Origin of the sequence: Marinobacter sp. JSM 1782161 (genome assembly GCF_011421605.1) — a bacterium.
In the GTDB taxonomy this organism is placed as follows: Bacteria; Pseudomonadota; Gammaproteobacteria; order Pseudomonadales; family Oleiphilaceae; genus Marinobacter_A; species Marinobacter_A bohaiensis.
Map to the genome: position 1 here is coordinate 573,573 of NZ_WSSA01000003.1, position 56,025 is coordinate 629,597.

Annotated in this window: 56 protein-coding genes and 2 tRNA genes (2 of these 58 running past the window's edge); 30 read left to right on the plus strand and 28 right to left on the minus strand. The window is 63.2% G+C overall.

What is annotated here, in order from left to right:
- The 6 genes from xerD to ffh form a co-directional block, all read right to left on the minus strand.
- A protein-coding gene (gene xerD, locus GQB00_RS15440) for a site-specific tyrosine recombinase XerD (RefSeq protein ID WP_165856983.1) crosses the window boundary here: on the minus strand, window positions 1-281 show its 5' end (the start). 631 nt of this gene lie to the left of the window's left edge; only the first 281 of its 912 coding nucleotides appear in the window; its start codon is at window positions 279-281; its stop codon lies off the left edge, out of view.
- A 129-nt stretch (window positions 282-410) separates the two neighbouring features.
- Complete coding sequence (gene rplS / locus GQB00_RS15445; RefSeq protein WP_111497462.1) at window positions 411-767, minus strand: 50S ribosomal protein L19; 357 nt, start codon at window positions 765-767, stop codon at window positions 411-413.
- Window positions 768-792: 25 nt separating this feature from the next.
- Window positions 793-1,551, minus strand: coding sequence for a tRNA (guanosine(37)-N1)-methyltransferase TrmD (gene trmD, locus GQB00_RS15450; protein WP_111497634.1), 759 nt, complete (start codon window positions 1,549-1,551; stop codon window positions 793-795).
- A gap of 3 nt (window positions 1,552-1,554) precedes the next feature.
- The gene (rimM, locus tag GQB00_RS15455) at window positions 1,555-2,082 is read right to left on the minus strand and encodes a ribosome maturation factor RimM (RefSeq protein WP_111497461.1); all 528 of its coding nucleotides are present in this window, start codon (window positions 2,080-2,082) and stop codon (window positions 1,555-1,557) included.
- Window positions 2,083-2,119: 37 nt separating this feature from the next.
- Entirely contained in the window at window positions 2,120-2,365 is a 246-nt protein-coding gene (gene rpsP, locus GQB00_RS15460; RefSeq protein ID WP_165856984.1) for a 30S ribosomal protein S16, read from the minus strand.
- A gap of 198 nt (window positions 2,366-2,563) precedes the next feature.
- Complete coding sequence (gene ffh, locus GQB00_RS15465; RefSeq protein WP_165856985.1) at window positions 2,564-3,946, minus strand: signal recognition particle protein; 1,383 nt, start codon at window positions 3,944-3,946, stop codon at window positions 2,564-2,566.
- A gap of 167 nt (window positions 3,947-4,113) precedes the next feature.
- Here ffh and GQB00_RS15470 point away from each other — a divergent pair, with 167 nt between their 5' ends.
- From GQB00_RS15470 to GQB00_RS22105, 4 genes are all read left to right on the plus strand, one after another.
- A complete protein-coding gene (locus GQB00_RS15470; protein WP_111497458.1) occupies window positions 4,114-4,917 on the plus strand; it encodes a cytochrome C assembly family protein in 804 nt (267 codons plus the stop codon).
- A gap of 105 nt (window positions 4,918-5,022) precedes the next feature.
- On the plus strand, window positions 5,023-6,306 hold the full coding sequence (locus GQB00_RS15475) for an HlyC/CorC family transporter (protein ID WP_111497457.1): 1,284 nt from the start codon (window positions 5,023-5,025) through the stop codon (window positions 6,304-6,306).
- A gap of 745 nt (window positions 6,307-7,051) precedes the next feature.
- On the plus strand, window positions 7,052-9,274 hold the full coding sequence (locus GQB00_RS15480) for a DUF1631 domain-containing protein (protein WP_165856986.1): 2,223 nt from the start codon (window positions 7,052-7,054) through the stop codon (window positions 9,272-9,274).
- A 356-nt stretch (window positions 9,275-9,630) separates the two neighbouring features.
- Window positions 9,631-10,152 (plus strand): energy transducer TonB family protein, encoded by a 522-nt coding sequence (locus GQB00_RS22105; RefSeq protein WP_165856987.1) that lies wholly within the window; start codon window positions 9,631-9,633, stop codon window positions 10,150-10,152.
- Window positions 10,153-10,303: 151 nt separating this feature from the next.
- Here GQB00_RS22105 and grxD read toward each other — a convergent pair whose 3' ends face one another.
- The gene (grxD, locus tag GQB00_RS15490) at window positions 10,304-10,639 is read right to left on the minus strand and encodes a Grx4 family monothiol glutaredoxin (protein ID WP_111497454.1); all 336 of its coding nucleotides are present in this window, start codon (window positions 10,637-10,639) and stop codon (window positions 10,304-10,306) included.
- Between the two features lie 318 nt (window positions 10,640-10,957).
- On the opposite strand from grxD, the gene GQB00_RS15495 reads away from it, so the two are divergent.
- Genes GQB00_RS15495 through GQB00_RS15505 form a run of 3 tightly spaced genes read left to right on the plus strand, consistent with a single transcriptional unit; the run spans window position 10,958 to window position 14,196 of the window.
- Window positions 10,958-12,184 (plus strand): aspartate aminotransferase family protein, encoded by a 1,227-nt coding sequence (locus tag GQB00_RS15495; protein ID WP_165856988.1) that lies wholly within the window; start codon window positions 10,958-10,960, stop codon window positions 12,182-12,184.
- A gap of 24 nt (window positions 12,185-12,208) precedes the next feature.
- Window positions 12,209-13,117 carry an ornithine carbamoyltransferase gene (gene argF, locus GQB00_RS15500; RefSeq protein ID WP_165856989.1) on the plus strand — a complete coding sequence of 303 codons (909 nt, stop codon included), beginning with the start codon at window positions 12,209-12,211 and terminating at the stop codon, window positions 13,115-13,117.
- 26 nt (window positions 13,118-13,143) lie between these two features.
- Entirely contained in the window at window positions 13,144-14,196 is a 1,053-nt protein-coding gene (locus GQB00_RS15505; protein ID WP_165857120.1) for an ABC transporter ATP-binding protein, read from the plus strand.
- A 248-nt stretch (window positions 14,197-14,444) separates the two neighbouring features.
- Here the strand turns inward: GQB00_RS15505 and GQB00_RS15510 are convergent, their stop codons facing one another.
- Both GQB00_RS15510 and GQB00_RS15515 read right to left on the minus strand, forming a co-directional pair.
- Window positions 14,445-16,025, minus strand: a complete 1,581-nt coding sequence (locus GQB00_RS15510; RefSeq protein WP_165856990.1) for an ATP-binding protein — start codon at window positions 16,023-16,025, stop codon at window positions 14,445-14,447.
- 85 nt (window positions 16,026-16,110) lie between these two features.
- Window positions 16,111-16,839: a response regulator gene (locus tag GQB00_RS15515; protein WP_228160674.1), complete on the minus strand. Its 729-nt coding sequence runs from the start codon at window positions 16,837-16,839 to the stop codon at window positions 16,111-16,113.
- A 339-nt stretch (window positions 16,840-17,178) separates the two neighbouring features.
- Between GQB00_RS15515 and GQB00_RS15520 the strand changes: the two genes are divergently transcribed.
- Both GQB00_RS15520 and GQB00_RS15525 read left to right on the plus strand, forming a co-directional pair.
- On the plus strand, window positions 17,179-17,958 hold the full coding sequence (locus GQB00_RS15520) for a GNAT family N-acetyltransferase (protein WP_111497448.1): 780 nt from the start codon (window positions 17,179-17,181) through the stop codon (window positions 17,956-17,958).
- The gene (locus GQB00_RS15525; protein WP_165856991.1) at window positions 17,952-18,770 is read left to right on the plus strand and encodes a lysophospholipid acyltransferase family protein; all 819 of its coding nucleotides are present in this window, start codon (window positions 17,952-17,954) and stop codon (window positions 18,768-18,770) included. The genes GQB00_RS15520 and GQB00_RS15525 overlap by 7 nt, the downstream gene beginning before the upstream one ends.
- Window positions 18,771-18,776: 6 nt before the next feature.
- Here the strand turns inward: GQB00_RS15525 and GQB00_RS15530 are convergent, their stop codons facing one another.
- From GQB00_RS15530 to GQB00_RS15545, 4 genes are all read right to left on the minus strand, one after another.
- Window positions 18,777-19,238, minus strand: coding sequence for an FKBP-type peptidyl-prolyl cis-trans isomerase (locus GQB00_RS15530; RefSeq protein ID WP_111497446.1), 462 nt, complete (start codon window positions 19,236-19,238; stop codon window positions 18,777-18,779).
- Window positions 19,239-19,288: 50 nt separating this feature from the next.
- The gene (locus tag GQB00_RS15535; protein WP_165856992.1) at window positions 19,289-21,451 is read right to left on the minus strand and encodes an acetyl-CoA hydrolase/transferase C-terminal domain-containing protein; all 2,163 of its coding nucleotides are present in this window, start codon (window positions 21,449-21,451) and stop codon (window positions 19,289-19,291) included.
- A 118-nt stretch (window positions 21,452-21,569) separates the two neighbouring features.
- A complete protein-coding gene (locus GQB00_RS15540) occupies window positions 21,570-21,884 on the minus strand; it encodes a hypothetical protein (RefSeq protein ID WP_111497444.1) in 315 nt (104 codons plus the stop codon).
- 275 nt (window positions 21,885-22,159) lie between these two features.
- On the minus strand, window positions 22,160-23,197 hold the full coding sequence (locus GQB00_RS15545; RefSeq protein WP_111497443.1) for an NADP(H)-dependent aldo-keto reductase: 1,038 nt from the start codon (window positions 23,195-23,197) through the stop codon (window positions 22,160-22,162).
- 229 nt (window positions 23,198-23,426) lie between these two features.
- Here GQB00_RS15545 and GQB00_RS15550 point away from each other — a divergent pair, with 229 nt between their 5' ends.
- Entirely contained in the window at window positions 23,427-24,635 is a 1,209-nt protein-coding gene (locus tag GQB00_RS15550; RefSeq protein ID WP_165856993.1) for a glycosyltransferase family 4 protein, read from the plus strand.
- Window positions 24,604-25,164, plus strand: a complete 561-nt coding sequence (locus GQB00_RS15555; protein WP_165856994.1) for a phosphatase PAP2 family protein — start codon at window positions 24,604-24,606, stop codon at window positions 25,162-25,164. Before GQB00_RS15550 ends, GQB00_RS15555 begins: the two co-directional genes overlap by 32 nt.
- Window positions 25,165-25,184: 20 nt before the next feature.
- On the opposite strand, the gene dinB is transcribed toward GQB00_RS15555, so the two are convergent.
- On the minus strand, window positions 25,185-26,249 hold the full coding sequence (gene dinB, locus GQB00_RS15560) for a DNA polymerase IV (protein ID WP_111497440.1): 1,065 nt from the start codon (window positions 26,247-26,249) through the stop codon (window positions 25,185-25,187).
- Between the two features lie 158 nt (window positions 26,250-26,407).
- On the opposite strand from dinB, the gene GQB00_RS15565 reads away from it, so the two are divergent.
- The 5 genes from GQB00_RS15565 to minE all read left to right on the plus strand — a co-directional run bounded on the left by GQB00_RS15565 (window position 26,408) and on the right by minE (window position 29,077).
- Window positions 26,408-26,692: a DUF1244 domain-containing protein gene (locus GQB00_RS15565; RefSeq protein ID WP_165856995.1), complete on the plus strand. Its 285-nt coding sequence runs from the start codon at window positions 26,408-26,410 to the stop codon at window positions 26,690-26,692.
- Window positions 26,692-27,105, plus strand: a complete 414-nt coding sequence (locus GQB00_RS15570) for a HopJ type III effector protein (protein WP_165856996.1) — start codon at window positions 26,692-26,694, stop codon at window positions 27,103-27,105. Before GQB00_RS15565 ends, GQB00_RS15570 begins: the two co-directional genes overlap by 1 nt.
- Window positions 27,105-27,869 carry a septum site-determining protein MinC gene (gene minC / locus GQB00_RS15575; protein WP_165856997.1) on the plus strand — a complete coding sequence of 255 codons (765 nt, stop codon included), beginning with the start codon at window positions 27,105-27,107 and terminating at the stop codon, window positions 27,867-27,869. Before GQB00_RS15570 ends, minC begins: the two co-directional genes overlap by 1 nt.
- A gap of 134 nt (window positions 27,870-28,003) precedes the next feature.
- Window positions 28,004-28,813 (plus strand): septum site-determining protein MinD, encoded by an 810-nt coding sequence (minD, locus tag GQB00_RS15580; RefSeq protein WP_111497436.1) that lies wholly within the window; start codon window positions 28,004-28,006, stop codon window positions 28,811-28,813.
- A gap of 6 nt (window positions 28,814-28,819) precedes the next feature.
- Window positions 28,820-29,077, plus strand: coding sequence for a cell division topological specificity factor MinE (gene minE / locus GQB00_RS15585; protein WP_111497435.1), 258 nt, complete (start codon window positions 28,820-28,822; stop codon window positions 29,075-29,077).
- A gap of 33 nt (window positions 29,078-29,110) precedes the next feature.
- Here the strand turns inward: minE and GQB00_RS15590 are convergent, their stop codons facing one another.
- Window positions 29,111-30,106, minus strand: a complete 996-nt coding sequence (locus tag GQB00_RS15590) for a DUF2804 domain-containing protein (RefSeq protein ID WP_165856998.1) — start codon at window positions 30,104-30,106, stop codon at window positions 29,111-29,113.
- A 183-nt stretch (window positions 30,107-30,289) separates the two neighbouring features.
- Here GQB00_RS15590 and GQB00_RS15595 point away from each other — a divergent pair, with 183 nt between their 5' ends.
- The 3 genes from GQB00_RS15595 (at window position 30,290) to GQB00_RS15605 (ending at window position 33,136) form a co-directional block, all read left to right on the plus strand.
- Window positions 30,290-31,015, plus strand: a complete 726-nt coding sequence (locus tag GQB00_RS15595; RefSeq protein ID WP_323127295.1) for an START domain-containing protein — start codon at window positions 30,290-30,292, stop codon at window positions 31,013-31,015.
- A 184-nt stretch (window positions 31,016-31,199) separates the two neighbouring features.
- Window positions 31,200-31,688, plus strand: a complete 489-nt coding sequence (locus GQB00_RS15600) for an HPP family protein (protein ID WP_111497433.1) — start codon at window positions 31,200-31,202, stop codon at window positions 31,686-31,688.
- Between the two features lie 92 nt (window positions 31,689-31,780).
- Window positions 31,781-33,136 (plus strand): PhoH family protein, encoded by a 1,356-nt coding sequence (locus GQB00_RS15605; protein ID WP_111497432.1) that lies wholly within the window; start codon window positions 31,781-31,783, stop codon window positions 33,134-33,136.
- A gap of 229 nt (window positions 33,137-33,365) precedes the next feature.
- On the opposite strand, the gene GQB00_RS15610 is transcribed toward GQB00_RS15605, so the two are convergent.
- The 5 genes from GQB00_RS15610 to GQB00_RS15630 are packed head-to-tail and all read right to left on the minus strand — an operon-like array spanning window position 33,366 to window position 37,522.
- On the minus strand, window positions 33,366-34,430 hold the full coding sequence (locus GQB00_RS15610; protein WP_111497431.1) for a succinylglutamate desuccinylase/aspartoacylase family protein: 1,065 nt from the start codon (window positions 34,428-34,430) through the stop codon (window positions 33,366-33,368).
- 2 nt (window positions 34,431-34,432) lie between these two features.
- Window positions 34,433-35,341: a 30S ribosomal protein S6--L-glutamate ligase gene (gene rimK, locus GQB00_RS15615; protein WP_111497430.1), complete on the minus strand. Its 909-nt coding sequence runs from the start codon at window positions 35,339-35,341 to the stop codon at window positions 34,433-34,435.
- Window positions 35,338-35,820 carry an ATP-dependent zinc protease gene (locus tag GQB00_RS15620; RefSeq protein WP_111497429.1) on the minus strand — a complete coding sequence of 161 codons (483 nt, stop codon included), beginning with the start codon at window positions 35,818-35,820 and terminating at the stop codon, window positions 35,338-35,340. The genes rimK and GQB00_RS15620 overlap by 4 nt, the downstream gene beginning before the upstream one ends.
- Window positions 35,807-36,679, minus strand: coding sequence for a mechanosensitive ion channel family protein (locus GQB00_RS15625; protein ID WP_111497428.1), 873 nt, complete (start codon window positions 36,677-36,679; stop codon window positions 35,807-35,809). Before GQB00_RS15625 ends, GQB00_RS15620 begins: the two co-directional genes overlap by 14 nt.
- 39 nt (window positions 36,680-36,718) lie before the next feature.
- The gene (locus GQB00_RS15630; protein ID WP_111497427.1) at window positions 36,719-37,522 is read right to left on the minus strand and encodes a hypothetical protein; all 804 of its coding nucleotides are present in this window, start codon (window positions 37,520-37,522) and stop codon (window positions 36,719-36,721) included.
- A 225-nt stretch (window positions 37,523-37,747) separates the two neighbouring features.
- Between GQB00_RS15630 and phrB the strand changes: the two genes are divergently transcribed.
- Window positions 37,748-39,148 (plus strand): deoxyribodipyrimidine photo-lyase, encoded by a 1,401-nt coding sequence (gene phrB, locus GQB00_RS15635; protein ID WP_165856999.1) that lies wholly within the window; start codon window positions 37,748-37,750, stop codon window positions 39,146-39,148.
- Between the two features lie 3 nt (window positions 39,149-39,151).
- On the opposite strand, the gene GQB00_RS15640 is transcribed toward phrB, so the two are convergent.
- The 6 genes from GQB00_RS15640 to hemA all read right to left on the minus strand — a co-directional run bounded on the left by GQB00_RS15640 (window position 39,152) and on the right by hemA (window position 46,770).
- Window positions 39,152-40,867, minus strand: a complete 1,716-nt coding sequence (locus tag GQB00_RS15640; RefSeq protein WP_111497425.1) for a bifunctional protein-serine/threonine kinase/phosphatase — start codon at window positions 40,865-40,867, stop codon at window positions 39,152-39,154.
- Window positions 40,864-42,333 (minus strand): NarK family nitrate/nitrite MFS transporter, encoded by a 1,470-nt coding sequence (locus GQB00_RS15645; protein ID WP_165857000.1) that lies wholly within the window; start codon window positions 42,331-42,333, stop codon window positions 40,864-40,866. The genes GQB00_RS15640 and GQB00_RS15645 overlap by 4 nt, the downstream gene beginning before the upstream one ends.
- A gap of 311 nt (window positions 42,334-42,644) precedes the next feature.
- Window positions 42,645-43,415 (minus strand): HesA/MoeB/ThiF family protein, encoded by a 771-nt coding sequence (locus GQB00_RS15650; RefSeq protein ID WP_165857001.1) that lies wholly within the window; start codon window positions 43,413-43,415, stop codon window positions 42,645-42,647.
- Window positions 43,416-43,439: 24 nt separating this feature from the next.
- Complete coding sequence (prmC, locus tag GQB00_RS15655) at window positions 43,440-44,279, minus strand: peptide chain release factor N(5)-glutamine methyltransferase (RefSeq protein ID WP_165857002.1); 840 nt, start codon at window positions 44,277-44,279, stop codon at window positions 43,440-43,442.
- Window positions 44,272-45,357 carry a peptide chain release factor 1 gene (gene prfA / locus GQB00_RS15660; RefSeq protein ID WP_111497421.1) on the minus strand — a complete coding sequence of 362 codons (1,086 nt, stop codon included), beginning with the start codon at window positions 45,355-45,357 and terminating at the stop codon, window positions 44,272-44,274. Before prfA ends, prmC begins: the two co-directional genes overlap by 8 nt.
- 48 nt (window positions 45,358-45,405) lie before the next feature.
- The gene (gene hemA / locus GQB00_RS15665) at window positions 45,406-46,770 is read right to left on the minus strand and encodes a glutamyl-tRNA reductase (RefSeq protein WP_165857003.1); all 1,365 of its coding nucleotides are present in this window, start codon (window positions 46,768-46,770) and stop codon (window positions 45,406-45,408) included.
- Between the two features lie 418 nt (window positions 46,771-47,188).
- Between hemA and GQB00_RS15670 the strand changes: the two genes are divergently transcribed.
- From GQB00_RS15670 to GQB00_RS15715, 10 genes are all read left to right on the plus strand, one after another.
- Entirely contained in the window at window positions 47,189-48,955 is a 1,767-nt protein-coding gene (locus GQB00_RS15670) for a tetratricopeptide repeat protein (RefSeq protein ID WP_228276825.1), read from the plus strand.
- Between the two features lie 35 nt (window positions 48,956-48,990).
- On the plus strand, window positions 48,991-49,602 hold the full coding sequence (gene lolB / locus GQB00_RS15675) for a lipoprotein insertase outer membrane protein LolB (protein ID WP_165857004.1): 612 nt from the start codon (window positions 48,991-48,993) through the stop codon (window positions 49,600-49,602).
- Entirely contained in the window at window positions 49,599-50,453 is an 855-nt protein-coding gene (ispE, locus tag GQB00_RS15680; protein ID WP_165857005.1) for a 4-(cytidine 5'-diphospho)-2-C-methyl-D-erythritol kinase, read from the plus strand. The genes lolB and ispE overlap by 4 nt, the downstream gene beginning before the upstream one ends.
- A gap of 19 nt (window positions 50,454-50,472) precedes the next feature.
- Window positions 50,473-50,547: transfer RNA gene (locus GQB00_RS15685), tRNA-Gln, on the plus strand.
- Window positions 50,548-50,599: 52 nt separating this feature from the next.
- Window positions 50,600-51,544 carry a ribose-phosphate diphosphokinase gene (locus GQB00_RS15690; RefSeq protein ID WP_111497418.1) on the plus strand — a complete coding sequence of 315 codons (945 nt, stop codon included), beginning with the start codon at window positions 50,600-50,602 and terminating at the stop codon, window positions 51,542-51,544.
- A gap of 194 nt (window positions 51,545-51,738) precedes the next feature.
- Window positions 51,739-52,386, plus strand: a complete 648-nt coding sequence (locus GQB00_RS15695; protein ID WP_111497630.1) for a 50S ribosomal protein L25/general stress protein Ctc — start codon at window positions 51,739-51,741, stop codon at window positions 52,384-52,386.
- A gap of 21 nt (window positions 52,387-52,407) precedes the next feature.
- Window positions 52,408-52,998: an aminoacyl-tRNA hydrolase gene (pth, locus tag GQB00_RS15700; protein WP_111497417.1), complete on the plus strand. Its 591-nt coding sequence runs from the start codon at window positions 52,408-52,410 to the stop codon at window positions 52,996-52,998.
- Between the two features lie 116 nt (window positions 52,999-53,114).
- Entirely contained in the window at window positions 53,115-54,206 is a 1,092-nt protein-coding gene (ychF, locus tag GQB00_RS15705; RefSeq protein WP_165857006.1) for a redox-regulated ATPase YchF, read from the plus strand.
- A gap of 21 nt (window positions 54,207-54,227) precedes the next feature.
- Window positions 54,228-54,962, plus strand: coding sequence for a 4'-phosphopantetheinyl transferase family protein (locus tag GQB00_RS15710; protein ID WP_165857007.1), 735 nt, complete (start codon window positions 54,228-54,230; stop codon window positions 54,960-54,962).
- Between the two features lie 144 nt (window positions 54,963-55,106).
- Window positions 55,107-55,183: transfer RNA gene (locus GQB00_RS15715), tRNA-Met, on the plus strand.
- A 375-nt stretch (window positions 55,184-55,558) separates the two neighbouring features.
- Here the strand turns inward: GQB00_RS15715 and GQB00_RS21745 are convergent.
- Entirely contained in the window at window positions 55,559-55,741 is a 183-nt protein-coding gene (locus GQB00_RS21745; RefSeq protein ID WP_207950808.1) for a tyrosine-type recombinase/integrase, read from the minus strand.
- A gap of 175 nt (window positions 55,742-55,916) precedes the next feature.
- A protein-coding gene (locus tag GQB00_RS15725; RefSeq protein WP_165857008.1) for a hypothetical protein crosses the window boundary here: on the minus strand, window positions 55,917-56,025 show its end. Its footprint extends 140 nt past the window's final position; the window shows 109 of its 249 coding nt (coding positions 141-249); its start codon lies off the right edge, out of view; it ends in the stop codon at window positions 55,917-55,919.

Below are 56,025 nucleotides of genomic sequence, written 5' to 3' on the forward strand. Positions count from 1 at the left end.
CGCAGCAGGAACCGGAAAAAGCGGCGCAACCCCGACAGCCGCCGCGCGGCGGTGGACGCCTTGGTGCCGGCGGCCATACCCTCGGAGATCCAGGCCAGCAGATTTACCCGCGACGCATCCCGCAGCAGAGGTTTGCCGGGCTGCTTTTCCAGCCAGCAGGACAGCCGCACCAGGTCGCCGCGGTAGGACGCCCGCGTGCGTTCGCTCAGGCCAAACTCCAGCCAGAGCGCATCGTCGAAGCGCTGCAAAAGCCCCTGATCCTCTACCCGACATTCAGCCATCGCGACTCAACTCCCGCTCGCCAACCGACGCTTGCACCCGCGGCACCCCGCCTGCCCCAAACGCAAAAGGGCAGCCCGAGGGCTGCCCTTTCAGAAAACGCTGTTCCAGCAATGCCTGACGGCCTTTGCTTAGTTCAGCTTTTCCTTGATACGTGCTGCCTTACCGGACAGGTCACGCAGGTAGTACAGCTTGGCCTGACGCACGTCACCGCGACGCTTCACGGAAACGCTGTCGATCAGCCGGCTGAAGGTCTGGAAGGTACGTTCAACGCCCACACCGTAAGACACTTTGCGCACGGTGAAGGACGAATTCAGACCGCGGTTGCGCTTGCCGATAACCACACCTTCAAACGCCTGCAGACGCTCACGGTTACCCTCGGTAACACGCACCTGGACCACAACGGTATCGCCCGGACCAAACTCCGGTACTTCCCGGGTCATCTGCTCCGCTTCGATCTGACTGATGATGTTGTTCTTGCCGCTCATCGTTAACTCCTGAATACCCAATCTATCAATGCCCTGATGACCCAGAGGCACCCCGTTCATTCAAAACCTGGTCAAGCAGCTCGCGCTCTTCGTCGGAAAGCGGCCGCCTGTCCAGCAAATCGGGGCGCCGCTCCCAGGTCCGCTGCAGCGACTGTTTCAGCCGCCAGCGCCGGATCTGCTCGTGATGCCCACCCAAAAGGACCTCCGGCACCCGCTGCCCCTCATAGACTTCGGGGCGGGTGTAATGCGGACAGTCCAACAGTCCGTCAGCAAACGAGTCCTGCTCCGCTGACTGTGCATGGCCCAGCGCCCCCGGAATAAATCGGGTGACCGCGTCTACCACGGCCATCGCAGCCAGCTCTCCCCCGGACAGGACGAAATCCCCCAGGGACACTTCCCGATCGACCTCCGCGGAGATCAACCGCTCGTCTACCCCTTCGTAGCGCCCGGCAACAAGAATCAGCCGTTCCGCGCTCGCCAGCTCCTGAACCACTGTCTGGTTGAGCGGCTCTCCCTGGGGAGACATGTAAACCACCGTGGCGTCGCCATCCGCAGCCGCCCTGGCCGCATGAATGGCATCCCGCAATGGCTGGATCTTCATCAGCATGCCGGGGCCGCCGCCGTAGGGGCGATCGTCCACCGTACGATGCCGGTCGTGGGTGAAGTCCCGCGGGTTCCAGCGTTCGACGGTCAGCAAACCCTCACGAACCGCCCTACCGGTCACACCGTACTCAAGCACGGCGTCAAACATGTCCGGAAACAGGCTAACGGCGCCAATCCACACCGATCAGAACTCCGGGTCCCAATCGACCACAATGCGTCGGGCGTCGAGATCGATCTGCTGAATGACGTCATCCGGCAGATAGGGGATCAGACGCTCGCGCTTGTCGATGGACGTCGATGTCGCCCTGACGACCAGGACATCGTTGGCCCCGGTTTCCATCAGATGCTTGACCCGCCCCAGGTTGTCGCCCCGAGACGTCTCGACCAGCAGGCCTTCCAGCTGGAACCAGTAGTACTCGCCCTCGGGCAAGTCCGGCAGTTCCCCGGTCGGCACACTGACATCCAGTCCACAGTAGGACCGCGCTACATCCCGGTCCGACACGCCTTTCAGGCGGACAACAATGCCCGGCCCGTGACGCTTGCCTTCAACCACTTCGAGGGGAACCGGCTTACCGCCCTGACTGACCTGCCAGTGACGATATTCCAGGATACCCTCCATGGGGTCGGTGTAGGAATAGACCTTGACCCATCCCTTAACCCCAAAAACCGAGGTGATGCGGCCGATCACAGTTTCCTGCGATTTATCTGCCATACATGCGCCCCGGTTCGTACAATCTCGACAACAGCGATTACTGTGCTGCCGCTTCCTTCAGCAGCTTGGCCACGCGATCGCTGGCCTGTGCGCCGTTGCTCAGCCAGTGCTGCACGCGCTCCTGATCAACACGCAGACGCTCTTCACCGCCGCGGGCAATCGGGTTAAAGAAACCGACGCGCTCGATGAAACGGCCATTACGGGCGTTGCGGCTGTCGGTGACTGTCAGATGGTAGAACGGGCGCTTCTTGGAGCCGCCACGAGCCAAACGGATTGTTACCATTTCGACCAATATCCTGTTCTGTGAATACGAACTTTGTCCTGCTCGCGCCGGCTGAAAACCGTCACGGCGCGAGGACCCTATACTCGAAAGGGGCGCTATTCTATGCTAAATCCCTGCCGATGAAAACATCTAATAGCAGCTTTTCTTGCTGCGCCGGATAGCGGTTTTCACGGAGCCGATTTACGCGGCGAGCTCGGCCTAGCGACCAAACGGCGGCATACCTCCGCCTCCGCCGGGCGGCATCATGCCCTGCATGCCCCGCATCATATTGGCCATTCCGCCCTTCTTACCCATTTTCTTCATCATCTTGGACATCTGCTTGTGCTGCTTGAGCAGGCGATTGACGTCCTGAATCTGGGTACCCGAGCCAGTGGCGATACGACGCTTGCGGGAGTTGTTGATGACGTCCGGGTGGCGACGCTCTTTCGTGGTCATGGAGCAAATAATGGCTTCCAGCTGCCCCAGACTCTTGTCATTGACCTGCTCCTGGGCGGCCTGGGCCATCTGCCCCATACCCGGCAGTTTGTCGAGCAGACCGCCAACACCACCCATGCTCTTCATCTGCTGCAGCTGATCGCGGAAGTCCTCGAGATCAAAGCTCTTGCCCTTCTTGATCTTCTTGGTAAGACGATCCGCCTTCTGCTTATCGATCTTGCGTTCGGCTTCCTCGATCAGCGACAGCACATCGCCCATGCCCAGGATGCGTGAAGCCACACGATCCGGGTGGAAGGACTCCAGCGCCTCGGTCTTCTCACCCACACCCAGGAACTTGACCGGCTTTCCGGTAATGTGGCGCACGGACAGTGCCGCACCGCCCCGGGCATCGCCGTCAGTCTTGGTGAGCACGACACCGGTCAGCTCCAGCGCGTCGTTGAACGCCTTGGCGGTGTTCGCCGCGTCCTGGCCGGTCATGGCATCGACCGTGAACAGGGTCTCGACCGGCTTCACCGCTTTCTGCAGGCGACCGATCTCATCCATCATGCCCTCGTCGACATGCAGGCGACCGGCGGTATCGAGGATCACCACGTCGATGTGTTTCTTGCGCGCCGCGTCGATGGCCCCCTCAGCGATGGCGACCGGATCCTGGTCGGTGGAGCTGGGGAAGAAGGTGGCTTCCACCTCGCCGGCCAGGGTTTCCAGCTGGTTGATCGCCGCCGGGCGGTAGACGTCGGCACTGACCACCATGACCGACTTTTTGCGACGCTCCTGGAGATAGCGCGCCAGCTTGGCCACGGTGGTGGTCTTACCGGCACCCTGAAGGCCGGCCATCATAATCACCGCCGGCGGCTGGGTGGCGAGATTGAGGTCTTCATTGGCCTCGCCCATCACCTTGACCAGCTCGTCCTGAACCACCTTGATGAAGACCTGACCCGGCGTCAGGCTGCGCTTCACTTCGGTGCCCACGGCGCGCTTGCGCACCTGCGCGATGAACTCCTTGACGACCGGAAGCGCCACATCCGCCTCCAGGAGGGCCTTGCGGACGTCGCGCAGGGTATCCTTTATATTGTCGTCGGTCAGTTTGGCCTGGCCGGAAATCTTGCGCAGACTCCCCGACAGGCGATCGGTAAGATTATCAAACATGGTGATTCAGCATTCTCTGTCAGTGACGCATGAATACGTTTCAGGGCGATCGCCGATTGCCTCGCCAACCCTGAAAGATTGATTCCGGTTGCACAATCGGCACATTATAACCAGACTGTCGCTTTCAAACGAACCGGTCAACGATTAACGGACTAACCACACACTTCATGGGCACGCTCATCCTCGCGGTCACCACACTCTTCCTTTATAGTGTTGGCACTGCGTTCCAAACCCTGATTTTTCGCGGCAGGATCAAAGCCAACTCAAACCTGACATCGCTGATCGGCGTCCTGGCACTGGCGAGTCACGGCGCACTGATCTGGGACCGCATCCCCCAGACCAGCATGATCAACATGGGCTTTTTTCCGGCTTCCCTGCTGATTTCCTGGTTCGTTGTCCTGCTCCTGCTCATCCTGAACAGCCGCAAGCCGCTCCAGATCCTGTTCCTGGCCGCCTACCCATTGGCCGCACTGACGGTCGTATTTGTACTGATATTCCACTCGCCGCCGCATTACGTCTCCCAGAGCAACTGGGGCATGCTGGCCCACATCGCGCTGGCCATTACCGCCTATAGCCTGTTCACCCTGGCCGCAGTACAGGCTTTCCTGGTCAACCTGCAGAACCGCCAGCTCAAGCGCAACTACAACAGCCTGCTGATCCGCAATCTGCCGCCGCTGCAGACCATGGAGTCGCTGCTTTTCGAATTGCTCTGGGCGGGGGTTATCGTACTGACCCTGGCCATTATCACCGGATCGATATTCGTACACGACCTGTTCGACCAGAACCTGGCTCACAAGAGCCTGTTTTCCATTCTGTCGTGGTTCGTATTCTCCGGTCTGCTGATCGGTCATTACACCCAGGGCTGGCGCGGCCAGACCGCCAGCCGCTGGACCCTGGCCGGCTGCGCACTGCTGATGATCAGTTACTACGGCAGCAAGTTCGCCCTGGAATTCATTTTCCACCCGGGCTAGTCCCGTCGCCCAACCGGCGACAACGCGGCGCACGTGCTTGACACCCCGCGTTGCGACACCCTATTTTCACTCTTCTTATCGTCAGCAATAAAAGGATCCCCCTGCTTGAACGAGGCACCGCTTTCGGCGCTGTTCATTGTCCTCGCCGCTCTTATTGTCATGTCCGCGTTTTTCTCCAGCTCGGAAACCGGCATGATGACCCTCAACCGCTATCGCCTGAAACATCTGGCCAAGACCGGCCATCGAGGCGCCAAACTCGCCAACAAGCTGCTGCAACGCACGGACCAGCTGATCGGCGTCATCCTGATTGGCAACAACTTCGTCAACATCCTGGCATCGTCCATCGCCACGGTGATTGCGATCCGCCTCTGGGGGGATGCCGGCATCGCCATCGCCACGATCCTGCTGACGGTGGTCATCCTGATTTTCGCCGAAGTCACCCCAAAGACGCTGGCCGCCCTGTTCCCGGAGCGCATCGCTTTCCCGGCCAGCTTCGTCCTGCAGCCGCTGCTCAAGATTCTCTACCCCATCGTCTGGCTGGTGAATCTGTTCACCGGAATGATCCTCAAGCTGCTGCGCATCTCCGCCGAAGACGCCTCGTCGGACCACCTCAGCCGGGAAGAACTGCGTACACTGGTGAACGAGGCCGGTGCACTGATCCCGCGCCGGCACAAGGACATGCTGGTCAGCATCCTTGACCTGGAAAAGGTCACCGTCAACGACATCATGGTGCCCCGCAACGAAGTCTCCGGCATCGACCTGGACGACGACATGGAAACCATCCTGCGCCAGATGCGAACCAGTCAGCACACGCGCCTGCCGGTCTTCAAGGGCGACATCAACAACGTCCAGGGCATGCTGCACCTGCGCAATATTTCCAAGCTGCTGATGGAAGAAGAGCTCAACAAGGCCAAGATCATGCAACTGTGCCGGGAACCCTATTTCATCCCCGAAAGCACGCCACTGCATCTGCAGCTGATCAACTTCCAGACCGCCAAGCGCCGTATCGGCGTGGTGGTCGACGAATACGGCGACGTGCTGGGGATAGCCACTCTGGAGGACATCCTTGAGGAGATCGTGGGCGATTTCACCACGGACTACGCGGCCACCAGCCCGGATATGATCCCCCAGGACGACGGCACCTACATCATCGACGGTTCCGCCCACATCCGTACCATCAACAAGACACTGGGCTGGAAATTACCGACGGATGGCCCCAAAACGCTCAACGGCCTGATCACCGAGACGCTGGAAACCATTCCCGAAAACAACGTCTGCGTCACTGTTGGCGGCGTTCGCATCGAGGTCCTGCAAATCAAGGACAACGTCGTCAAGGCCGCCAACGTCCATCCCCCCCTGCGCCGCCAGCGGTTACGTACCGGCACCTGAACGGCCAGTCTCGCGCAGCTGGAATACTATGGTTATAAAAGCCGTCGCACTTAAAAGATCAAAATTTAAGCGACGGCTTGACCGCCACCACTCCGCACACCAAAACTGCGATCATGGAATGACGGTGCATTAACAGTCACATCCCGGCAAAGAACCGCGCCGGGAGTCCGGTCGGACAGTGGCTAAACCGACAGACGCACGCGTCACTCCCGCCCTACCCGCCTGACGAGAAATTGCTATACTGGTGAAAATATAAACAGAACGCCGCCCCGTCCGATTGCTAAAAAACCGGCGAAAGACCGGCGAGACGGGCGACCCGAGGGGCACCTCGATAATTCATTGCAAGCGCGGACGCCGGAGAAGTCTGCGTGTATGAAGCAGGGAACCCGTGAAGGGTGCGGCACGCAAGCGGCGTGCTCGGGCAATTGCAAGATGATCCCGGGCGGCCCCTGACCAGCGGCGGCCCTTTCCGCGTGACGATGTTATATTTTGTTAATGTCTCAGGCGGTCCGTACACATTAGAGGCGTTTCTGTTTAAGCTCGACGAACACAGTAAATTGGATCGATTTCGATTCCACTCGGTCCACGAAACCGCCCGATAACGATAAGGCAAATAGCCGCAAGGTTAGCCGTCACAAAAAATAAAGGCATCGCTAAAGACGACGCCAACAAAGACTGTGCTGATAAGGATAAAGAGAGTACCGCTCGGTCATGTATCCGGTTGAGGCGTTTTGAGGAGTTGGCCATGAACAAGCAGTCCGGCATACATTATCTCCACGAGCACAAGGGCCTGGGGAGCGCTGGCAGCTTGCCCAAAGAAATCAGCAAGATCCGGGATACCGTTGTGGCCGGTCTGGGCGACCTCCTGCAGGGCGCCTTCGACGCCGTCGACGACTCCCTGTTCGAGCTGGCCAACAATGCACGGAGCAACAACGAGCAGAACCGCTATTTCGAGGCGATGCGGGAAATCCGCATCAAACGCAAGGGCGTGGAAAAGCACTTCCAGTCCGCGGTAGCCCAGCTGTTCGTCGCACCGCCGCAGACCACCGCACCCGAAGTGGTCGATCACAGCGCCACCACGGCCGATACCCTGTCCCTGGTCCAGAACGACGAACTCGAGGAACAGGTTGCCCTCAATGCCATGATCACCAAGTCCCGGGCGCATTTTCAGGGACCGTTGATCCAGCTCCAGGCTCGCTTCACCAGCGTCTATCCCAACGCCACCGAGGAAGAGCCAGTCAATCCGATGGCGCCGGAACACCTGTGCAGCGCCTTTGTTGAGGCGGCACAGGCGCTGGAAATCCAGATCCGCGAACGCCTGATCGTTCTCAAACAGTTCGACCGATACGTCGTATCCAACCTGGGCATGCTGCTGGACGAAGCCAACCGCATCCTGATCCAGGCGGGCGTCATTCCCAACTTCCGTTTTCACGGCAAGACCGACAAGAGCGCGCCCGCGGCGACCGGCAGCAAGTCCGCGGCCGACGAAACACCCCGCCCGGAAGAACCGACCGCCAACGACGGCGTCGACCGTAGCGACGCCCTGTTCGAGCAAATCCGCGAGATGCTGGCTCAGCAACGCGCCAGTGGCGGCATGCCCCGCTCCGCCAACCCCAACCTGCATATCGTTGGCGGTGCCGAGCTGTTCCAGATACTGGCCAACATTCCCCAGAACGACGGCCTGCAGGGCACGGAAAACCTGAGCCAGGGTGAGCCGGTCGTCGTCGACCTGCACGAAGTGGTGCAGCACCTGCTGACACAGCAGAAGACCAGCGACGGCAAGCCGGCCGCCCTGAACGAATCCGACGAAGACCTGATCAACCTGGTGTCGATGCTGTTCGAGTTCATTCTCGACGACTACAACCTGTCCGCGCCGATCCAGGTACTGATCAGCCGCCTCCAGATCCCCATCCTCAAGGTGGTGATCAAGGACAAGAGCTTCTTTAGTCGCGCCACCCATCCGGCCCGCAAACTGCTCAATGCCCTGGCCCGCGCCGGCATTGGCTGGAGCGAGAGCAACGAGAAAACACGCGACAAGCTGTATGAGCAGATCCACAACATCGTGGCGCGGATCCTGAACGAGTTCGACGGTGACATCACGCTGTTCGAACAGCTCAACGACGAGTTCGACCAGTTCCTGGCGAAAGAGAACCGCAAAGCGACCCTGGTGGAGCAGCGCACCCGCGAATCCGAACGCGGCCGCATCAAGTCCCAGAAGGCCCAGGAAACCGTGGACGAACTGCTCCAGGCTCGCCTGCGCAAGCATCGCATTCCCGACACCATCCGCAACATCCTGGTCAACGGCTGGAGCCGCGTCATGTTCCTGGCGTACCTGCGGGATGATGTGGAGCACCGCTGGAACCAGACGGTTCGCGTGGTGGACGACCTGATCTGGTGCCTGCATCCCCACCTGGACGACGAAGAGCGCGACCAGTGGGTCCGCGTGGTGCCGGGCCTGCTCAAGAGCCTGCGCGCCGGCCTTGAGGAAGTGTCCTACAACTCCACGGGCCTCGACGCCATGATGAGCGACCTCAAGCACGAGCTCACCGAAGCGTTCCGTGCCCACGCCCTGGCTGAAGCGCAGACCGACTCTCCGGCGGCCGAATCACCGGAGCCTATGCCGGAGGATGACACCGACGACACACCCACCGCTATCCAGCGCCAGCAGGAAATCGAGGACGCCGCCACCGCCGAGTACATCGACAAGATCGACGCCATCGGCGTGGGCCACTGGGTGGAGTTCAACCTGGTCAACGGGGCCCGCTTCCGCTGCAAGCTGTCCGCCATCATCGAAGAGGCCGACTGCTTCGTCTTCGTCAACCGGATGGGGCTGAAAGTCATCGAGAAAACCCGCACCGAACTGGCCCATGAAATGCGTCGTGGCCGGCTGACGGTGCTGGAACAGGGCGCATTAATTGACAGGGCTCTCGATGCGGTGATGGGAAGCTTGCGACGCAACTCGGGATAGACTAGCTTCCGAGCAGTCCTTTTTCGTACAGGCCTGCTATGCCGCTGCCCGGTCCCTCGAACGCGCAGCCGGTCCACTTCCGGCTCGCCATCGCCCTTCTGCTGGCGTTGCTCGTCCATTCCGCGGGCCTGATTGCGCTTGTCCACAGCTTGCAGCATTTGACCAAGCCACTTCCCGCCACAGCCATTCACCTGCGGCTGACCGCTCCCGCCCATCAGGAAAGCCAGCACAGCGCCACCAGAGCCGAGCAACCAGCCGCATCGCCACCGTCTCCCGCACAGCCCCGGCAACCCGATCAGCCTGCGCCTACGACGACTCCGGAACCGGTCGTCACCTCAAACTCAAGCCACACGGCAGTGCCGCCACAATCCCAACCGGAACGCGCGGCGGAGGCAACGACATCAACCCGGCACTCCGCTGAACGGCCCAAACCGTCGGCAAAAACGCCGGCACGGAGTGCCGAATCGCCACCCAGCTCGACGGCCACCGCCAGTCAGGCCCAAGCGGTCGGCACGCCCGTTGAAGCGCCGCCAACCACCACCGAAGACAGCCCCGCGCAGACCCACGCCGATCCGGTTGCCAAAGATCCTTACGTCGCCCTGCTCTGGCAGCGCATCAGCACCGCCCTATCCAGGCGCCCGGTCCATTCGATCAGCGAACTGCAACAGGTGCGGGTGGTTCGACTGGAGCTGCAACTGATGGACAACGGCACGCTGATCCAACTGCAGACTCTGGAAAGCTCCGGCGACCCGGCGCTCGACCGCGCCGCCCGTCAGGGGGCACTCGCTGCCAGCCCCTATCCGGTACCGCCGTCCTCGGCGCGGGATCAGGACTATCGCTATCAGGTGGAACTTCGCTTCACGCCACGCCGTTCATAATCGGCAATCACGGGGCGAAGAAACGGGTAGGCAATCGGGAAGAAAGGAAAGGAAGTGGAAGGAATCAGAGAAACGGGAAGACAGGCGGGGGTCGAACGGCAGGCCCGGCACGCCACCCTGTCCAGTGACGTGCCGACGGCCGCCAGAGCGGTCAGCCTTCGGCGTTTTCCTGATTCGCCGCCGCGGCCTTGACCATTTCGGCCAGCTCGCCGGATTCGGACATTTCCAGCACGATATCGCAACCGCCCACCAGCTCACCGTTGATGTAAAGCTGCGGATAGGTCGGCCAGTTGCTGTACACCTTCAGGGACTCGCGCAGTTCCTGGTTATCCAGGATATTCACGTAGGCGAAGCGCTCGCCGCACGCCATCAGCGCCTGCACGGTACGAGCCGAGAAACCGCACTGCGGCTGCTGCGGAGAACCCTTCATGTACAGGATAATCGGATTGTCCTGAAGTTGGCTCTTGATGGTTTCGTTGATATCCATAGAAAAATCTACCTCGTCTTGAAGCCGGGAAGGCCCGGCCTGTCGCCACTTGCGGATGTGTGTCATTGTACACGGCTGCCGGAGACCTGGCCATGAGCCCCGGCACAGGCGGGATATCGGTTCGCGGCGGCACATTGTCAACATCCGGAATTACCGATACTATGTTTTGCCTGCTTTCAAGCAGGCTCTCTGACCAGCTCCCGAATCCAAGACTCCGGTGCGGAAAACGCCGCTGGCCGGGGCTTTGCTATTTTCCGGGAGCCCGGATTATCCGGCGTCAGCGGGCCCTAATCGAGGCCATCCTCAAAGGGAGACCCTATGGCGGATCAACCGCTGCTTAATACGTACGGACGCCTGCCGATCGTGTTTGATCGCGGCGAAGGGCCCTGGCTCTACGACGTCGACGGCAACCGCTACCTCGACAGCTTCAGCGGCATCGCGGTCTGCGGGCTCGGTCATGCCCACCCGACGGTGACCCGCGCCATCCAGGAGCAATCCGCGCGCCTGGTGCACTGCTCCAACCTGTTTCACACCCGCATCCAGCAGACCCTGGCCGACAAGCTGTGCCAGGTGTCCGGCATGGACGGCGTCTTCCTCGCCAACTCCGGCGCGGAAGCTAACGAGGCCGCCCTCAAGCTGGCCCGGCTTTACGGTCATCAGCGCGGCATTCACTCGCCGGCCGTGATCGTCATGGATCAGTCGTTCCACGGCCGCACCCTGGCTACGCTGACGGCGACCGGCAACCGCAAGGTCCAGGCCGGTTTCGAACCGCTGGTGAGTGGTTTTATCCGCGCCCCGTTCAACGACCTGGACGCCATCGCAGCCATCGCCCGCGCCAATCCCAACGTGGTGGCGGTGCTGGCGGAACCGGTCCAGGGCGAAGGCGGCGTTAACGTAGCCGACCCCGCCTGGCTGCAGGGCATCCGCGAAATCTGCGACCACCAGGGCTGGCTGATGATGCTGGACGAAGTCCAGACCGGGAATGGCCGCTGCGGCGCCTATTTCGCGTACCAGGCCTACGGCGTCGAACCGGACGTGGTCACCACCGCCAAGGGGCTGGGCAACGGTTTCCCGATCGGCGCCTGCCTCGCCCGCGGCGAGGCCGCACAGGTATTCCAGCCCGGACACCATGGTTCCACCTTTGGCGGTAACGCCCTGGCCTGCGCCGCCGCCAGCGCGGTGATCGATACCATTGAGCAGGACAACCTGCTGGAGCGCGCACGCACGCTCGGGGCCCGCATGCGCGCCCGGCTGCAGGCTGCGTTCGAGGACGCCCCCTACGTCCGTGATATTCGCGGCCTGGGTCTGATGATCGGCATCGAGATGAACGCCCCCTGCGCCGAACTGGTGCCACTGGCCAAGACCCAGGGCCTGCTGCTCAACGTCACGGCCGAGCGCGTGGTTCGCCTGCTACCCCAATTGACTCTCAGCGACGGGGAAGCCGACGATATGGTCGACCGGGTGGTACGCATCCTTCGACTTCACGCCGCTGACGACCGTCAGGCACCGCGCTCGCCGCGGCCCGACGCCCCTCAAACTCCCTGATTTCCCAAGTACGGAATAGCACGCATGGCTGTTAGACATTTTCTCACCCTACTCGACCTCTCTCCGGCGGAACTGGATCAGCTGATCGACCGCGCCATCGACCTGAAGAAAAGCTGGCGCTCGGGAGAGGTCCGCGACTCCCTCAAGAACCGCGTGCTGGCGATGATCTTCGAGAAATCATCCACACGCACCCGGGTGTCTTTCGAAGCGGGCATGACCCAGCTCGGCGGGGCCGCCCTGTTCCTGTCCCCGCGCGACACCCAGCTGGGCCGGGGCGAGCCGATCGAGGATTCCTCGCGGGTCATTTCCAGCATGGCCGACGCGGTGATGATCCGTACGTTCGAGCATGAGAAAGTCGAGCGCTTTGCCAGCGTGTCGTCGGCACCGGTCATCAACGCCCTGACCGATGAATTCCATCCCTGCCAGCTGCTGGCCGACATGCAGGCCTTCCGGGAAGCCCGCGGCCGCATTCAGGGCGCTACCGTGACCTGGATCGGCGATGGCAACAACATGTGCGCGTCCTACATCAACGCCGCCCGCCAGTTCGACTTCAACCTGCGCATCGCCTGCCCCGAGGGCTACGAGCCCGACACCGCCCTGATCGACGCCAACCGCGACCGGGTCAGCGTCCTGCGGGATCCGGCCGAAGCCGCCCGGGATGCGCACCTGCTGGTCACTGACGTCTGGGCCTCGATGGGCCAGGAAGAGGAACAGAAGGCCCGTGCCGCAGCGTTCACACCCTATCAGGTCAATCCGAAACTGATGGATCTGGCCGACAAGGATGCCGTGTTCATGCATTGCCTGCCGGCCCACCGCGGGGAAGAAATCTCCGAGGACATGCTCGAGCACCCCGGCTCAGTGGTGTGGAACGAGGCGGAAAACCGCCTGCACGCCCAGAAGGCGTTGCTTGAGTTCCTGATTCTCGGGGCCTGAGCATGCAGCAACCGGCAGCGCCGACGATGTTCAACGACTGGCTACTGGAGGTCGATGATCTGGCCTGCGGCTACAACGGCACCCGGGTGGTTGAGAACATCAGCCTGTCCCTGGGACGCGGAGACATCGGCTGCCTGCTGGGGCCCAGCGGCTGCGGCAAGAGCACCATCCTGCGCGCCATCGCCGGCTTCCTCAACCTGCAGGCGGGCGAGATCCGCCTGGCCGGCCAGCCCCTGAGCGTACCGGGCAAGGCGGTGCCGCCGGAAAAACGCCGGATTGGCATGGTGTTCCAGGATTACGCCCTGTTCCCGCACCTGACGGTGGCGGAGAACATCGGCTTCGGCCTGCACCAGCTCGACCGCGAGCAGCGGCACCAGAAGGTGACCGAGCTGCTTGACCTGGTCCACCTGCAGGACCTGGCGGACGAGCATCCCCACAGCCTGTCCGGCGGCCAGCAGCAGCGCGTGGCCCTGGCCCGGGCGCTGGCCCCGGAACCCACCCTGATCCTGCTGGACGAACCCTTCTCCAATCTGGACGCCGACCTTCGTCGCCGGCTCAGCCTGGATGTGCGCGACATCCTCAAGACCCTGGGCATCAGCGCCATCCTGGTCACCCACGACCAGCAGGAAGCCTTCGCCATGTGCGATCAGGTGGCTGTGCTCAAGGATGGCCAAATCCAGCAGTGGGATGTGCCCTACAACCTCTATCACGAGCCGGTGAACCGGTTTGTGGCAGGTTTCGTCGGTCAGGGCGGGTTCATCAAGGGCCGGGCCCTGGGGGTGGACAGCATCGAGTCGGAGTTGGGCGTGATCCGCAGCAAGCGTCATTCGGGATGGGTTCCCGGTGCCCTGCTGGATGTCCTGATCCGCCCGGACGACATCGTCTACGATGCGAATTCCAGCCTCAAACCGAAGGTGATCGAGAAAACCTTTGCCGGCACCTCGACGCTCTACCGCTTCCAGCTGTCGCCGGAAACCGAGTTCGAGGCCCTGTTCCGAAGCCATCTGGATTTCCGCCTGGGGGAGCAGGTTCCCATCCGGGTCGAGGCCGAGCATCTGATCGCCTTTGAACGCGTCTGAGCGCTTCTCGGCGTCAAGGCCCCTGGTGCCGGAGCGGCGCTCAGGGCACAAAAATCCGGACACAAAAAAAAGGGGCCGAATAACGGCCCCTCGAAATATGACGAATGAAACAAGGAAAGTTCGTAAGAACTACAACCTCAAGTAGTCATCCCTTACGATCTTGATTATGGGGTGTGTGCACCAACGCGTCAGTGGAGCTTGTGTAGCGGATTGTTACAATGCGTGAGACGCGTCAGCCTTTGTCCACGTCACTCCGCGGGAGCCGGCGCTCCCTCATGCCGGCGCGGCCAGACCAGACTGAAGGCCGCTCCACCCAGTGCCCGGCTGCGCCCCACAAAAGCCTGACCGCCGTGCCAGTAGAGAATACGGCGCACAATGGATAGCCCCAGGCCGTAGCCGCCGGATGTCCGGGTACGACTGTCATCCAGTCGGGCGAACGCCGTAAACACCTTTTCCCAGTCGCTTTCGGGGATGCCCGGCCCGTCGTCCTCAACGTCGACCCGACAGGTTTGCGCGTCGAACTGGCAGCGCACCCGAACCGTGCTATTGGCGTAACGGCGGGCATTGCCCACCAGGTTCTGCACCGCCCGGTGAATGTATCGCGGCTCCACATCGGACAGTCCCCAGGTATCGCTGTCGCCGACAAACTCGGCCTCAATCGACATCTCAGGCGCCAACTTCTGCTGCTCTTCGACGACCTGGCGCACCAGATCCGCCACATTCGCCTCACGCAGGCTCATGATCGGCCCGCCCTGCTCAAGCCGCGCGTAGGTGAGGATTTCGTCGATCAGCTCGTCCAGTTCCTGGATGTCGTTGTCGATGCCCGCCAATTGCTTTTCACGGGCCTCATCGGTGGCGCAATCCTCGATCATCTGGACCCCGAAGCGGATCCGCGCCACCGGTGTACGCAACTCGTGGGAGACCGCGTGAATCATCTCGCGCTGAACTTCCACCAGCCGCTGGATCTGATCCGCCATGCTGTTGAATGAGTGCCCCAACCGCCGCACCAGCCCGCCGCGACGAGTATCGACACGGGCATGGAGCTCGCCGCGAGCGATGCGGACGGCCACCGACTCCACCGATCGCAGGTTGCGGTCCACACCGCGCAACAGCAGATACAGGAAAAAACCGGCAATCGTCGCGGCCACCAGGAACACCAGCAGGATCACCGACCAGGCCAACGGCTGGAATGGACTCGGCATGCCCACCTGAACGACGGCGCCGTCCGCCAGCCGCAGATAGACCCGAGCGGAGGCGTTCTTGTCCAGCTGCACGAACGCCAGCCCCCGCTCTACCAGCCGCTCAAGCGTGGCCGGATCGATGCGCTCGGAGTCGTCCGTTACCGGCGCCACCGACACTTCCAACGACTCCGAAAGATTCGACATGATTGCCGGACGCTCCTGGAGCGGGCTGCCGTTGAGATGGGTCAGCACCAGAAGGGCCGTGGCCTCGCACACATCGCGGTACAGATCACGCAAGGTGACGTCGATGATGGCGCCGTCATTGGTCAAACGGCGCAGGCGCACGCCCAATCCTTCGGTGGACGCGATCACCTGGCCATAGGACAGTCGCTCTTCCGCGATGTCCGACAGGGTCGATTCATCAGCCGGCCGGATCGTCAGGCCGTACAGGCGGTCCAGCCAGGGGTAGGTGACCTGTGGATGGGGCGCAACGGCGAGCCAGTCCATCAGCGGCGTGGCGAAGCGCTCTTTCCAGTCGCGCTCGCGAACGGCATTGAGCCCGGAAAAAAGCCCGGCGGAAAAGGCGAGGATAATCACAGCCACCAGCAGCAGGCGGCCAAACATTTTCAGGAAGGGAACTAGGGGCATAGGGCCTTTCCGTAGCTCGCAATACCCCGCCCGGCAGGCGCCGGGCTTGATCGGGCATTACGTGGAATCAGACAGCGACGTCCCGTCAGGCTTCCTTGACGAACAGATAGCCCTTGCTGCGCACCGTCTTGATGCGACGCGGATGGACCGGGTCGTCGCCGATTTTCGGACGGATCCGGGAGACTCGCACGTCGATCGAACGATCCTGCCCGTCGTATTCGATACCGCGCAGGGCCGTAAAGATTTCTTCGCGGCTCAGCACGCGGCCGGCGCTGGATGCCAGCAGCCACAGCAGGTCGAATTCGGCGCTGGTCAGATCGATACTTTCGTTGTTCAGCCAGGCCTCACGCATGGAGCGATCCACCACCAGGTCATTGAATTCAAGCCGCACCGGCTCCTCAGCGGGCTTGGATTCGGTTGCCACTTCGCCGGTGTCGGTCACCCGCCGCAGCAGGGCACGAATCCGCGCCAGCAGCACGCGCGGGCGCACGGGTTTGGAAATGTAGTCGTCGGCCCCCATTTCCAGGCCGAGTACCTGGTCCAGATCATCGGTGCGGGCCGTCAGCATCAGGATCGGCCCCGCATAGAAGGGACGTACCCGCCGGCAAATGGACAGTCCATCCTCGCCGGGCAGCATCAGGTCGAGCACGACAATATCCGGCTTCTCGCGGCGGATGCGCTCCACCGCATTGGCACCGTTCCCTTCCACAGAAACGGTCAGGCCGTTGCTTTCCAGATATTCCCGAGTCAGATCCGCCAGGCGTTCATCGTCTTCGACGATGAGAACCCTACATGTCTCGATTGCTTGTTCCACGCCGTCCATCTCTGATTTTGTTTTTCCATTTACAGCCATCTATTCGCGGCCTGCCCAACTGAATTGCATCCTGCGTCAACTCCCTGACGACTCCCCCAAGGGGCCGACCTATTGGCCCCGTTCCGACGCAACCAGCTGATTAATCGATAGACAGGCTACGCCATGTAACACCAATTATACATGTTGTTCGGAAAAATACAGGGAATGACAGCACAGTAACAAGGCGTGACAGGCTTCACCACCCTCGACCATTGTCATGTTGACGTCACGCCCGGTTCATTCAACTGCAATCCTCGATTCATAGGCTCGACGGGAAACGGTCATAAAGAGAAAACTGTCATGCCTGCAGAACAAGCCCGTTCCCTGACCAGCGCCCGTCGCCTGCGTGCGGCCATCACCCGCGACCCACAGCTCGTGGAGGCCGCCCAGCGCCTGCGCTACGATGTATTTTCAGAGGAATATGGATCTGATCTCGGCGCCACAATCCCCGGCATCGACCAGGATGCCTACGACGCTCACTGCGACCACCTGATCGTGACCGACAACCAGACCGGCGCCCTGGTCGCCACCTCACGTGTGCTGCACCAGCGCGACGCCGAGGCCGCCGGCGGGTTCTATTCCGAAGGCGAATTCGACCTGACCGCCCTGCGCGAGATGCCGGGTCATCTGGCCGAGCTGGGGCGTACCTGCGTCCATCCCGATTTCCGCACCGGCGCCACCATCAGCCTGCTGTGGTCATCGCTGGCGGAATACCTGGTCGCCGAGAACGTTGATTACCTGATCGGCTGCGCCAGCATCGGCATGGCCGACGGCGGCCACAAGGCGTGGCGCATCACCCAGTTGCTGCAAAAGCGCTACATGACCGACCTCGATCGTCGCGTCACCCCGCACCGCGCCCTGCCCCACCTCACCAACGTGGCGGCCCAGACCGAGAACCCGTCGGAAGTACCGCCGCTGATCCGCGCCTATATGCGCCTCGGCGCACGGGTCTGCGGCGAGCCCTGCTGGGACCCGGAATTCCGCTGCGCGGATCTGCTGGTGCTGCTGGAAGTCGGCAAACTGGCCAGCCGCTACAGCCGCCACTTCATGCGCCCGGCGACGGAGTCCGCGCCATGCTGATGCGGACGCTGCGTCTGGGGGCCCGACTCGGCCTGTTCGCGATCGTCCTGCTGCTGTGCTCGCTGCTGGCTGTCGCTGTGTCGCTCACCGAGTGGACGATTCGCCGGCCTATCGACAGGACCCCCTTCGCCCGGGCCTGTTTCCGGCTGGCCTCCCGCTGCCTCGGTTTCCAGGTGAACGTGCGCGGCCAACGCCCCGATGGTCCGGTCATGCTGGTCTGCAACCACATTTCCTGGTCCGACATCCCCATCCTGGGGAGCATTGTGCCGCTGCGTTTCCTGTCCAAGGCCGAGGTGCGCAACTGGCCGGTGATCGGCTGGCTGGCCAAGCAGGCCGGCACGTTATTTATCCGTCGCGGCAGTGGCCAGGCCGCGGTCGCCCGGGAAGACATTGCCCGGACCCTGCGGGAGCGCCAGTCGGTGCTGGTCTTCCCCGAAGGCACCACCAGCGTCGGCATTACCGTGCTGCCGTTCCATGGCCGCCTGCTGTCAGCGGCGGCAGAAGCTGGCGTGCCAATCCTGCCCATGACCATCGGCTACCGACGCGACAACCACCCCGACCCGCTCGCACCGTTCATCGGCGACGACAGCTTTGACCGTCATCTGGTGCGCCTGCTCAAGCAACCGGCGGTGACTGTGGACGTGGTCCTGCACGAACCGGTCAGCGTTGCAGCGAATGACGACTTCCAGGCCCTGGCCAGGCAACTGCGCGCCACGGTGGAGGACGGTTTGCAGACCATCCACAACTGCCCGGACAAGCCCGGCGCCACACCGGACTATCCCGCATCACGCCCACGTCTTGGCGGCGCCTGATGGCGCTCAGACCTCCAGCGGCCGGCCGGCGGCCACTTCGTCGTCGGTCGCCTGCCGCTTATCGATGATCTCGAGGTCGAAATACAGGGTAAATCCCGCCAACGGATGGTTGGCATCGACCTTGACCAGGTTGCCGTCGATCGCCACCACCTGCACGATCTGGGCGTCCTCGCCGCTGTTGGTCTGGAACTTCATGCCCGGCTTGAGATCCTCGACGCCGGCGAAAGCCGACCGGGGCACCTTGCGCACCAGTTCCGGATTGGTATCACCGTAGGCCATCTCCGGCGGCACGGTGACTTCCAGGCAATCGCCGATACCACGGTCCTTGACCGCTTCCTCGATGCCCTTGATGACGTTGCCGGCGCCCCACAGGAACTGCAGGGGTTCGGCGCCTTCGGAGGTGTCCACCACTTCGCCGGCGCGGTTCTTGAGCCGGTAGTGGACCGTGTAAACGTATGAGGTCTGCATAACTCTTACCTGTTGCGCCTGCGCAGCCGAACGCAATCGGCGACGCAGGCCTATTGTCTCAGGGCGTGTACCAGCAGCCGCTGGTCCAGCCGTTCTTTCCACGTTGCCGGCACGTCCAGGTCCATGCGTTTGAGCAACGGCGCCAGATCGTCCCCCGCCGGATCACCCCGCAGTGCCTGCCACAGGGTTTTCAGGGTGCCACGGCGGGATGCGGTTGCACTCCGCAGCCGCTGGAGCGCCCCCATCAGGGTCAGCTCATCCTCGGTGAAATCGCAACCGAACGGGAATGTGGGGAAGGCGTCCGGACCGGCCGCCTCCAGTGCCGCTCGCACCGCTTCCGGGGTATTGTGCCGCCAGGACGCCGGCAGCTTGAACGAGGCGTGCACCTTACCGGCTTTTTGCGCCTGTTTCAGCAACTGCGGCTGGAAGCGGGCATCGGCAATTCGGATCAGCGCCAGGTAGACGTCCTCGTCGCACTTGCCGCGCAGGTCCGCAATGCCGTATTCGGTAATCACAATGTCCCGCAGGTGGCGGGGAATCGTGCAGTGGCCGTAACTGAAAACGATGTTCGACTGCAGCCCGCCACTGCCATTGCGGGTGCTGCGCAGGGTCAGGATGGAGCGGGCTCGGGGCAGCTCGTGGGCCATGGCGACAAAGTTGTACTGGCCGCCGACGCCACTGACAACCCGGCCATCCTCCAGCCCATCGGAAACCACCTCACCGTCCAGCGTGCACATCATCGCCGAGTTGATGAAGCGGCTCTCGCGCCGCTGCGCCGCCTTCAGGCGCTGGTTGCCGAAACGGTGATCGTACAGGTGGTTGATGAAGTTCACGCTGGTCATACAAATGCTCGCCGCCTGCTCCGGCGACAGCTCGCGCAACTGCTGGTAGAAATCCGCCGGGCCGATGTAGAACCCGCCGTGCAGCACAGTTCCACCATCGAGCCGATCCCCCAGCAGAGTGGCCAGTTGCTTGCGGGCCGTCTCATCGTCCAGGTCGGGCTCCAGGCTCAGATCCCCAACGACCAGGCGCCCGCCCTTGAGATCCACCGAGTCGCGGATGATGCCAAAGCGCTGCAGCCACTGGACATCCCGGGCCCGCAACGGCGAATCGATCAGTTCCGCTGCGCGCAGGCGATCCAGGGTTTGCAGTGAGATATCGGGACCGATCTCGCCGGCGTTGATCCGCTCCTGGAGGTCGGCATCGGCATACACCTGGCGGGTGAGAATGCCGGCCTTCATCAGCTGCAGGAAACCGTCCACCATCATTTCACTGCAGCCGTAGAGACCGGTCTCGAAAGGTTCGGTGCCGCCCCACCGCGCCACCATCGGGAAGCAGTCCGCCACTTTCAGATGCTCGAACACCCGGTGCCAGGCGGCGTTCTCCCGGTGTCGCAGGCAGGTGGCGTGAACCACAGCCGCCCCCAGCGAGCCAATCCCGACCTGCAGCGTGCCGCCGTCCTCGATCAGGGTGCTGGCGTAGAAGCCGATCATGTGATCCGCCGGTTTGACCGGCTGCTGGGGAACGGGGAACAACGGGTAATCGTCGGCGGCGTTGTCGTAGAGGACATCGAACACATGGGCCGGTACTTCGGCATCGTTGCCCAGGTACGGCAGAGTGCGATTGACCTCCCCCACCACAGCCACCGGGTGCTCGGCGCTCTCCCGCTCGCGCATCAGCGGGATCAGGTCCAGGGACAGGTCCGGATTGCAGCTCAGACTGACACGGTCGTACTCGCCATCCCCGGGAGACGCCACCATCTGTGCCACCACATTGATATCGAGCGCGAGCAGGTCTCGCACCGCATGCGTGTAATTGGTGCACACGTAGTTCTGCTGCTGGACCGGGTTGTTCAGGCAACTGCCCGCCTGGAAGAAAAACTCCGAGACCCGGACGTTCGACGGCAATCGGCCGGCCTCCACATCGCGCGCATAGGCCAGCTCCGGAATGCGGCCGTACAGGCGCTCGGCAAAGGGCTCGATGAACCGTTTTTCCAGGGAGGATTTACCGCCCGGAGCGAGTGGGGAAATGGCGGTGACAATGTGCAGGCGCAATCCGGTATCGCCCTGGGCCCGCCGGTAGAGGGCGTTGACCAGGTGCACCGGTTTTCCCAGGCCCAGCGGCAGGCCCAACGTAATATCCCGCCCCACCCGTTCGATCAGGGCGTCGACGCATTCTTCAATCCGTGAGGAAACCTGGGGGGTTCGCGCCATAGCCTTGCTCTCCTTGACCATTTTCCGGGCAATGATCACACGAGCCGGGCGGGGTAACAACGGCCAAACGGAGCAAAATCAGTCGGTATGGGTGACAGTATGGAAAGGGAGACAGGCGTCAGAATTCCCACTTCAGGTCGAGACAGGCGCCTTCGTTGACCAGGGCAATGCCATGGTCGGCGTGGATACTGTCATAGGCATAGCGCTTGCCGTCGCTATCGCTCTCGAAAAGACGCAGCCGCAGCAGACGGGAACCGATCTCGGTCAGGGCATCCATGCGAATCTCTTCCTCATCTTCGGTCGGCCGATCATGTTGGGCCGACATGGCTTCGAACTGAGCGTTCGTCAGCGCGTCGTTTTCCGCGGCATCGGCCTTGACCACAAAGGCCAGGGAGTTCAATACCAGCAGGATGATGAAGATTCGAAAAACCATGGCTAACCGCCCGATGAATGCCTGAATTTTGCCCAAAATGTTTAGACATTAGTCTAGCAATGACAGATCTGTAAAACGTGATTTAACGCAAACTTCGACGTATTTACGTCAGGAAGTAAGCAATTATTTGTCAACAAACGGTCAAGCGGTGTAACGGACGATTGCAGCCATCGCCAAGCTGCAACGCGGGGCGAATCGGGACAGGTGGGCTGACACGGACCGGTGAGGGAACCGGTAACCGGCCGGGATCGCTTGGGACCCCGGCCGGAGCAGGGTTACGGGCAGGGATAGGTGAACTCGGTGTGGACCGATTCGATGTCAGACAGGGCCTGCTCGGACAGGGTTACCTGCTCGGAGGCCACATTCTCGCGCAACTGATCCATGGTGGTGGCGCCGATGATGTTGCTGGTCACGAAACCACGGCTGTTGACGTACGCCAGCGCCATCTGGGCCAGGCTCAGACCATGGGCGGCGGCGACGTCAGCGTAGGCCTGGGTGGCGGCATCCGCCCGTTCGCCGTTGTAGCGCTGGAACCGCTCGAACAGGGTCAGGCGCGCACCTTCCGGCTGCTTGCCACCAAGGTATTTGCCGGACAGCACCCCGAACGCCAGCGGCGAGTACGCCAGCAGCCCCACGTCTTCGCGATGGGCGATCTCGCCCAGGCCCACCTCGAACGAGCGGTTGAGCAGGCTGTACGGGTTCTGGATGCTCACCGGGCGCGGCCAGCCGTTCTGCTCCGCCAGCTGCAGGTAGCGCATGGTGCCCCAGGCGGTCTCGTTGGACAGGCCGATGTGGCGGATCTTGCCCTCTTTCACCAGCTCATCGAGCGCCTGCAGGGTCTCCTCGATGGGCGTGGCGTCCTCGTCCGGGTTGTGGGTGTAGCCCAGGCGGCCGAAGAAGTTGGTGCTGCGGTCCGGCCAATGGATCTGGTACAGGTCGATGTAGTCGGTCTGCAGGCGCTTGAGGCTGTCTTCCACCGCGGCGCGGATGTGCGGCCGGGTCAGGCGCGGGCCGTCGCGCAGGTAGTCCAGGCCATTACCGGGGCCGGCCACTTTGGAGGCAATCACCAGATCGTCACGGCGACCGCGCTGTTTGAGCCAGTTGCCCAGGCAGGTTTCGGTGGCGCCCTGGGTCTCGGCGCGCGGCGGAACCGGGTACATCTCCGCCGCGTCGATGAAGTTGATGCCATTGGCGGTGGCATAGTCCAGCTGTTCAAAGGCTTCCGCCTCGCTGTTCTGCTCACCCCAGGTCATGGTACCGAGGCAGATCAGGCTGACGTCCAGGTCAGTACGTCCTAACTGACGTTTCTGCATGTGTGCATCTCTCCAATCGGTGGGTTGTTCAGGAATCCGATGTATTGTTCAACGGAATGTCACGGGTCTGTCGCCGAACTGTCATTTGACCTTTCCATAGTGACAGCAACGGGGAACGCCCATTTGACGGGCCTTCCCGGTCGTTCACCCGGACTCGCAGGCTGGACAGAGTAAACCCTACCAACCAACGCATCCAGCCCGCCGCAGTCGCAGTCATGACGGAGCGCACTTGATCCAGCGTCAACGGCACATAGCCATCGTCACCGAGACCTTTCCGCCGGAGATCAACGGCGTGGCGCACACCCTCGGGCAGCTTTGCCAGGGCCTGCGCGCACGCGGCCATCGGCTCTCGGTGGTTCGGCCACGCCAGAAGCCGGAACGCGGAAGCACCGGGACGACCACAGAGTCGGCGAGCCCGGCGTTGGCGGACACCACCCTGACTCTGCCGGGCCTGCCGCTGCCGGGTTATCCGGAGTTGCAGTTCGGCCTCGCCAGCGCCCGCCGCCTGGCCCGCAACTGGAAAGCCAGCCGCCCCGACGCCATCTACGTGGCCACCGAAGGGCCTCTGGGCCTGGCCGCCCTGAGCGCGGCGCGGCGGCTGCAGATCCCGGTGTGTTCGGGGTTCCACACCAATTTTCACAGCTACAGTCGGCACTACGGCGCCGGTTTCCTGGAGAAGATGATCGCATCCTACCTGCGCTGGTTCCACAACCGTACACAGCTGACCCTGGTGCCTACCCGACGCATGCAGCAGTCGCTGCACGATCTGGGCATCAACCCGGTGGGCATCTGGAGCCGCGGCGTGGACTGCGACCGTTTCTCCCCCAGCCGGCGCGACCGCGCCCTGCGAGAACAGTGGGGCGTGAACGAGCGGGACCTGGCGGTGATCCATGTAGGGCGCCTGGCGGCGGAAAAGAACCTGGCACTGGCGGTGTCCACCTTCGAGCGCATGCGCCATATCCACCCCCGGGCCAAGCTGATCCTGGTGGGGGACGGTCCCATGCGCAAACGGCTGGCCGAGCGCCATCCCGACTACATCTTCTGCGGTATGCAACGCGGCGACGAACTGGCCCGGCACTACGCCTCCGCCGATCTGTTCCTGTTTCCCAGCAAGACGGAAACCTTCGGCAACGTGGTCACCGAAGCCATGGCCAGCGGCCTGGCGTTGGTGGCCTTCGACGACGCTGCCGCCAGCGAGCACATCCGCCACGAGGACAACGGTATGAAAGTGGCGCTGGACGACACCGAAGGCTTCGTCGACGCCGCCCTGCGACTGGCCGACCAGCCGTCGCTGATGAGCCGGCTGCGCAGTCAGGCCCGGCTCGATGCTCTGGACATCCACTGGCCCGGACTGATCGAACAGTTCGAGGCCATTCTCCTCAATCTCCGTTATAAGGAGAGCCGTCATGCCGGCAAGCAAAGCATCTCGATTCTTTGAGCGAGTCGACCAGCGGGAATTCCAGCTTTGCCAGAGCATCAACCGCTGCCTGCGCTATCGCTGCGTCCTGCCCTACTTCCGGGTGGTCAGCCGACTCGGCGACGGCTGGTTCTGGTACGCGCTGATCCTCTCGCTGCCGCTGCTGCACCCGGAAGCCGGACTGGCCCTGGCGCTGCTGATGGCGGCCACCGGCCTGGTCTGCACCTTGACCTACAAGAGCCTGAAGAAAACCCTGATCCGCGAACGGCCGTTCATCTCCTTCCCGGCGATCCACTGCGGCACGCCGCCGCTGGACCGCTACAGTTTTCCGTCCGGCCACACCCTGCACGCCGCCTGCTTTAATACACTGCTGGCGCTGACGCTGCCGACACTGGCCCTGGTGATCCTGCCGTTTACCCTGAGCGTGGCGGCGTCCCGGGTGGTGCTGGGGTTGCACTACCCCAGCGACGTGTTGGCCGGTGCGGTCATCGGCAGCGTGATGGGGGCGCTGGCGGTGGAGCTGTTGCCGCTGTTCATGCCGATGGCCTGAGTCCCTGGCCAGGAAAGCCCCTACTCGAACAACCGCAACTGCTGCGTCGGCGCCGACTCCTCGCGGAACCGAACGCCCATCCCCAACAGCCGCACCGGCCGCTCGGCATCGGTGTAGAGCTCATCCAGCAACGGCATGAAGTCGTCCACCGCCGGCGAGGCGATGTTGTCCCGCACCCGCTCCAGCGTGTGGGTGGAAAAGTCGCTGTAGCGCAGCTTCACGAACAGCTTGTGGATCGGGCGCGGCTCGGACTTGCGGCCCAGACGCCGCTCCAGGTCGTCTACCAGTGACGCCATGACCCGGTGACAGGCCTCGCGGTTGGGCAGGTCCTGGGAAAAGGTCCGCTCCACCGACACCGACTTGGCGATGCGGGTGACCGCCACCGGCCGGTTATCCTCGCCCCGGGCCATGTGGTACAGGCGCATGCCATGACGGCCGAAACGGTCCACCAGCTCATCCCGGGAAAAGCGCTGCAGCTCGCCGCAGGTGGTCGCTCCCATGGCGTGCAGCTTGCCGGCCGTGACCTTACCCACGCCAAACAGTTTCTCCACGGGCAGATGCAGGACAAAGTCGTCGATGTCCTGTGGGCGGACGACGAACAGACCATCGGGCTTCTGCCAGTCGCTGGCGATCTTGGCCAGGAACTTGTTGGGCGCTACGCCGGCGGACACCGTAATACCCACCTCCTGACGCACCCGTTCGCGCAGATGGCGCGCCATCAGCGTGGCGCTGCCCTTGTGGGCATCGATGCCGGTGACGTCGAGAAAGGCTTCGTCCAGAGACAGGGGTTCGATCAGATCGGTGAGTTCGCGAAAAATGCCCATTACCTGTCGCGACACCGAACGGTAGCGGGCCATATCCACCGGTACGGTGACCAGATCCGGACAGCGTCGCCGCGCCTCGGCCCCGGGCATGGCCGAGCGAACGCCGTATTCGCGGGCCAGGTAGTTGCAGGTGGACACCACCCCGCGCGGGCCGCCACCGCCCACCGCCAGCGGCACCCCGCGCAGGGACGGATCATCGCGCATTTCCACTGCGGCGTAGAAACAGTCGCAGTCCAGGTGAATGATTTTCCGTTCCGCCATACCGACCGTGCTGTCACTCCTGCCCGGAGAGCGTCGTCGACACTCCGCGAGCGCTTGACCCTGCGGCCTCGCCGCCCACAAACTGTACATTCATACAGACTTGTATCTTACCGCTACTTGCCGAGAATGTCAGGATTCAGGAACAGGAGAGCAACACCATGGCCGACCGGTCCCCGGACACCACCGAGATTGAAGCCGCCACGTTCCGCCGACTGGTGGAGCACCTGCGCACCCACACCGAAGTGCAGAACATCGACCTGATGAACCTGGCCGGCTTCTGCCGCAACTGCCTGTCCAAATGGTATCGTGCCGAAGCCGAGGCCCGTGGCGAGGAGCTGTCCGACGCCGCCGCCCGGGAAATCATCTACGGCATGCCCTACGATGAATGGAAAGCCAGGTACCAGACCGGCGACAAACAAGCCCACAACAAATCGGACGGCTGATGGACTTCCAGAACGCCCTGCGCATCCACCTGGCCGCCCTCGACGCCGGCCGCTCCGACTTCGAGGACAGCCTTGAGCTGATCGAACGCTTCTTCGAATTCACGCCCACCGCCTTCGACAATGGCCCGGTGCACAACGCCGCCGGCTCGAACAACGGGTCCTGCCGCATCTTCGCCCTGGGCCAGTTGGCCGGGCTGGGGGAGCAGGCGACCCTGGACTGTTTCGGCCGCCATTACCGCTCGGTAATGGCAGATCCGTCCGGTAGCGATCACGCTAATATCCGACAATTCATGAGTACGGGCTGGTCCGGCATTCGTTTCGACGGCCGACCGCTGGTCTTCCGCGCTGAGACGGAAGCCGGCCATACCTCCGACCCGATCTCTTCACCGACCAACAACGGAGAATCTCGCTGATGCCGGACGCGGATGCGATGCAAGCGAGCCAGTGCTTCCAGCTCAAGAGCGCCAACGTCTCGCTGACCGCCCTGGAGCTGCTGTTTTTTGAACCCGACGCCTTTGAAGAAACCCTGCGCGACAAGATCCGGCAGGCGCCGGGCTTCTTCCGGGACATTCCGCTGGTGGTCAACCTGGAAAAATACGAAGGCCCCACCAGCGAGCTGGATTTCTTTCAGCTGATCGGCATCTGCCGTCGCCACAACATCCACGTGGTCGCGGTGCGCGGAGGCGACGAAGACCAGCGCCGCCTGGCCCGCAACGCCGCCCTGGCCCTGTTGCCGGCGACACCCCAGCGCCAGGCCGCGCCGGAACCGGCCGAGGCCGACGAACCGGCGCCCGAGCCGGTCGCCACGCCGGACGCCGAATTGCGCAACAGCCACCCGGCACCGGGTGCGGCACGGATCGTGACCCAGCCGGTGCGGTCCGGCCAGCAGGTGTATTCGCCGGACGGCGACCTGATCATCCTGGCGCCGGTCCAGGCCGGGGCCGAAGTGTTGGCGGCGGGCAACATCCACGTCTACGGACCGCTGCGCGGGCGCGCCCTGGCGGGCGTCCACGGGCTGGCCGGAGCGCGGGTTTTCTGCCAATCGCTGGAGGCGGAGCTTGTGTCCATTGCGGGACACTATAAAATTTCGGAAGATCTGCAGGAGCAGGGTTGGAAGAAAGCAGTTCAGCTACAGCTGAAGGACGATTTGCTGGTGGCCACACCCCTCGACAAATAACGAAAAACGCGCCCGGCCGGCGACAGGGCTCTGTCATCCCGAGAAAGGCCCGAGGCGCACAGGACAGTCCCGGCCCTGCACGGCAGACTATAAAACCATGACACTTTTCACTTTCAGCAAACAGGACTGCAACCTTGGCTAAAATAATCGTCGTTACCTCAGGTAAGGGTGGCGTGGGCAAGACCACGACCAGCGCCTCGATCAGCACCGGACTGGCCCGTCGTGGCAACAAGACCGTGGTCATCGACTTCGATGTGGGCCTGCGCAACCTCGACCTCATCATGAATTGCGAGCGGCGGGTGGTGTACGACTTCGTCAACGTGATCCAGGGCGAAGCCTCCCTCAACCAGGCGCTGATCAAGGACAAGCGCGTGGACACGCTCTACATCCTGCCGGCGTCCCAGACCCGCGAAAAAGAGGCGCTGACCCGCGAAGGCGTGGAGAAGGTGCTCAACGAGCTGTCCGAAACCTTCGACTACATCGTCTGCGATTCCCCCGCTGGTATTGAGCACGGCGCCCAGATGGCGCTGTACTACGCCGACGAGGCCATCGTCGTGACCAACCCGGAGGTGTCCTCCGTGCGGGATTCCGACCGCATCCTGGGTATTCTGCAAAGCAAGTCCCGCCGTGCCGAGATGGGGCTGGACGCGGTCAAGGAGCACCTGCTGCTGACCCGTTACAACCCGGATCGGGTGGACAAGGGCGACATGCTGTCCGTCGCCGACGTGGAAGAGATTCTTGCCATTCCCCTGCTGGGCGTGATCCCGGAGTCCCAGGTGGTGCTGAACGCCTCCAACCAGGGCGTACCAGTCATCCTGGAGGACGACAGCGACGCCGGTCAGGCCTATGAAGACGCCGTCGGCCGCCTGCTGGGCGAAGAGCGCGAGCACCGCTTCCTGACTGCGGCCAAAAAGGGATTCTTCTCACGCATGTTCAAGGGGTAAGGCGGCATGAGTTTTCTCGATTACTTCCGCAGTCGCAAAAAAAACACGGCCAGTGTCGCCAAGGAGCGCCTGCAGATCATCGTCGCCCACGAGCGCGGCATGCGTGACCAGCCGGATTACCTGCCGCAGTTGCAGCAGGAGCTGGTGGCGGTGATCCGCAAGTACGTGCAGATCGACGACGACATGGTGCAGGTGGAGCTGGACCGCACCGACGAGTGTTCGGTGCTGGAACTCAACGTGACGCTGCCCGAACATCAGCAGTAATTCGCGGCCGGCTGCGGCCGGTCCGATGCCCGCTCACCAGCGGGCGTAGTGATCCTCCACCAGTCCGGGCAGGCCGGACACCTCGACCGGCCGGTCCGCGGGATCGCGGACCGTGCCTTCGAAATGCCCCACGTACTGACGAAAGTTGGACGCCAGCCAGAAGGCATTGATCCGCTCACGCCGCACGCCTTGTGGCCGAAACACCAGATCGACCCGCCCGTCGCTCGTGCTCACTCGCCAGGCCGCCTCCGGCTGGTAGCGATCAAACTCGAACCGCGCCAGGTCCAGCTTGATGCGTTCGCCGTCCAGCCAGAGGGCGTTTTCCGTCACCCCCGTTTCGTTCACCCCCGCCGCCAGATTCAGCCCCAGGCTGCGCCCGTCCGCTGTGCGCCCGGCGATACAGGCCCAGTTCCACGCCGTGTCCCGGCGCATGAACCCGCCGCTCCAGTCGATCGAGCCGCGCATCGATGCGTCGGTCTGGTAACGCCGCCGCCCCCACTGCACCGAACCGCTTACCGCCAGCCCGGCCGACTTGCGGGTAAAGACCCAGCCGTCGTAACCGGCGCGGCTGCAGACCCGCAGGGGCGCGTTGTCGCCGCTTAAGGTGAAATCCAGGTGCATGTCTCCCGTCATCCCCCGCAAGTGCCGGCGACGGCCCTCGCCCTGGATGGTCAGGCGAACGCCGGGGCGGACAAAGCGGTCGCAACCGGTCTCGGGAGAGGGTTCGCAGGCGCTCCCCCAGCCCAGCGGGTTAAGCCAGCTGCGCTCGACCAGCTCGCGCGAACCAAAATCGTAGAGGTAGCAGAAGGCATTGGCGACCCGCCCCAGATCCACCAGCGCCAGCCCCAGCACCCACTCTGGCCCCTGCACGCTGATGAACTGGAAATGGTTGTAGCGCCGCTGTCGGGCCCGACGGGACAAGGGCCGGTCCATCACCGATCGCAGGTCGTGGTCGAGGTAGTTGATGCGCTCGACGGGCTGGTCCAGCTCGCCCCAGAGCGGCTGGCCGCGGGCATTGATGAGGTCCATGGTGTGGTCTGTCCTTGATCGCGTTATCGTTGTTGTATCGGCGCACCGGTCGGCGATGCCAGGCCGATCAGGCCAATCCGGGCGGACCGGCCGCGATGCGCCAAAGTGCCGCACAGGTGGCATTTCCGCCTTCCGGCGGTTGTTACACTAGCGTCCGTGTCCCTGGAAAAGAAGGCCTTCATCGTGCGACTGACGCCCCGAGCATGCCCGTCCCTCCTGTTCGCCGCCCTGCTTGGTTGCCCGGGCCTGAGCGCGGACGCCCTGCCCGGCCCCGACGCCAACTGGCAGCTGCGCGAGGAGAGCGACGGCATCCGGATCTACACCACGGCGGTGCCAGGGTCGGATTTCGAGGCGTTCCGGGCCGTGGCGGACCTGGACGCCTCGACCAATCGGTTGATGGCGGTGCTGGTCAATCCCGCATCCTGTACCGAGTGGGTCCACAACTGCGTGGAATCGGAGGCATTCGGCAGCGGCGGTTTCGGCGACCGTTACGCCTACTCGGTCAACGACATGCCCTGGCCCGTGCAGGACCGGGACTACGTGATCCGCATCCGCACCCACGGCGAGCAGGCTTCGGGCGTGGTGGACATGTACCTCAGTGCCGTGCCCGGTGCGCGCCCGGAACGGGACGACTACATCCGCGTCGACCAGTCCGACACCCATTACCGCTTCGAACCGCTGGGACCGGAGCGCACCCGCCTGACCTGGGTCCAGCACACCGAGCCCAACGGCAGCATCCCCAGCTGGCTGGTAAACTCACTGGTGGTAGACATCCCGGTGAAATCCATCCGCAACCTTGAGCGGGTTGCGCGCTCGCCCCGCTACGCCGGTTACGAGCTGGTATTTGATGACGCCGGCAAGCTGGTGGACGTGGTTCGATCCAGTCAATCGGAGGGTGACGCGCCCTGAAAGAGCGTATAAGCTTTGCGGTAAGAATTCCCGTTTTCCAACGCGGGGATGCAGGCAAAGGTGCCGCCAGAGCACCGCGTCTGTCGGTACAACCGAGGGCCACCTGCAGTCCGGGACCGGACAGGACTCCGGGCTACCGGACACAAAGGTTTGCGGGCCCCAGCGTCAGAGCAGGATAGCGACAATGACGGTTCTCGCACGCGAGATCATGACACCCAGCGTAAAAGCCGTTCCCCAGTCCTGGACGATGGACCAGTTCACCCGGTTCCTCACCGACCACGAGATCACCGGCAGCCCGGTCAGCGACGACCACGGTCGCATCATCGGTATCGCCACCCTCAAGGACGTCGCCGAATTCCGCTGGTCCTCATCCCGGCCGTCCGACGCCGAACAGCAGCTCACCCCTGAAGAAGCCCGGGAAGCGCGCCGGCTGCGCATGTTCATTTTCGAGGAGATGAGCAAGCTGCCGGTGGAAGTCCGGGACATCATGACGCCCATCGTGGTCTCGGTCGCCGAAGACACCCCGGTGCGCGAGATCGCCGAGCTGATGATGGAGGAGCACCTGCACCGCATCTTTGTCACCCACGAAGGAGAAGTCACCGGCATCATAACCACCTACGACATGCTGAAGCTGATCTCCGACGACGCCCTGGCCCGGCGCTGCCTCGCATGACGGCGAGCGCCGAAGCCACCGCGGAGACCGATCAAAATAGCCATTGCGAGGTATCGAGCCCTATGCCCTCAGCACCGCAAGAGCGGAAAAAGATGTACGTCCTCGACACCAACGTCCTGATCCACGACCCCAACGCCCTGCTCAACTTCGAAGAACACGATGTGATTATCCCCATGACCGTCCTGGAGGAGCTGGACAGCCTCAAGTCCGGCAAGCAGGCGGTCGCTGCCGACTGCCGCCAGGCCATCCGCAACATCGACAAGCTGCTGGGCGATGCCAGCCCCAAAGACATCGAGCGGGGCGTCCCCATTGTGCGGGCACGCAAGGCCGAACCGCTGGGGACGCTGTCGATCCTGATGAGCACCGAGCACACCGGCAATCACGCGCTGCCCGAGCACCTCAACGACAACAAGATCATCAACACCCTGGCCGCGCTGCAGGTACGCAACCCCGAGCAGGACATCATCCTGGTCAGCAAGGACATCAACATGCGCCTCAAGGCGCGCGGCTTCGGCGTGGAAGCCCAGGACTACCACAACGACCAGCTACTGGACGACATCGACCTGCTGCCCAAGGGTTACCGGCAGTTCCCCAACTCCTTCTGGGACACCATCAACAAGGTGGAGACGATTCAGCGCGAGGGGGTGACCGAGCACATCCTGCGGCGCGAAGGTGAGCTGCAAAAGCTCAACATCAACGAATTCGTGCTGGACGAGCAGGGCTTCGTGGGCAAGGTGGTGGACATCGAGGACGACCGCCTGGTTCTGCAGGACCTGCACCAGCACGACCTGATGAACAAGGAAGTCTGGGGCCTGATGCCGCGGGACATCTACCAGGGCATCGCCCTGAACCTGCTGATGGACCCGGACGTGCACCTGGTCAACCTGACCGGGTCGGCCGGCTCGGGCAAAACCATCCTGGCCCTGGCAGCGTGCATCGAGATGACCGTCGCCAGCAAGACTTACAAGCGCATCATCGCCACCCGCAGCACCCAGGGGCTGGACGAGGACATCGGCTTCCTGCCCGGCACCGAGGCGGAGAAGATGGAGCCCTGGCTGGGCGCGATCGTGGACAACCTCGAAGCCCTCCACGAGGACGACGAGAACATGACCGCCAGCGTCGACTACATCCTGTCCAAGGTGCCGCTGCACTTCAAATCCCTGAACTACATCCGCGGGCGCAGCTTCCAGCACAGCCTGATCATCATCGACGAGTCCCAGAACCTGACACCGCACCAGATCAAGACGATCATCACGCGGGCGGGCAACGGCTCCAAGGTGATCTGTCTGGGCAACCTGGCGCAGATCGACACGCCCTACCTGAGCGGCCTGAGTTCCGGTCTGACCTACATGACCGAGCGTTTCAAGGGCTTCCGCCACGGTGGGCACATCCACCTGCAGGGAGTGCCGAGATCGGCCCTGGCGGAGTTTGCGGAAGCGAACCTGTAGGGAAGCGTTTCAGGAAGCAGGCTGGACTCCAGGACCAGCCTGCTCCCCACTCGCGGCTCCCACGTTATGTAGCCGAAACGTCAGTTTCGGTGGGCCCGCCAGGGCCCTTTCTTTTCAGGCAGCCGATCACTTCTCTGTCGGGCGCCCATGACGCCTCCGAAACTGACGTTTCGGCTACATGTGACGCTTTCAATTCGCCACCCGACGCATCAACCACCTCGCCGCCGTCTTACCGCTCCTGATCGTCCCAGGGATGCATCGGCATCACGGCCTCGGTCACCTCCGGGTCGAACTTGGAGCGGAAATAATCCATCGCCTTCTCGGCCTCGGCCAGTTCGTCGAAGCGGGCGATGTGGTAGATCGCCTCCCCCTCGTTCACCAGCGGCAGGTTGTTCATGCCGATGACGATGCCGGACACGGACGCCAGCAGCGCGGTTTCGGTTTCGCCGAAGGGGTCGGCGATGATCGCCAGCTTCTGGCCCTTGCGCACCCGCGCACCGAGTCGCACGATGGGGCGCATGATGCCGTCGATGTCGGCCCGCACCCACATGGAGTTGGCGGCGATCTCCGAACGCTTCTTCACCTTGATGCGTGAGGCCTTCTCGGGAAGCATGTCCAGCGCACGCATCACGCGGATGATGCCACGCACCCCGCTGGAGATGACCACGTCGTCAAAGCGCAGCGCCTCGCCCCCCTCGAAGGTCACCACCGGGATATCCAGCGAATCGGCATACTCACGCAGCGTGCCCTCGCGCAGGCTGGCGTTGAGGATCACCGGCGCGCCGAACGCCTCGGCGATGCGGATGGTCTCCGGGTTCTTCAGCTCGGCGCGGATCTGCGGCAGGTTGAAGCGATGAATGGCCCCGGTGTGCAGGTCAATGATGTGGCTGACCTGTTCCATGATCTGGGTGCGGAACAGGTAGGCGATGCGTCCGCCCAGCGAACCGGTCTCCGAGCCCGGGAAGCACCGATTCAGATCGCGACGGTCCGGCAGGTAGCGGGTGCGCTGCACGAAACCGAACACGTTGACGATGGGCACCGCCACCAGGGTTCCGCGCAGATGACGCAGCGCCCCATAACGCAACACCCGGCGGATGATCTCCACGCCGTTGATCTCATCGCCGTGGATCGCCGCACAGACCAGCAGCACCGGCCCGTCGCGACGACCGTGCACCACTTCCACCGGAATGTGCAGGGGCGTGTGGGTGTACAGCTTGGCCACCGGCACTTCCACGGTCTTGCGGGTGCCTGCCGGAATCTCCTCGCCGGCAATCACGAATGGGGCTCGCGCCATGATCAGCCTCTCCCACCTTTTGTTCTTGTCTTCCAGGGTTTCTGGTTCTTCTCGGTCCAGTCGATGATCATGCCCGCCACGTTTTTGCTGGTGGCGGTTTCAATGCCTTCCAGGCCCGGTGACGAATTCACTTCCATCACCAGCGGCCCACGCGACGAGCGCAGCAGATCCACCCCGGCCACGTTCAGGCCCATGGCCTTGGCGGCGGCAATGGCGGTGCGGCGTTCTTCCGGGGAAATGCGCACCAGCGAGGCGGTACCGCCCCGATGCAGGTTGGAGCGAAACTCCCCTTCCCCGGCCTGGCGTTTCATGGCGGCGATCACCTTGTCGCCGATCACGAAGCAGCGAATGTCAGCGCCGCCGGCCTCCTTGATGAACTCCTGCACCAGGATGTCCGCCTTCAGGCCCATGAACGCCTCGATCACGCTCTCGGCCGCCTTGCGGGTTTCCGCCAGCACCACGCCGATGCCCTGGGTGCCCTGCAGCAACTTGATCACCACCGGCGAGCCGCCCACCATGCGGATCAGCTCGGGCACGTCGTCCGGCTTGTTGGCAAACCCGGTGACCGGCATGCCCACGCCCTTGCGCGCCAACAGTTGCAGCGAGCGTAGCTTGTCCCGGGAGCGGCTGATGGCCACCGACTCATTGACCGGAAACACGCCCATCATCTCGAACTGGCGCAGCACCGCCGTGCCGTAGAAGGTCACCGACGCACCGATGCGCGGGATCACCACATCGAAGTCGTCCAGGATCTCCTTGCGGTAATGGATCTCCGGATTGGCGGAGGTGATGTTCATATAGCAGTGCAGGCAGTCGATCACCCGCACGTCATGGCCCCGGTTCAGCCCCTCTTCCACCAGGCGGCGGGTGGAATAGAGCGATTTGTTACGGGACAGGACAGCAATCTTCATGAAGTACTCCCTGCGGCCGGATCACCGGCCAGATAAGAATGTTGGGGATCCACCAGCGCCTTGCCAGCCATGGCCGTGCGCCCGAGGAGCATCCGGAAGCGCATGGTGTCGCGATTGGTCAGTGTCATTTCTATGGGCCAGCTGACGGCACCCACCTGGACCGACGTCAGGATCACCAGGCGCTGCTCGCGGTGGCCGCCGGAGTCGGACACGAGCCGCTCGTCCAGCACCGCGGCATCGCACTCGATCACCTTGTGCAGGTTGTTCTGTTCCGGATGGACCCAGAAGCGCACGCGACGTTCCTCACCTTCGGTGTAGGTTTCCATGCGAAACGTGTGCAGGCACGAGGTGCGCGCCCCGGTGTCGATCTTGGCCTTGATCCGCTCGATGCCCAGGTCCGGCAAAGCCAGCCATTCGCGCCAGCCCAGTGCCACCCGCTGATCGCCCGTTTGTGTTGCCTTCGTCTTATCGCTCGTCATCGGTTACTTCCTGTCGGTTGTCATCCCTGATCAGCTCAATCCGGAAAGGTTGCGACGCACTTCCGGCGTAGACACTGGTGTGCGGAAACGGAATCTCAACCTGCTCCCGGTCGAGCAGGGCCTTGACCGCTTCCATCATGGTGCTGCGTCCTTCCAGCACCTTGTCCGCGGGCACCCAGAAGGAGAACTGCAGGTCCACCGACGAGGGCCCGAACGCCGTGGTCAGCACGAACGGCTTGGGCTCCTCCAGACAAACCGTGCTCTCCTCGGCCAGCGAAAGCAACAACTGCTGCACCCGACGAATATCCTCGCGATAGGCGATCCCGACGGTCAGGTCGAGCCGCCGGATCGGGAAGCGCGAGCGGTTGATCACCCGGGTCTTGATCAGCGTCTCGTTGGGGATGCGCACGTACAGATTGTCCGCCGTACGCAGTTTAACGCTGAGCATGTCGATGCCGATCACCTCGCCAATGGTGCCGTCCACCTCGATGAAGTTGCCAATTTCGAACGGCTTCTCCACCAGCAGAAACAAACCGCTGATCATGTTGGACGCCGAGGTCTGCGAGGCAAAGCCGATCGCCACCGTCAGGATGCCCGCCGCGCCGAGCAGCACGTCCGGCGCGAACCCCGCCTCGCGCAGCGCCGCGATGATAAAGATAACGAAGATCGCGTAGAACACCACACGGCCGAACAGGACGGTCACATGCCGGGACGAGCGGCTGCCCAGCAACCGGGCCATCCCGCGGGACGCCGCGGTGGCGAGAACGAACCCCAGAGCCAGCAGCACCACAACCCGCAGCCAGGCGCCCCAGTCTATCGACCCCAGCTCCGCCGCCAGTGCGCCGCCTATATCATCCATTTCATCCCGCTCCTCGTTAAGCCCCTGTCGCGGCTCAGATTACCCAAAAATCCGGTCCAGCGCCTTGGTCAGCACGCCGCGGTCGTGCCAGGAGCGGGCCTCCGCCAGCTTCTCGCACTCACCGGCCTCCGCCGGCAGGCGACGAGCCACCCGCAGGGACGCCTGCGCCATCTCCGTCTCGCACACCACCGTTACCTGGGGCGTCCACAGTTGGTCGCGCTCATTTCGGTACAGCGGCAAAGACGGTGTCGGCAGGCTGAACCGCTCCAGCAGCAGAGGCTCCTGACGGCGGTTACAGATTCGCACCGGACTGATCGCCCGCCAGGGCCGCTTGGGTACCGCATCCAGCACCAGCCGCGCATAGGTGGGCGCGGTGTAGCACAGCTCGCCATCCATGGTGGTGCGCCCGACCCAGGTCAGCGAGGGTTCCGCCAGGGGCAGTTCCATCAACTGGGTGCGGGTTCGCCCCACCAGGATCCGTAGCCACACCAGGGTAGCCACGTAGATGGTGCACTCCCGACCGGCCGGGATGGTCAGCGGCTGGTAGGGCCGGATCATGGTCGGTCGATCCGCCATGGCCGGCATGAACAGCAGGTCGCCGTCCTCGTCCGGGCGGATGAAGCGATGCTGTTTGACCTCGCTACCGGGCAACACATGGCTGACCTGTTGACGCCACTCGGTGCGATCGGTCTCGCCGGCGTTGCGCTCCCAGCGCACCTGCCACTCGTTGTCGAGCAGGGTCACCCAGAAACGGGTCTCGCTCAGTTCGTGTTTCTGGGTCTGGCCGGACGCCAGGTTGTAGGTGTGATTCCACGCGCCGGATTCGTTGGGCACCGTTTCCATGGTCTGCTATCAAACTCGCTGATGGGGACGGCGCAGGCCGCCCGCGGTCAATAAAGCGCTCTATTTAGACCGTAACCCGGCCCGGCTCAAGTACGCACTACTGCGGACAGGCCCGGTGCGCCTTGAACATCTATAAAATTCAATAATTTCATTTAACTATAATCCAATCACCGGCATCCCGCGAATACATGGGAGTAACGGATTCAAAACAGGACACCGAACTTCATGCCCCAACTCGTCTGGTTCCGCAACGATCTCCGCGTCGCCGACAACCCGGCTCTGGTGGCCGCCTGTCAGAGCGGCGAGGCCGTGGAGGCCTGCTTTTTCGTCACGCCCGACCAGTGGCAGTCGCACGATCTGTCACCGGCGCGGGCAGCCCTGATGCTGGATCATGTCGAGGCCCTGGGGCAACGCCTCGCCGGTTTGGGCATCCCGCTGCACATCGTCGAGGTGGCGGACTTCGAAGCCAGTCTGTCGGCACTGGAAACGCTGGTACGGGATCAATCCATCAACACGGTCCACATCAACGAGGAATATGGCGTCAACGAACGCCGGCGAGACAAAGCCGCCCACCAGAGACTGCGGGCCTCGGGCGTCACGCTCCACAAATACCGCGACCAGACCGTGGCGCCGGTCGGCGCGGTGCTGACCGGACAGGACCAGCCCTACTCGGTCTTTACCCCCTTCTCCCGTCGCTGGTGGGACTGGGTCGAACAGAACCACCCGCACCCCCTGGCCATTCCCGCCCCGCACAACGCCAGACTGGCCGCACCGCCGCGACCGGCCACGCCGAACGGGTTCGGGGACGCGCCGCCCGCGCTCGTACGAACCGGTGAGGACGCGGCCCACGATGCCCTGCAGGCCTTCCTGGAAGAACGTGGCGCACGCTACAAGGAGGATCGGGACTTTCCCGCGGTGGACGGCACCAGCCTGCTCTCGCCCTACCTGGCCAGCGGCATCCTGTCCGGTCGCCAGTGCCTGCAGGCGGGGCTGGACGCCTTGAGACAGCAACCGGGCGCCACCGGCATCCGCACCTGGCTCAACGAGATCTGCTGGCGCGATTTCTACGTCAACATCCTCTACCACTTTCCCCGGGTCAGCATGCACCGGGCGTTCAAGCCGGAAACCGAGGCGCTGACCTGGAACGATGCCGGCGAGACCCTGACCGCCTGGCAGGAAGGCCGCACCGGTATTCCCATCGTCGACGCCGCCATGCGCCAGTTGCGACAGACCGGCTGGATGCACAACCGCCTGCGCATGGTGGCGGCCATGTTCCTGTCGAAGAACCTGTTCCTGGACTGGCGTTTGGGGGAGGCCTGGTTCATGCGCAACCTGGCGGACGGGTATCTGGCATCGAACAACGGCGGCTGGCAGTGGAGCGCCTCCACGGGCACCGACGCGGCGCCCTACTTTCGGGTCTTCAACCCGGCCACCCAGAGCGAGCGCTTCGATCCACGCGGCGATTTTATCCGGCAGTACGTGCCGGAGCTGCGTGACCTGGACAACAAGCGCATCCACAACCCGGCCGCCGGCGGCACGGTGCCGAAGGGCTACGTGCGCCCGATCGTGGACCTGAAAAGCTCACGCAAGGAGGCCATTGCCCGCTTCCAGGCACTCAAGGATTAGTGCTCAAGAGTTCGAGTGCACCAGAATCCAGAGCAGCAGCGCGGCGTTGAGCAATAGGGACGTCACGGCGATCACCGGCCAGCGTTCGGCGGGCACCCGCTCCATGAGCGGCGGGTTGGCATCCGGCAGCAGCTTGGGGTTCGGATGTGCCAAGTCCTGCAGGAATTCCGACAGCGCCGGATAGCGCTCTTCCGGCCGAAAAGCCACGGCCTTCTCCAGGCAGGCGTCGAGCCACACCGGCAGGTCCGGACAGACCTCGCGGGCGCTGCGATACCGCAGCCGCGATCGGGCCGACGATTTCGGCGGGCGGGCGTAGGGCAGCCGTCCGGTCAGCATCTCGTAGGCGATCACGCCCAGCGCGTAGCGGTCGGACGCCGGCGTGGGGCGATCGCCGTCCAGGCACTCCGGCGGCGCGTAGCGTTCGGTGCCCAGGTAGCCGTCCTCGTTCCAGGGCACGTCGATCTGCTCGATACCGCGAATGCGCACCGCGCCCAGATCGATCAGCTTCACCGTGCCGTCGCGGTCGATCACGATGTTTTCCGGCTTCAGATCCTGATGCACCATTTCCAGCCGGTGCAGCGCCCGCACGCCGGCGGCGATCTGGCGCACGATGCCACGCACCTCCGCCGGCGACGGCCGCGGGTGGTCGTTCATCCATTCCCGCAGCGTGGGGCCATCCACGTACTCGGTCAGGCAATACAGGCATTGGCGCTGCTGCGGTGGTTCGATCGAGCGCACCACGTGGGGGCTGCTGACCCGACGCGCCACCCAGGCCTCGGTGAGGAAACGGTCGATGTAAGCGGGATCATCCTGGAAATTGGGGGACGGGGTTTTCATGATCACCAGCGGCCGGCCGTCGTCCGGCGACGCCAGGTAAACGTGGGTGCGTCGGCTGGCGTGGATCTCGCGGATGATGCGGTAGCCGTCCAGGGACTGGCCCGGCCGCAACGGCGGCGGGAACGGGAGTTCGCTGAGCCGCTCGTAGTGGGCGTCCAGATCCTGGGCCGGCAGGTGATCCACAGCCACCACCTGGGCGCTGAGGTTGTCGTTGCTGCCCGCTTCCAGTGCGTGGGTCACCAGCCACTCGGCGCCGGTTTCGGGATCGTCGATGGACGCGCCCTCGATCAGCTCCGCTCGCTGCAACACGCCATGCACGCCGTCGGTGGTGAGGATCAGCCGGTCCCCCGGCTCCAGCGTCAACCGGCGCGCGTCGATCTCCACGTTCAGCTCCACGCCCATGGCGCGGGACAGCGCCTGGCGCGACGTACCCATCACCACATGATGGTCCTGGGTGAGACATTCCAGATCGCCACCGCGCAGCAGGTACACGCGGCTGTCGCCGACGTGGAACACGTAGGCCCGGTTGTTCTTGATCACCAGGCCGCTGAAGGTGCAGACCATGGCGCTGCCGCTGCCGTGACGCGCCTGGCCGCGGCCATGCAACCAGCGGTTGAGGGCGCCCAGCACACGGCTGGCGGAGGTTTCCACGCTCCAGGAATCCGGCGTGCTGTAGTAATCGTGCAGGAAACCTTTGACGCAGGCTTCCGCCGCCTCGCGGCCAGCGCTGGAGGCACTGACGCCGTCGGCGATCACCGCCGCCACGCCCTTCAGCGCCAGCGCCTCGCCTTCCGGGTAGCGGGCGCCCAGGCTGTCCTGGTTTTCCGGCTTGCGCCCGGCCGCGCTGTGCTGGCCCAGGCGCACCTGCAGTCGTCCGCTCATGGCACCTCGATCATCCGCACCGAGCCGTCAGGCATGACTTCGCTGGTCTGCGGGCTGGGTTCGTCCATAAACACCGCCACCAGCACCAGGATCGCCAGGGCCACGGCGCCCAGCACGAAGAAGAACACGGCCGGCGACACCTGCGCCAACACCACCAGGAAGATCACCCCGCCGACGTTGCCGTAGGCACCGGCCATGCCGGCTACCTGCCCGGTGAGGCGTCGCTTGACCAGGGGCACCGAGGCGTAGACCGCCCCGCAGCCGCCCTGCACGAACACCGAGCAGAACAGCACCAGCAGCACCGCGAGCGGCAGCGGCCAGGCGCCGTCGATCTGCCCCATCAACAGGTAGCCCACGCTGATCCCGGCGAGCATCACCAGGGTGATCAGCTTGCGGCCGAAACGATCCGCCAGGTAGCCGCCACCAGGACGCCCGATCAGGTTCATCAGGGCGAAGCTACCGCCCAGCATGCCCGCCAGCACCGGTGAAATATCGAACGTGTCGAGGAAGTACAGCGGCAGCATGGACACCACCGCCAGCTCGGAACCGAAACTGGCCATATAGACCAGGTCCAGCAACGCCACCTGCTTGAAGGCGTAGCGGTCGAATGCCGGCACCGGCTTGTCGAAGACGTGACCGTTGATCTGCCAGATGCGCACCAACTGGAACACCAGCATGATGGCAATCACCCCGTAGATCAGGTTGGTGGTGGTCGCGCCCACCAGGCCGAGCTTGGCCGGCCCCAACTGCCAGGCAATCAGGCCCATGGCCAGGAACAGCGGCAGGTTCATCAACACGTAGAGAACGAAATCGCCCTTGCTGGTGACTTCCATGGCGCCGCCACGCTTGGGCTTGAAGTAGGTGGAGCCTTCCGGCGTGTCCTTGACCATGATGAAAAAGACCACGGCGTAGAGCATGGCGATCACGCCGGTGGTGCCAACGGCCCAACGCCAGCCGTCATCGCCACCGAAGAACAGCGCCACTGCCGGCATGGACAGGCCGGCAAAAGCCGCACCGAAGTTGCCCCAACCACCGTAGATGCCTTCCGCCAGACCCAGCTCCCGGGCCGGGTACCATTCGCTGATCAGGCGGATGCCCACCACAAAACCGGCGCCCACGAAGCCCAGCAAGAAGCGGGTCAGCGCCAGCTGCTCGAAGGATTCCGCCAGGGCAAAGCCCAGACAGAACACGCCGGATAACGCCAGCACCAGTGCATAGACCCGACGCGGGCCCAGGGTATCCACCAGCATGCCGATCAGGATGCGGGCGGGAATGGTCAGCGCCACGTTCAGCAGCAGGATGGTGTTCACTTCACTGGTGGTCAGGTTGAACTGCTCGCGGATGGTGACCATCAGCGGGGCGTGGTTGAACCAGACCAGGAAACTGATAAAGAACGCGACCCAACTGAGATGCAGGATCCGGGTCTTACCCCGGAACGCGAAAAACTGGAAGGATTGTTCCGACATAACGCTGCCTTGAACCACAAACGTGAATGGCCTCGGGCAGGCTGCCTGTCTGCAGGAAGGGAGTGGGGAAAAGCGGGCCAGCGCGGAGCGCCGCCCTCGGGACCGACTGTCCTCATAAAGGACATCACTCACCTTCCAAGCAGTGACGCCCTTGCCAACAGCCTTTCCCGGAGTGGAGATACAGCGGAAGAGAAAGCAAGCCACATACCAGTTGCGCCAAATCGGCGCAGGGACGGGTTCAGCGGTTTGTTATTGCCCGCCTGGACCCGCGCGTTCCGCACCAGCGGAACGCACAAAGCCGTACCTCTGCCTTATTCGAGTGCGCCACCGCTATGGGCCGGCCCACAGATGGGGCACGCCGGGTCCCGAGCCAGCTTCATCTCGCGCCATTCCATGCGCCAGGCGTCCAGCAGCAGCAGGCGACCGGTCAGGGATTCTCCGACACCGGCGATGACCTTGATGGCTTCCATGGCCTGGCAGGCGCCAATCAGGCCGACGAGCGGGCCGATCACACCGGCCTCGGAACAGCGCAGGTCCTCGTCGCCGCTGTCCGGGTACAGGCACTGGTAGCAGGGACGATCCGGCGAGCGGCTATCAAACACGCTGACCTGCCCCTCCCCGCGAATCGCCGCGCCGGACACCAGCGGTACGCCAGCCTCGACGCAGGCACGATTGATGGCAAAACGGGTGTCGAAGTTATCGGTGCAGTCGACCACCAGAGTCGCGGACGCCACCTGTTGCGCCAGGGCCTCACCGGACAGCCGCTCGGCCACGGCGTCTACCTGAATGTCCGGATTCATCCCGCGGATCTGCCGCGCCAGGCTCTCCGCCTTGGACGCGCCAATGTCCGACTGGCGGAAAGCCACCTGACGCTGCAGGTTGGCGATTTCCACCCGGTCGTCGTCCGCCAGCACCAGATGGCCGACGCCCGCGCCGCCCAGATACAGGGCCACCGGGCAGCCCAGGCCTCCGGCACCAACCACCAGCACCCGGCTCTGTTTGAGGCGGATCTGGCCCGCCACATCCAGCTGCGGCAACAGCAACTGGCGGCTGTAGCGCATGAGTTCGTCGTCAGTCAGCATCACGTTTGTCCTGTTTACTGTCGGCTATGGCCAGCGCCCCAGGCTGAACCGGTCGTTGCCGCCATAGTCCCGCCCGGTGCCTACATCTGCAAACCCTCTTTCGCTCAGCAGCGCGCGGACCGCTTCACCCTGGTTGTAGCCGTGCTCCAGCATCAACCAGCCGCCGGTGTGCAGCCAGTCCGGCGCCTGCCGGACGATCGTGCGGATATCGTCCAGGCCATCGTCTCCCGCCACCAGCGCCGAGGCCGGCTCGAAGCGCACATCGCCCACCTCCAGATGACGGTCGTCCGCCTCGATGTACGGCGGATTGCTGACGATCAGGTGAAAGCGCGCAGGGGCGAGATCCTCAAACCAGCGGCTCTGGTAAACGGTCACGGGCAGCGCCAGCTCGCGGGCGTTGTCCGTCGCCAGGGCCACTGCATCGGGCACCACGTCGGTCGCACTCACCTGCCAGCCGGGCCGCTCGGTGGCCAGAGCCAGGGCAATGGCGCCGGTCCCGGTGCCCAGATCGATCACCGCGGCGTCCACCGGCAACGTCAGGGCCAGCGCGGCTTCAACCAGGCATTCGGTGTCGGGACGGGGGATCAGGGTGTGTTCGTTGACCTGCAGGGTCAGGGACCAGAAGCCCTGGTGACCCAGCAGATGCACCACCGGATGGCCGGCAACGCGCCGGTCGACCAGCGCGTCGAAGCGGGCCACATCGGCGGGCCCGACCGGGTGCTCCGGCCAGGTGCGAAACCAGGTGGGCGTGCGGTCCAGCACCGCTTCCAGCAACAGCGCCGCGTCCAGTTGCGGCGAGTCGCCGCCGATGCGCACGGCGGCATTGCTCAGCAGTGATGCGACCGTGGCCGACCGGTCATTCATCGGCCTGGCTGGCCAGCAGTTCTGCCTGACGCTCCTGCTGCAGCGGTCCGATCACCGGGGAGAGGTCGCCGGCGATGACTTCGTCCAGCTTGTAGAGGGTCAGGTTGATGCGGTGATCGGTGACCCGGCCCTGGGGAAAATTGTAGGTGCGGATGCGCTCGGAGCGGTCGCCGCTGCCCACCAGGCTCTTGCGCTGGGCGGCCTCGGACTGCTGCTGGCGCTCGGTCTCGGCATCCTGCAAACGCGCCGACAGCAGGCTCATGGCCTTGGCGCGGTTCTTGTGCTGGGAACGCTCGTCCTGACACTCCACCACGATGCCGGTGGGCAGGTGGGTGATGCGGATCGCCGAGTCGGTCTTGTTGACGTGCTGACCGCCGGCACCGGACGCGCGGAAGGTGTCCACCCGCAGGTCCGCCTTGTTGATCTCGATGGCGTCCGCCTCGTCCGCTTCCGGCATCACCGCCACGGTGCAGGCGGAGGTATGGATGCGGCCCTGGGATTCGGTTTCCGGCACCCGCTGCACCCGATGGGCGCCCGACTCGAACTTGAGCGCGCCGTAAACCTGGTCGCCGGCGACGCGGGTGATGATCTCTTTATAACCGCCGTGTTCGCCCGGGCTTTCGCTGATCACTTCCACTTTCCAGCCGCGGGTCTCGGCAAAGCGGCTGTACATGCGGAACAGGTCGCCGGCGAACAGGGCCGCCTCGTCGCCGCCGGTGCCGGCGCGGATCTCCAGGAAGGCGTTTTTACCGTCGTCCGGATCACGCGGCATCATCAGCCGTTGCAGTTCCTGGTCCAGTTCCTCAACTCGGGCACCCGCGCTGGCCAACTCTTCCTCGGCCATCTCGCGCATGTCGGCGTCGCCATCGCGGATCAACTCGCGAGCCTCCGCCACGTCGTCATTGGCACGCTGGTAGGCCTTGTAGCATTCGACCACCGGCTCGATTTCGGCGAACTCCTTGGACAGGTCGCGGAACAGGTCCTGATTGGTGATCACGGATTGGTCACTGAGCAATGCGCTCACTTCCTCGAACCGGTCGACGAGCCGGTCGAGTTTGGTCTGAATCGAAGGTTTCATGAAGCGTCCAGATCAGCGGACCCTGGGCGGGCCCGGAAAAAATCGTGATCAGATCTTATCATTGAATGGGGTGTGAGACGCAGTATCGGGCTCGGCGGCGCGCTTGTCCGTCGGCACCGGCTTGAGCGACACGCGCGGTTCGACCGGCTTGCCGTCTTCAGAGCGCCCCAGTTGATGCAGCTCACGCAACCAGTGGGTAATTTCCGGGCGCCCCTCGGCCGCCGCGCGGCGCACCTGCACCGACGGCTCGTGCAGCAGTTTGTTGGTCAGGCCTCGGCCCAGGCTGCGCAACAGGGTCTCGGGGTCGCCGCCATTGCGCAGCGCCTTGAGGGCCCGTTCCACCTCGCGATCCCGCAGGTCCTCGGCGTGCTGGCGGTACTGCTTGAGGGTGGACACCGCATCCAGCGCCCGCAACTGGTACTGGAATTCCTCGACGCCGGACTCGATCAGGCGCTCCGCTTCACGGGCGGCGCCCTCGCGGGAACGCAGGTTCTCCTCGATCACCTGACGCAAGTCATCGACGGTGTAGAGATAGACGTCGTCGAGCTGGCTCACTTCCGGCTCGATGTCTCTGGGTACAGCAATATCCACCATGAAATAGGGTCTGTGTTTGCGTACTTTCAGCGCCCGCTCGACCGCACCTTTACCGAGCACCGGTAACTGGCTCGCGGTCGAGGCGATCACGATGTCCACACCGGGCAGGTGCTCTGGAATGTCGGAAAGCAGGATACCGTGCCCGTCGTATTCACTGGCCACGGCCTGCGCGCGCTCCAGCGTGCGGTTGGCAACGATGATGTCCGGCACGCCCGCTTCGCGCAGATGTCGGGCCACCAGCTCGATGGTCTGGCCGGCGCCGATGAGCAGGGCCTTGTTCTTGCGCAGGTCGGAAAAGATGTGGCGCGACAGGCTCACCGCCGCGTAGGCCACGGAGACCGGGTTTTCGCCGATGGAGGTCTCGGTGCGCACGCGCTTGGCCACCGAGAAGCTCTGCTCAAACAGCCGCGCCAGCAGCGAACCGCTGGCGCTGTGGGCGCGGGCGGTGGCGTAGGCGTCCTTGAGCTGGCCCAGAATCTGGGGCTCGCCCAGCACCATGGAGTCCAGGCCGCAGGCGACGCGCATCATATGGCGCACGGCGTCGCCGTTGGCGTGTATATAGAAGGCTTCCGCCAAATCGGCCGGGTCCATGTCATGGAATCCCGCCAGCCACTGGATCACGGTATCGGCGCAGTCGTCCTCGGCGGCCAGGTAAAGCTCGGTGCGGTTACAGGTGGAGAGGATCGCGGCTTCCTTGACGCCAACCGCCACCGTCAACGCCGAGAAGGCCTCCGCCATGGTCTCGGGAGTAAAGGCGACTCGCTCCCGCAATTCCAGCGGAGCCGTCCGGTGATTGATGCCCAGCGTCAGTAATGCCATGAATCCGCGATAAACCTGTAGCCTTCCAAGAAGATTCGGGTATAAAAAACAACCTGCCGATCATTCTAGCGACGGCAAATCGGCAGCGCCACCCGCCGCCTTCCGCAATATCACCTATCTATCCGATCCAGTTTATCTATCCACGTTTTCTATCCATGCTTCCTGACCATGGATCCGATGCGTGTCAGGCGATGCTTGCGCTCCGGGGCCGGGGCCGACTCGGGCACCCTTTAACCGCACACGACGAGACCGACCCAGGCGTATGAGAAAACGGTCATTGGGCAAGCCAAGACCCTTATGCCATTATAACCGGCACAGCTCGGCAGGTCGTTCGGCGAAGTTCTACCGAACTTTTTCAGGGACTTGCTGACAGACCTCTCTTCAAAGGATCGTACTCAATCAGAGGTTCCCCAAGCCAATGGCCACCGGACACATCCCCAAGACACGCGTATTCCCTGTTGCTGCCCTGATGCTGGCACTGGGGCTGGCCGGCTGTGCCAGCCTGTCCGACAGCGAACAAGCGGAAGACAGTATGGCGGCGCAGGATGCGGCCGCCCCGGCCGAAGAGCCCCCCATCGACTACGCCGATTTCGACCAGGACACTCTCTATAGCCTGCTGGCCGCCGAAGTGGCCGCCCAGCGTGGCCGCTACGACGTGACCCTGGTCAACTATGTGGAGGCCGCCAAGTCTTCCCGCGATCTGGGCGTCATCAAGCGGGCCATGCGCATCGCCCAGTCACTCAACAGCGACAACGCCCAGCTCGAACTGGCCAACCTGTGGCTGGACGTTGAACCGGACAGCCTCGACGCCCATCGCGTGGCCGCCATCCAGTACGTGCGCCACAAGGACTTCGACCTGGCGCTCTACCACATGGAGCAGATACTGGCCCAGGGCGAGGACGCGGACTTCGACGATCTGGCCGCGATTTCCGCCCGCCTGCCGGCCGAGGACCAGGCCGAACTGCTGCGACTCTACCGCGACCTGGAAACCCGCCACCCGGATAACGAAGAAATCCAGTACGGCATCGCCCTGCTCCTGAAAAACCAGGGTCAGTTCGATGCCGCGCTCACCAAACTGGAACCGCTGCTGGACGAATCCGACGGCGAGCCTTTCCAGCCGGCGATCATCCTACGCGGCGACCTGCTCTACCAGACAGGCCAATCCCAGGAAGCGCTGGACTACCTGCGTCACCAGTCCCGCCGCTATCCGGACAACCGCAAACTGGGCACCCTCTATGGCCGCATGCTGATAGAGGAACAGCAGATGCAGGCCGCCGAGGACCAGTTCGAAGCGCTGACCAACCGCTTCCCGGACGAGCCCAGCCTGCGCCTGTCCTATGCCCTGGTGGCGCTGGAGAACGGCCACGTCAAACCGGCCCGGGCATCGCTGCAGCAACTGGTTGAAGACGGCGAGCATCTGGACGAGGCCCACTACTACCTGGGCCGCATCGCCGACGAGCATAACAACGTGGATGAAGCCATCGCCCAGTACCAGCAGGTGGGCGAAGGCCCGCATTTCCTGCCGGCACTGTCCCGCGCCACCCACCTGCGCGGCGCCAACGACGACCTGGACGGCGCCTTGCGTGATCTGCGGACCTTGCGCGAGCAGATGCCGGATGCCGCCGAAAGTCTCTGGCTGATTGAAGTGAACACCCTGCTGGACCTGGAGCAGAACGCCGATGCTCTGGGAGCCGCCACAGAAGCGCTGCAGACTTTCCCGGACAACAGTCGCATCCGCTACGCCCGCGCTATGCTATTCGACGAAATGAACCGCACCGAGGAAGCCGAGGCTGACCTGCGCCAGATCCTCGACAACGAACCGGAGAACGCCGTCGCCCTCAACGCCCTGGGCTACATTCTCACCGTGCGCACCGAACGCTATGCGGAGGCCCGCCAACTGCTGGAGAAAGCCCTGAAACTGGAGCCGGATAACCCGGCCATTCTCGACAGCATGGGCTGGGTGCACTTCAAGCTGGGCAACATCGCGCAGGCAATCGACTACCTGCGCCAGGCCTACCTCGCCTTCCCCGATCCGGAAGTGGCCGCCCACTACGGCGAGGCGCTCTATGTCAACGGCGAGCAGGAGCAGGCCCGGGTGATCTGGCGCCGCGCCCTGGACGAACATCCCGACGACACGCAGATCCCGGCCACCATGGAGCGCCTGGGTGAGGAGCAATCACTCTGATGTCGTTGTTCCGCACAGCCCGATGTTTTTCCGGTATGGCCCTGACCCTGCTGCTGGCCGCCTGCGCCAGTGTTCCCCGGGAACCCTTGCCGGATGGCCTGACCCGCCAGCCACCGGCGGACTGGGCCCAGCGCAGCGAGACGCTGACCGGCTTCAGCCGCTGGGAATTACAAGGCAAGCTCGCGGTGCGCCAGCCGGAGGACAGCGGTTCCGCCGTGATCAATCAGTGGCGCCAGGTGGACGAGCAGTACCACCTGCTGCTGTCCTCCGCGTTTCTCGGTATGGGGCGCACCGAACTGCAGGGCATGCCCGGCTTCCTGACCCTGACCACCTCCGACGGCGAGATCTATCGGTCGTCGGATCCCCAGTCACTGGTGGAGGCCGCCACCGGCTGGCAGTTCCCGCTGGACAGCCTGACCTGGTGGATTCGCGGCCTGCCGGCGCCGGAGGGTGACTTCGAACTGCTGTTCGACCAGCAGGACCAGCTCGCGGCCATCCGCCAGCAGGGCTGGGACATCCGCTTCGATCGCTGGAACCGATTCATCGACGACTACCCGGAATTGCCGGCGCGGATCACCGCACTCAAGGGCGAGCGCCGCATCCGTCTGGTGATCACCCAGTGGCAGCCACTGGGAACAGCGCGATGAGCTTTTCCCTGCCAGCACCGGCCAAGCTGAACCTGTTCCTGCACATCACCGGACGACGGGACGACGGCTACCACGAGCTGGAAACCGTGTTCCAGTTTCTCGAGTACGGGGACGAGCTGGCGTTCGGGCCCGCCGACGGACACGACGTCGTCCTGTCCCCGGCCCTGCCCGGCGTGCCGGACGAACACAACCTGATCCTGCGCGCCGCGCGGAAGCTGCAGGCCGAGGCGGGCCGTAACCTGCCCGGCGTGCACATCCAGTTGACCAAGCGACTGCCGATGGGCGGCGGCATCGGTGGCGGCAGCTCGGACGCCGCCACCGCCCTGCTCGGCCTCAACCATTTCTGGGGCCTGGCGCTGTCCATCGACCGCCTGGCGGAGATTGGCCTGCAACTGGGCGCCGACGTGCCCGTTTTCGTGCGCGGATTCGCCGCCTTCGCCCAGGGCGTGGGGGAAAAGCTGAGCCCGGTTCATCCCCCGGAAGACTGGTTCGTGGTGGCCAAACCGGACTGCGAGATCAACACCGGCAAGATTTTTTCGCAGGAAGGGTTGACACGCAACACGCCCCCGAGCACAATACGCCCCGCTTTTGAGGGAGACGCCTCGAGGTACCGAAACGACTGTGAGGATACAGTCTGTAAACTGTATCCCGAGGTTAGGAAAAGTCTGGACTGGCTTTCACAATTCGGACCTGCAAGATTAACCGGAACCGGGGCTTGCATTTTTGGACGTTTCCCAACAGAATCCAAAGCCCTCGAAGTTTGGGCTAGCAGACCCTCCGGCATCACCGGGTTCGTCACAAGAGGGGTGAACGCTTCACCGCTTCACACAAAGCTGACAGAGCTGGAATGATGCCGAAAAAGCACGATACTGGGGTGTCGCCAAGTGGTAAGGCAACGGGTTTTGATCCCGTCATGCGCAGGTTCGAATCCTGCCACCCCAGCCACCTTTCTCCCGCTTCTTCTGAACACAACGCTGAAACTGAGAAGGACTCCGTCGTGTCCAAGTTAATGATCTTCGCCGGTAACGCCCATCCGGAACTCGCCCGTAATATCGCCCAGAAGTTGCACATCCCGTTGGGAGAAGCGACCGTCGGCAAATTCAGCGATGGCGAAACCACCGTTGAAATCAACGAAAATGTCCGCGGTCATGATGTCTTCATCATCCAGCCGACCTGCTACCCGACCAACGACAACCTGATGGAGTTGATGGTCATGACCGACGCTCTGCGTCGAGCATCCGCCACGCGCATCACAGCCGTCGTTCCCTATTATGGCTACGCCCGACAGGATCGCCGCGTGCGCTCCACCCGGGTGTCGATCAGCGCCAAGGTCGTCGCGGACATGATCACCAGCATCGGCATCGACCGGGTCCTGACCGTCGACCTGCACGCCGATCAGATCCAGGGTTTCTTCGACATTCCGGTCGACAACATCTACGCCACTCCAGTCCTGCTCGACGACATCGAACGTCAGCGCTTCGACAACTTCATCGTTGTATCACCGGACGTCGGCGGCGTGGTTCGCGCCCGGGCCGTGGCCAAGCGCCTGAACGACGCCGACCTGGCTATCATCGACAAACGTCGCCCGAAGGCGAACGTGTCCCAGGTGATGCACATCATCGGTGACGTGCAGGACAAGACCTGCATCCTGGTGGACGACATCGTCGATACCGCCGGTACCCTGTGCAAGGCCGCCAACGCGCTCAAAGAGCACGGCGCCTCCCGGGTCGTGGCCTACATCACCCACCCGGTTCTGTCCGGCCCGGCGATTGAGAACATCAACGCCTCGCAACTGGACGAACTCGTGGTTTGTGACACCATCCCGCTGGATGAAAAAGTGCGCAAGTGTGATAGAATCCGCCCGCTTGGAATGGCGGGACTGCTCGCCGAGTCGATCCGTCGCGTGAGCAACGAAGAATCGATCAGCGCGCTGTTCGAGTAATCACTCGGGTAAGCCCGCGTTTTAAAAGGCTTTCCAAGACAGAAAGCCGACAGGATTCAAGCATGGGGCCGTTATCGGCTCCTTGTTTGTTTAAGCACCCGGAAAATGGTTACGGCTGACTTCCGGGAATCATTGAAACCACCCTGCCGGACTTGGTCGCGAGTCGGCAACGGTGAATACTGAGGTTTATGACCATGGCCCAAGATTTTGTTCTCGAAGCATTCCTTCGTGACGACCAGGGGAAAGGTGCGAGCCGCCGCCTGCGTCGCGAAGAACGTAAAATTCCGGCTGTCGTTTACGGCGGTGACAAGGACGCGCAGTCCATCTCCCTGTGGCACAACGATCTGAAGAAGGCGCTGGAAAACGAAGCGTTCTTCTCTCACATCCTGACCCTGGAAGTGGACGGCAAGAAAGAAAGCGTCATCCTGAAGGATCTGCAGCGCCACCCGTACAAGCCGATCCTGACCCACGCTGACTTCCTGCGCGTCGACAAGGACCACGAGATCCACGTCAACGTACCGCTGCACTTCATCAACGAAGACACCGCACCGGTCGTCAAGCTGCAGGGTGGCGCGGTCAACCACCAGCTGAACGAAGTGGAAGTGATCTGTCTGCCGCAGAACCTGCCTGAGTTCATCGAAGTCGACATGACCGACGTCCAGATGGACCAGACGCTGCACCTGAGCGATCTGAAGCTGCCGAAAGGCGTCCAGGTTGCCGCTCTGCTGCAGGGCGAAGACCACGACCAGGCGGTTGTCTCCGTTCACCTGCCCAAGGGCACCAAGGCTGACGAAGCCGAGGACGCCGAAGGCGAAGGTGAAGAAGGCGAAGGTCAGGAGTAATTACTCCCGGGGCGCTGGCACATGTCGCAGTCAATTGTCATGGTGGTGGGTCTGGGTAATCCCGGTGCGGATTACGAGAACACCCGTCACAACGCCGGCGCCCTCTTCGTGGAAGCTCTGGCCCGTGAAGCGGGCCAGAGTCTTCGTCCGGAAAAGAAGTACCACGGGCTGTACGCCCGCGTTCAGTGGCAGGGTCTCGACCTGCACCTGCTGAACCCCACCACCTTCATGAACCGCAGCGGCCAATCCGTTAAGGCCCTGGCGGACTTCTTCAAGATCAAGCCCGAGCAGATCCTCGTCGCCCACGACGAACTGGACCTGCCGCCCGGCACCGCCAAGCTCAAGAAAGACGGCGGCCACGGCGGTCACAACGGTCTGCGGGACATCATCGCCCACCTGGGCACCAAAGAATTTCACCGACTGCGCATCGGCATCGGCCATCCCGGCGACAGCCGCCGCGTGACCGGTTACGTGCTCGGCCGGCTGACCAAGTCCGACGCCACGCACCTGGACAACATCAGCCACGAGATCATGCGGGTCCTGCCGGACGCGCTCAACGGGCAGATGCCCAAGGCCATGAACGCGCTTCACAGCGTTCGTCCGGACGCCTGATTCCACCCGCAACCACCGTCGAAGCGTGCACCGCGCGGAGTCGCACCCGTGCCACCACATCGGTATAATTCGACGTTTTCAACGATTCCACATTTTCACATCCAGCAGAGGCTTTCATGGGTTTCAACTGCGGCATCGTCGGCCTGCCCAACGTCGGCAAATCCACCCTGTTCAACGCGCTGACCAAAGCCGGGATCGGGGCTGAAAACTTCCCGTTCTGCACCATCGAGCCCAACGCGGGCGTGGTGGGCATGCCGGACCCGCGCCTGAACAAACTGGCGGAAATCGTTAAACCCCAGAACGTCATCCCCACCACCATGGAGTTCGTGGACATCGCGGGCCTGGTGGCCGGTGCCTCCAAAGGGGAAGGCCTGGGCAACCAGTTCCTGGCCAACATCCGCCAGACCGACGCCATCGCCCAGGTCGTGCGCTGCTTCGAGGACGACAACGTCATCCACGTCGCCAATAAAGTGGACCCGGCGGCGGACATCGAGATCATCAACACCGAGTTGGCGCTGGCCGACCTGGAAACGGTCGAAAAAGGCGTCAAGCGCGTCGAGCGCGTGGCCAAGAGCGGTGACAAGACCGCCAAGGCCCAGCTGGAAGTCTTCCAGTCCCTGCTGCCGGTACTGAACGAAGGCAAGCCGGTCCGCAGCATGAACCTGGACGCCGACACCATGGCGCTGATCCGCGAGCTGTGCCTGCTGACCGTGAAGCCGATCATGTACATCGCCAACGTCAACGAGGACGGCTTCGAGAACAACCCGCACCTGGACGCGGTCCGCAAGATCGCCGAGGAAGAGAACGCCGTGGTCGTCCCCATCTGCAACAAGATGGAAGCGGAGATCGCCGAGCTGGAAGAGGACGAGAAGAGCGTCTTCCTGGAAGAGATGGGCATGGAAGAACCGGGCCTGGATCGCGTGATCCGCGCCGGTTACGACCTGCTGGGTCTGCAGACTTACTTCACCGCCGGCGTGAAGGAAGTCCGCGCCTGGACCGTCAAGGTCGGCGCCACCGCCCCGCAGGCGGCCGGCGTGATCCACACCGACTTCGAGAAAGGCTTCATCCGCGCCGAAGTGGTGGCCTACGACGACTTCGTCGAAAACAACGGCGAACAGGGCGCCAAGGAAGCTGGCAAATGGCGCCTGGAAGGCAAGGACTACATCGTTCATGACGGCGATGTCATTCACTTCCGCTTTAACGTATAAGCCGGTACAGGGATGTCCCCGATGACTTCCCTGCCCGCCTGCTGCCGCCCCGGAGACGACCGCTGGCCCTGGAGCCAACGGTTGCCGGGGCTGGCTTTCACCACCCTCTCCTTCAATCCGGACGCCCTGAGCGACGACGACTTCGAGCGCTGCGGCATCGAGCCCCCCGAGAACGTCCGCACCGCCGCCGCCAAGCGCCGCACGGAATACCTGGCCGGCCGCCTCTGCGCCCGTCACGTGCTGCAACAGGTCACCGGCATCGCCAGCGTGCCCGCCACCGGCGCCGACCGCGCCCCACAGTGGCCCGATGCCTGCGTTGGCTCCATCACCCACAGCCACGGCTACGCCGCCGTTATCGCCGGACACCGCGATGCCTATCAGGGCCTGGGGCTGGACGCCGAAGTCCCCATGAGCGACCGCCGCGCGCAACGCCTGGCGCGGGAAATCCTCACCCCGGACGAACAGCGGAGATTCGGGCGCGAGCTGGCCGACACACCCGGCCACTGCCTCACTCTGGCCTTTTCCCTCAAGGAAAGTCTGTTCAAGGCTCTCAACCCGATCACCGGCCAGCGCTTCTACTTTCACGATGCCGAGCTTGTGAGCCTGTCCGGGGACGGCTCCAGCCAACTGCGATTGCTCAAGACCCTATCGAACGACTGGCGCGCAGGCGCCGAGCTGGAGGGCCTGTACAGCGAGCATGATGGCGTTATCCTGAGCCTGACTGCCGTTGCACCGAACGGCGCTGCAAGCCGCTGACAGCCCGCAATCCGGGCAAATTTTGAGCAAGCAAAACAGCGTTGCCACATCGCTCCGCCAATTCCCGGAAAAGGGGTTGACAGCCCGCCGCAAAATCCCGAGAATACGCGCCTCGTTGAGAGCGGTTTGCGCTTCCAACGGGATGGCAAGGTAGCTCAGCTGGTTAGAGCACGGCACTCATAATGCCGGGGTCGGCGGTTCGACTCCGCCCCTTGCTACCAGATATCAGAGGGTTACGGTTAACACCGTAACCCTTTTTTATTGGCTGCCCCTTTTTACCCCCCTAAACATTATTCTGGAAATCGTACCGGTACGCTTCTTTCGGCAAGCGTCATGAAAAGATCTTCGACAAGAGCCAGACAACAGCAGCAAAGGCGGCGAAATAAGGCAGACATATCAAAGAAGTCGTCACGCCTACCGCGACAACAGCCCCACACGTAAGAACAAACTCTTTCAACAAAAAATATAAAATCTGAAACGGTGACTTCGAATGTGAAATGCCTGCCCCTCCGCTATCTACGCCCCATTTTTTTGCAAACCTTAAAACAGATTGCATAAATCTCAACACATCTTTAGCGTCATAGCATCACGCTGTTCTAGCTCAGTCTCAAGAAGGTGACCGGTCCAAGCTTAACCGCAGACTCCAGGAGGTCGGGCGCAAGGTGCGCGTAGCGCATAGTCATGGTTATGTTGCCATGCTCCAGGATGTGCTTGAGGGTCAGCAGATCTCCCCCGTTCATCATGGAGTGACTGGCGAAGGTATGACGCAGGACGTGCATCAACTAACTCGGCGTGTTGAGGCCACATCGTTTGTAGGCTTTGCGGGATGCCGACCGGCACTATAAGAACATCCGCCCTGGTCCTGGCAGTGCATCCGTCAGCAACTCTTTCTGCAGATCCTTGTCGATCGGCACGGTTCGACTCTTTCCGCTCTTCGTATCCCGGAACATAACCTTACCCGGCAGGAAGGACGATTGCGTGACGGACTCGGCTTCGATCCAACGGGCCTCGGTCCCAGGCGTCGCGCAGGGTGATCAGACGGTCGAAGGCCGGGCTGTGGCAG

Excerpts from the sequence above, each read along its gene's own strand:
- minC (WP_165856997.1), top strand. The coding sequence starts at position 27,105 with ATGCCGGACGCGGATGCGATGCAAGCGAGCCAGTGCTTCCAGCTCAAG.
- GQB00_RS15630 (WP_111497427.1), bottom strand. The coding sequence starts at position 37,522 with ATGGAAACGGTGCCCAACGAATCCGGCGCGTGGAATCACACCTACAAC.
- GQB00_RS15590 (WP_165856998.1), bottom strand. The coding sequence starts at position 30,106 with ATGGACCTCATCAATGCCCGCGGCCAGCCGCTCTGGGGCGAGCTGGAC.
- GQB00_RS15625 (WP_111497428.1), bottom strand. The coding sequence starts at position 36,679 with ATGGATGATATAGGCGGCGCACTGGCGGCGGAGCTGGGGTCGATAGAC.
- hemA (WP_165857003.1), bottom strand. The coding sequence starts at position 46,770 with ATGGCATTACTGACGCTGGGCATCAATCACCGGACGGCTCCGCTGGAA.
- GQB00_RS15620 (WP_111497429.1), bottom strand. The coding sequence starts at position 35,820 with ATGACGAGCGATAAGACGAAGGCAACACAAACGGGCGATCAGCGGGTG.
- ffh (WP_165856985.1), bottom strand. The coding sequence starts at position 3,946 with ATGTTTGATAATCTTACCGATCGCCTGTCGGGGAGTCTGCGCAAGATT.
- prmC (WP_165857002.1), bottom strand. The coding sequence starts at position 44,279 with ATGAATGACCGGTCGGCCACGGTCGCATCACTGCTGAGCAATGCCGCC.
- pth (WP_111497417.1), top strand. The coding sequence starts at position 52,408 with ATGTCGCAGTCAATTGTCATGGTGGTGGGTCTGGGTAATCCCGGTGCG.
- GQB00_RS15555 (WP_165856994.1), top strand. The coding sequence starts at position 24,604 with ATGCCGGCAAGCAAAGCATCTCGATTCTTTGAGCGAGTCGACCAGCGG.
- rimM (WP_111497461.1), bottom strand. The coding sequence starts at position 2,082 with ATGGCAGATAAATCGCAGGAAACTGTGATCGGCCGCATCACCTCGGTT.
- GQB00_RS15505 (WP_165857120.1), top strand. The coding sequence starts at position 13,144 with ATGTTCAACGACTGGCTACTGGAGGTCGATGATCTGGCCTGCGGCTAC.
- argF (WP_165856989.1), top strand. The coding sequence starts at position 12,209 with ATGGCTGTTAGACATTTTCTCACCCTACTCGACCTCTCTCCGGCGGAA.
- lolB (WP_165857004.1), top strand. The coding sequence starts at position 48,991 with ATGGCCCTGACCCTGCTGCTGGCCGCCTGCGCCAGTGTTCCCCGGGAA.
- GQB00_RS15540 (WP_111497444.1), bottom strand. The coding sequence starts at position 21,884 with ATGGTTTTTCGAATCTTCATCATCCTGCTGGTATTGAACTCCCTGGCC.
- dinB (WP_111497440.1), bottom strand. The coding sequence starts at position 26,249 with ATGGCGGAACGGAAAATCATTCACCTGGACTGCGACTGTTTCTACGCC.
- GQB00_RS15695 (WP_111497630.1), top strand. The coding sequence starts at position 51,739 with ATGGCCCAAGATTTTGTTCTCGAAGCATTCCTTCGTGACGACCAGGGG.
- GQB00_RS15525 (WP_165856991.1), top strand. The coding sequence starts at position 17,952 with ATGCTGATGCGGACGCTGCGTCTGGGGGCCCGACTCGGCCTGTTCGCG.
- GQB00_RS15495 (WP_165856988.1), top strand. The coding sequence starts at position 10,958 with ATGGCGGATCAACCGCTGCTTAATACGTACGGACGCCTGCCGATCGTG.
- phrB (WP_165856999.1), top strand. The coding sequence starts at position 37,748 with ATGCCCCAACTCGTCTGGTTCCGCAACGATCTCCGCGTCGCCGACAAC.
- grxD (WP_111497454.1), bottom strand. The coding sequence starts at position 10,639 with ATGGATATCAACGAAACCATCAAGAGCCAACTTCAGGACAATCCGATT.
- rplS (WP_111497462.1), bottom strand. The coding sequence starts at position 767 with ATGAGCGGCAAGAACAACATCATCAGTCAGATCGAAGCGGAGCAGATG.
- ychF (WP_165857006.1), top strand. The coding sequence starts at position 53,115 with ATGGGTTTCAACTGCGGCATCGTCGGCCTGCCCAACGTCGGCAAATCC.
- GQB00_RS15470 (WP_111497458.1), top strand. The coding sequence starts at position 4,114 with ATGGGCACGCTCATCCTCGCGGTCACCACACTCTTCCTTTATAGTGTT.
- GQB00_RS21745 (WP_207950808.1), bottom strand. The coding sequence starts at position 55,741 with ATGCACGTCCTGCGTCATACCTTCGCCAGTCACTCCATGATGAACGGG.
- GQB00_RS15570 (WP_165856996.1), top strand. The coding sequence starts at position 26,692 with ATGGACTTCCAGAACGCCCTGCGCATCCACCTGGCCGCCCTCGACGCC.
- GQB00_RS15545 (WP_111497443.1), bottom strand. The coding sequence starts at position 23,197 with ATGCAGAAACGTCAGTTAGGACGTACTGACCTGGACGTCAGCCTGATC.
- GQB00_RS15670 (WP_228276825.1), top strand. The coding sequence starts at position 47,189 with ATGGCCACCGGACACATCCCCAAGACACGCGTATTCCCTGTTGCTGCC.
- GQB00_RS15650 (WP_165857001.1), bottom strand. The coding sequence starts at position 43,415 with ATGCTGACTGACGACGAACTCATGCGCTACAGCCGCCAGTTGCTGTTG.
- GQB00_RS15600 (WP_111497433.1), top strand. The coding sequence starts at position 31,200 with ATGACGGTTCTCGCACGCGAGATCATGACACCCAGCGTAAAAGCCGTT.
- minE (WP_111497435.1), top strand. The coding sequence starts at position 28,820 with ATGAGTTTTCTCGATTACTTCCGCAGTCGCAAAAAAAACACGGCCAGT.
- GQB00_RS15610 (WP_111497431.1), bottom strand. The coding sequence starts at position 34,430 with ATGGCGCGAGCCCCATTCGTGATTGCCGGCGAGGAGATTCCGGCAGGC.
- GQB00_RS15645 (WP_165857000.1), bottom strand. The coding sequence starts at position 42,333 with ATGTCGGAACAATCCTTCCAGTTTTTCGCGTTCCGGGGTAAGACCCGG.
- prfA (WP_111497421.1), bottom strand. The coding sequence starts at position 45,357 with ATGAAACCTTCGATTCAGACCAAACTCGACCGGCTCGTCGACCGGTTC.
- GQB00_RS15605 (WP_111497432.1), top strand. The coding sequence starts at position 31,781 with ATGTACGTCCTCGACACCAACGTCCTGATCCACGACCCCAACGCCCTG.
- GQB00_RS15535 (WP_165856992.1), bottom strand. The coding sequence starts at position 21,451 with ATGGCGCGAACCCCCCAGGTTTCCTCACGGATTGAAGAATGCGTCGAC.
- GQB00_RS15520 (WP_111497448.1), top strand. The coding sequence starts at position 17,179 with ATGCCTGCAGAACAAGCCCGTTCCCTGACCAGCGCCCGTCGCCTGCGT.
- GQB00_RS15710 (WP_165857007.1), top strand. The coding sequence starts at position 54,228 with ATGACTTCCCTGCCCGCCTGCTGCCGCCCCGGAGACGACCGCTGGCCC.
- GQB00_RS15565 (WP_165856995.1), top strand. The coding sequence starts at position 26,408 with ATGGCCGACCGGTCCCCGGACACCACCGAGATTGAAGCCGCCACGTTC.
- GQB00_RS15510 (WP_165856990.1), bottom strand. The coding sequence starts at position 16,025 with ATGCCCCTAGTTCCCTTCCTGAAAATGTTTGGCCGCCTGCTGCTGGTG.
- rpsP (WP_165856984.1), bottom strand. The coding sequence starts at position 2,365 with ATGGTAACAATCCGTTTGGCTCGTGGCGGCTCCAAGAAGCGCCCGTTC.
- GQB00_RS15530 (WP_111497446.1), bottom strand. The coding sequence starts at position 19,238 with ATGCAGACCTCATACGTTTACACGGTCCACTACCGGCTCAAGAACCGC.
- GQB00_RS15640 (WP_111497425.1), bottom strand. The coding sequence starts at position 40,867 with ATGAGCGGACGACTGCAGGTGCGCCTGGGCCAGCACAGCGCGGCCGGG.
- ispE (WP_165857005.1), top strand. The coding sequence starts at position 49,599 with ATGAGCTTTTCCCTGCCAGCACCGGCCAAGCTGAACCTGTTCCTGCAC.
- GQB00_RS15480 (WP_165856986.1), top strand. The coding sequence starts at position 7,052 with ATGAACAAGCAGTCCGGCATACATTATCTCCACGAGCACAAGGGCCTG.
- rimK (WP_111497430.1), bottom strand. The coding sequence starts at position 35,341 with ATGAAGATTGCTGTCCTGTCCCGTAACAAATCGCTCTATTCCACCCGC.